This window comes from Stenotrophomonas sp. (assembly GCF_031995405.1).
Lineage (GTDB): Bacteria > Pseudomonadota > Gammaproteobacteria > Xanthomonadales > Xanthomonadaceae > Stenotrophomonas.
Genome location: NZ_DAMAGC010000015.1, coordinates 12240 through 55872, shown reverse-complemented (window position 1 = coordinate 55872; position 43633 = coordinate 12240). Strand labels below are relative to the sequence as shown.

39 protein-coding genes and 2 pseudogenes are annotated in these 43633 nt (G+C 65.0%); 32 read left to right on the top strand and 9 right to left on the bottom strand.

The annotated features are described in order from the left end of the window. Nucleotides 1-521: pseudogene (locus RTO53_RS04480) on the top strand (ATP-dependent helicase); the annotation flags it as partial. 33 nt (nucleotides 522-554) lie between these two features. Here RTO53_RS04480 and RTO53_RS04475 read toward each other — a convergent pair. Then, nucleotides 555-2063 (bottom strand): FAD-dependent monooxygenase, encoded by a 1509-nt coding sequence (locus tag RTO53_RS04475; protein WP_312236671.1) that lies wholly within the window; start codon nucleotides 2061-2063, stop codon nucleotides 555-557. An 82-nt stretch (nucleotides 2064-2145) separates the two neighbouring features. On the opposite strand from RTO53_RS04475, the gene RTO53_RS04470 reads away from it, so the two are divergent. Further along, a complete protein-coding gene (locus RTO53_RS04470) occupies nucleotides 2146-2787 on the top strand; it encodes a TetR family transcriptional regulator (RefSeq protein ID WP_312236670.1) in 642 nt (213 codons plus the stop codon). 10 nt (nucleotides 2788-2797) lie between these two features. On the opposite strand, the gene RTO53_RS04465 is transcribed toward RTO53_RS04470, so the two are convergent. From RTO53_RS04465 to RTO53_RS04455, 3 genes are all read right to left on the bottom strand, one after another. Next, nucleotides 2798-3712, bottom strand: a complete 915-nt coding sequence (locus RTO53_RS04465; protein WP_312236669.1) for a hypothetical protein — start codon at nucleotides 3710-3712, stop codon at nucleotides 2798-2800. A gap of 118 nt (nucleotides 3713-3830) precedes the next feature. Then, nucleotides 3831-5489, bottom strand: a complete 1659-nt coding sequence (locus RTO53_RS04460) for a type IV secretory system conjugative DNA transfer family protein (RefSeq protein WP_312236675.1) — start codon at nucleotides 5487-5489, stop codon at nucleotides 3831-3833. A 106-nt stretch (nucleotides 5490-5595) separates the two neighbouring features. Further along, nucleotides 5596-6159, bottom strand: a complete 564-nt coding sequence (locus RTO53_RS04455; protein ID WP_312236668.1) for a hypothetical protein — start codon at nucleotides 6157-6159, stop codon at nucleotides 5596-5598. A 572-nt stretch (nucleotides 6160-6731) separates the two neighbouring features. On the opposite strand from RTO53_RS04455, the gene RTO53_RS04450 reads away from it, so the two are divergent. From RTO53_RS04450 to RTO53_RS04355, 20 genes and pseudogenes are all read left to right on the top strand, one after another. After that, nucleotides 6732-7154, top strand: coding sequence for a hypothetical protein (locus RTO53_RS04450; RefSeq protein WP_312236674.1), 423 nt, complete (start codon nucleotides 6732-6734; stop codon nucleotides 7152-7154). A gap of 14 nt (nucleotides 7155-7168) precedes the next feature. Beyond that, nucleotides 7169-8146: a VirB8/TrbF family protein gene (locus RTO53_RS04445; protein ID WP_312236667.1), complete on the top strand. Its 978-nt coding sequence runs from the start codon at nucleotides 7169-7171 to the stop codon at nucleotides 8144-8146. Nucleotides 8147-8154: 8 nt separating this feature from the next. Next, nucleotides 8155-8919 (top strand): TrbG/VirB9 family P-type conjugative transfer protein, encoded by a 765-nt coding sequence (locus RTO53_RS04440; protein WP_312236673.1) that lies wholly within the window; start codon nucleotides 8155-8157, stop codon nucleotides 8917-8919. After that, entirely contained in the window at nucleotides 8916-10130 is a 1215-nt protein-coding gene (locus RTO53_RS04435; protein WP_312236666.1) for a TrbI/VirB10 family protein, read from the top strand. The genes RTO53_RS04440 and RTO53_RS04435 overlap by 4 nt, the downstream gene beginning before the upstream one ends. Nucleotides 10131-10144: 14 nt before the next feature. Then, complete coding sequence (virB11, locus tag RTO53_RS04430) at nucleotides 10145-11182, top strand: P-type DNA transfer ATPase VirB11 (RefSeq protein ID WP_312236665.1); 1038 nt, start codon at nucleotides 10145-10147, stop codon at nucleotides 11180-11182. Between the two features lie 85 nt (nucleotides 11183-11267). After that, a complete protein-coding gene (locus tag RTO53_RS04425; protein WP_312236664.1) occupies nucleotides 11268-12242 on the top strand; it encodes a lytic transglycosylase domain-containing protein in 975 nt (324 codons plus the stop codon). 79 nt (nucleotides 12243-12321) lie between these two features. Then, complete coding sequence (locus RTO53_RS04420; protein ID WP_312236663.1) at nucleotides 12322-12696, top strand: TrbC/VirB2 family protein; 375 nt, start codon at nucleotides 12322-12324, stop codon at nucleotides 12694-12696. Further along, on the top strand, nucleotides 12689-13003 hold the full coding sequence (locus RTO53_RS04415) for a VirB3 family type IV secretion system protein (protein WP_312236662.1): 315 nt from the start codon (nucleotides 12689-12691) through the stop codon (nucleotides 13001-13003). Before RTO53_RS04420 ends, RTO53_RS04415 begins: the two co-directional genes overlap by 8 nt. A gap of 4 nt (nucleotides 13004-13007) precedes the next feature. Continuing rightward, the gene (locus RTO53_RS04410; RefSeq protein WP_312236661.1) at nucleotides 13008-15476 is read left to right on the top strand and encodes a VirB4 family type IV secretion/conjugal transfer ATPase; all 2469 of its coding nucleotides are present in this window, start codon (nucleotides 13008-13010) and stop codon (nucleotides 15474-15476) included. A 53-nt stretch (nucleotides 15477-15529) separates the two neighbouring features. After that, nucleotides 15530-16294, top strand: a complete 765-nt coding sequence (locus RTO53_RS04405) for a hypothetical protein (RefSeq protein WP_312236660.1) — start codon at nucleotides 15530-15532, stop codon at nucleotides 16292-16294. A gap of 18 nt (nucleotides 16295-16312) precedes the next feature. Next, nucleotides 16313-17350, top strand: coding sequence for a type IV secretion system protein (locus RTO53_RS04400; protein ID WP_312236659.1), 1038 nt, complete (start codon nucleotides 16313-16315; stop codon nucleotides 17348-17350). A 58-nt stretch (nucleotides 17351-17408) separates the two neighbouring features. Further along, nucleotides 17409-17855, top strand: coding sequence for a DUF4189 domain-containing protein (locus RTO53_RS04395; protein ID WP_312236658.1), 447 nt, complete (start codon nucleotides 17409-17411; stop codon nucleotides 17853-17855). Between the two features lie 128 nt (nucleotides 17856-17983). Beyond that, nucleotides 17984-18132: pseudogene (locus tag RTO53_RS04390) on the top strand (DUF1153 domain-containing protein); the annotation flags it as partial. A gap of 67 nt (nucleotides 18133-18199) precedes the next feature. Further along, the gene (locus RTO53_RS04385; RefSeq protein WP_345784546.1) at nucleotides 18200-18586 is read left to right on the top strand and encodes a hypothetical protein; all 387 of its coding nucleotides are present in this window, start codon (nucleotides 18200-18202) and stop codon (nucleotides 18584-18586) included. Between the two features lie 1499 nt (nucleotides 18587-20085). Then, the gene (locus RTO53_RS04380; protein WP_312236657.1) at nucleotides 20086-20547 is read left to right on the top strand and encodes a DUF4189 domain-containing protein; all 462 of its coding nucleotides are present in this window, start codon (nucleotides 20086-20088) and stop codon (nucleotides 20545-20547) included. A 730-nt stretch (nucleotides 20548-21277) separates the two neighbouring features. Further along, nucleotides 21278-21994, top strand: a complete 717-nt coding sequence (locus RTO53_RS04375) for a hypothetical protein (protein WP_312236656.1) — start codon at nucleotides 21278-21280, stop codon at nucleotides 21992-21994. Next, nucleotides 21991-23202, top strand: a complete 1212-nt coding sequence (locus RTO53_RS04370; RefSeq protein ID WP_312236655.1) for a lipase — start codon at nucleotides 21991-21993, stop codon at nucleotides 23200-23202. Before RTO53_RS04375 ends, RTO53_RS04370 begins: the two co-directional genes overlap by 4 nt. Nucleotides 23203-23243: 41 nt before the next feature. After that, entirely contained in the window at nucleotides 23244-24137 is an 894-nt protein-coding gene (locus RTO53_RS04365; protein WP_312236654.1) for a hypothetical protein, read from the top strand. A 96-nt stretch (nucleotides 24138-24233) separates the two neighbouring features. Further along, on the top strand, nucleotides 24234-26081 hold the full coding sequence (locus RTO53_RS04360; RefSeq protein WP_312236653.1) for a peptidoglycan-binding protein: 1848 nt from the start codon (nucleotides 24234-24236) through the stop codon (nucleotides 26079-26081). A 172-nt stretch (nucleotides 26082-26253) separates the two neighbouring features. After that, entirely contained in the window at nucleotides 26254-26607 is a 354-nt protein-coding gene (locus RTO53_RS04355; protein WP_312236652.1) for a hypothetical protein, read from the top strand. Between the two features lie 8 nt (nucleotides 26608-26615). On the opposite strand, the gene RTO53_RS04350 is transcribed toward RTO53_RS04355, so the two are convergent. Then, nucleotides 26616-29363: a UvrD-helicase domain-containing protein gene (locus RTO53_RS04350; RefSeq protein WP_312236651.1), complete on the bottom strand. Its 2748-nt coding sequence runs from the start codon at nucleotides 29361-29363 to the stop codon at nucleotides 26616-26618. Nucleotides 29364-29451: 88 nt separating this feature from the next. Next, on the bottom strand, nucleotides 29452-30672 hold the full coding sequence (locus tag RTO53_RS04345; RefSeq protein ID WP_312236650.1) for an MFS transporter: 1221 nt from the start codon (nucleotides 30670-30672) through the stop codon (nucleotides 29452-29454). 227 nt (nucleotides 30673-30899) lie between these two features. Here RTO53_RS04345 and RTO53_RS04340 point away from each other — a divergent pair, with 227 nt between their 5' ends. Beyond that, a complete protein-coding gene (locus tag RTO53_RS04340) occupies nucleotides 30900-31889 on the top strand; it encodes a GAF domain-containing protein (RefSeq protein WP_312236649.1) in 990 nt (329 codons plus the stop codon). A 51-nt stretch (nucleotides 31890-31940) separates the two neighbouring features. Here the strand turns inward: RTO53_RS04340 and RTO53_RS04335 are convergent, their stop codons facing one another. From RTO53_RS04335 to RTO53_RS04325, 3 genes are read right to left on the bottom strand one after another with little or no spacing between them, the layout of a single operon-like run. Next, nucleotides 31941-32174, bottom strand: a complete 234-nt coding sequence (locus RTO53_RS04335; RefSeq protein ID WP_312236648.1) for a DUF1653 domain-containing protein — start codon at nucleotides 32172-32174, stop codon at nucleotides 31941-31943. A gap of 1 nt (nucleotide 32175) precedes the next feature. After that, nucleotides 32176-32544 (bottom strand): response regulator, encoded by a 369-nt coding sequence (locus RTO53_RS04330; RefSeq protein ID WP_312236647.1) that lies wholly within the window; start codon nucleotides 32542-32544, stop codon nucleotides 32176-32178. Then, nucleotides 32537-33694, bottom strand: a complete 1158-nt coding sequence (locus RTO53_RS04325; protein WP_312236646.1) for a PAS domain S-box protein — start codon at nucleotides 33692-33694, stop codon at nucleotides 32537-32539. The genes RTO53_RS04330 and RTO53_RS04325 overlap by 8 nt, the downstream gene beginning before the upstream one ends. Nucleotides 33695-33846: 152 nt before the next feature. On the opposite strand from RTO53_RS04325, the gene RTO53_RS04320 reads away from it, so the two are divergent. The 9 genes from RTO53_RS04320 (at nucleotide 33847) to RTO53_RS04280 (ending at nucleotide 43465) form a co-directional block, all read left to right on the top strand. Beyond that, complete coding sequence (locus RTO53_RS04320; protein WP_312236645.1) at nucleotides 33847-36957, top strand: response regulator; 3111 nt, start codon at nucleotides 33847-33849, stop codon at nucleotides 36955-36957. Beyond that, entirely contained in the window at nucleotides 36930-37778 is an 849-nt protein-coding gene (locus RTO53_RS04315; RefSeq protein WP_312236644.1) for a CheR family methyltransferase, read from the top strand. The genes RTO53_RS04320 and RTO53_RS04315 overlap by 28 nt, the downstream gene beginning before the upstream one ends. Then, complete coding sequence (locus RTO53_RS04310) at nucleotides 37778-38362, top strand: chemotaxis protein CheB (RefSeq protein ID WP_312236643.1); 585 nt, start codon at nucleotides 37778-37780, stop codon at nucleotides 38360-38362. Before RTO53_RS04315 ends, RTO53_RS04310 begins: the two co-directional genes overlap by 1 nt. Beyond that, the gene (locus tag RTO53_RS04305; RefSeq protein ID WP_312236642.1) at nucleotides 38359-39474 is read left to right on the top strand and encodes a hybrid sensor histidine kinase/response regulator; all 1116 of its coding nucleotides are present in this window, start codon (nucleotides 38359-38361) and stop codon (nucleotides 39472-39474) included. Before RTO53_RS04310 ends, RTO53_RS04305 begins: the two co-directional genes overlap by 4 nt. Nucleotides 39475-39633: 159 nt before the next feature. Beyond that, complete coding sequence (gene mntR / locus RTO53_RS04300; RefSeq protein WP_312236641.1) at nucleotides 39634-40089, top strand: manganese-binding transcriptional regulator MntR; 456 nt, start codon at nucleotides 39634-39636, stop codon at nucleotides 40087-40089. Next, nucleotides 40082-40606 (top strand): tRNA adenosine(34) deaminase TadA, encoded by a 525-nt coding sequence (gene tadA / locus RTO53_RS04295; protein ID WP_312236640.1) that lies wholly within the window; start codon nucleotides 40082-40084, stop codon nucleotides 40604-40606. The genes mntR and tadA overlap by 8 nt, the downstream gene beginning before the upstream one ends. Before the next feature lie 101 nt (nucleotides 40607-40707). Then, nucleotides 40708-41277, top strand: coding sequence for an oligoribonuclease (gene orn, locus RTO53_RS04290; RefSeq protein ID WP_312236639.1), 570 nt, complete (start codon nucleotides 40708-40710; stop codon nucleotides 41275-41277). 70 nt (nucleotides 41278-41347) lie between these two features. Next, a complete protein-coding gene (locus RTO53_RS04285) occupies nucleotides 41348-42217 on the top strand; it encodes an EcsC family protein (RefSeq protein ID WP_312236638.1) in 870 nt (289 codons plus the stop codon). 135 nt (nucleotides 42218-42352) lie between these two features. Beyond that, nucleotides 42353-43465: an alkene reductase gene (locus RTO53_RS04280; RefSeq protein WP_312236637.1), complete on the top strand. Its 1113-nt coding sequence runs from the start codon at nucleotides 42353-42355 to the stop codon at nucleotides 43463-43465. Nucleotides 43466-43633 lie beyond the last annotated feature (168 nt).

The following is a 43633-nucleotide window of genomic DNA, read 5'->3' as shown; positions in this document are numbered from 1 at the left end:
AGCAGGTCTATCGCGGCATGGAGGATGCCGGTCGCGTGCTGCGCGGCCGCTTCGTGGACAAACTTGGCGGGGCACAGTTCGCCGAACGCACCACGGTGGACAGGCTGCGTGGCATCGCCGATGCGCTGCAGGCGGGGCGCCCCAGCGTTGCGGTTGCGCTCTCCGTGGTGGATCCGGCCAACCCGTTCGGCACCGTGCTGCCGTGGCCGGCGCAGGTCACGGCGCTGCGTCCGGTGCGGCGTGCCGGCGGGCTCGTGGTCATCGTCGGCGGCCGCCTGCGGATGTACCTTGCGCAGGGCGGCCGTCAGCTGCTGACATGGTTCGACGCGGACGCGCCCACGGACGCCGCATCGCTCGGGCTGGCATCGAGCGCGCTTGCCGCGGCCCTCGGCCGCGTCCGTCGAACCAGCTTCACCCTGGAACTGATCAACGACGCACCGGTGGCACGCGACCTGCTCACCGAGGCGCTGCGCGCTGCGGGGTTCCGCAGCGACCCCAAGGGCCTGCGCTGGGAAGGCTGAGCGCGCGGTGCGGTTGAGGCCTGCCGCGCTCAGCTACGCAGCTGGTTTCCAAAGGCGGCGCAGCACCTGTTCCACATCGGTGCCGTCGGTGCACGTATCGCTTGCCCAGCCCACCACACCATCGGGCCGCACCAGCACCGCGCTCAGCCCGAAGGCTTCGTCCACCGTGGTGGCCAGGTAATCGATCCGAGCCGACCACGCTTCGCCGGTGGCCTGCAGCGTCCGCTGCGCGGTGAAGTCCAGCAACAGACCCTTGCCGCTGCGCAGCCGCTCGCCCATCCGCGTCCCATCCTGCAGCGCGAACGCCGGCACGCTCCGCCCCACCAGCGGGTGCGCATCACCCAGCGCCAGCCGCAATCCCGCACCCGAGAGCCGCTCGGCAAAGTAGCTCGCGCCATCACGCGTCTCGATCAGGTCGCGGAGGATCGCTTCGAGTGCCCTTGAACTGGCGCTGGGCCGCATCAGCGCCACCTGCGCACGCGACCAGTCCAGCACCTGTGCGCCGATCGGATGGCGCTCGTCGGTGTAGCTATCGAGCAGTCCGTCGGCGGCATCCCCGCGGATCGTCGCGGCCAACTTCCAGCCCAGGTTCATCGCATCGCCCAGCCCCAGGTTGAGGCCCTGCCCACCGAGCGGCGAATGCACGTGCGCGGCGTCGCCGGCCAGCAGCACGCGGCCACTGCGATACGTGGCGGCCTGGCAGGCACGATCGGTCCAGGTGGTGGCCAGGCGCAGCTCGCTCACGCCCACATCGGTGCAGGACACGTGGCGCAGCACCTCCTGCACATGCTCGCGGGTGAGCGGCTGGCGATGGTGGGCACCACCATCGAACGCCACCATGCCGATCGTGCCCGGTGCGGCAAAGGTGTACATGCCGGTGGCGGTGTAGTGGCGGCCCGGCGGCAGGGGATGCGGGTCGGTCAGCACCACGTCCACCGAGTAGCCGGTGAACTCCGGCTCGGTCCCGATAAAGGCAATGCCGGTCGCCTTGCGCACAGTGCTGCGCCCGCCATCGCAGCCCACCAGCCAGCGGCCGTCGAAACGCTGGTCGCCGGCGTATACCGTGACACCCTCGCTCGAGGCATGCACGGCATCCACGCCGGCGCCACGCAGAATCGCTACGCCGAGCAAGGACGCGCGTTCGGCCAGAACGGTTTCCAGCGACTGCATGTCCACCATCATGGTGGTGGCGACCGCACCGGGCAGGCGATAGGGCCAGCGGCGGGTATCGACACGGTCCTGGAAGTACTGGATACCGGCGAAGTGGCCGGCCGGGCGACGTGGTTGACCGGCCCAGTGCGCTGCCGCAGGGGTCGCGCGCGGCGGCTGCAGTGCGGCGACTGCATCCAGCAGGCCACGCCGCTCCAGCGCCTCGATGCTCGGCAGCGACAACCCGCGCATGCCGAAGGGCAGACGCTTGAGGGCAGAGCAGGGGGCCGTTGCACGTTCCAGCACCAGCACGGATGCGCCGCCCAGCCGCAGTTCGCAGGCCAGCAGCAAGCCGACCGGGCCGGCCCCGGCGATGATGACGTCATGGATCACGGGATTTCCTCGAAGAGGCGCAGCGCTGGGCCGTCGCCCTAACGCGCTGGCATTAAAAGTACACTGAGTGTAAAATAGGCGCATGAACGACAGCCTGTCAATGCCGCCCGGCCTGCGTGAACGCAAAAAGGCCGACACCCGTCTGATGATTTCCAACGTCGCCACGCGGTTGTTCATCGCGCGCGGGTTCGAGGCGGTCTCGGTGGACGAGGTTGCCGTCGCGGCCGGGGTGTCGCGCAAGACCGTATTCAACTATTTTCCGCGCAAGGAAGACCTGCTCTTCGACCGCGAGGAGGAGGGGCGGGCCCTGGTGCGCGATGCGATCGCCGCGCGCGGGCCGCGGTCCCCGGTGCATGCCTTCCAGGACCTGATGCGCCGTTTGCAGCAAAGCGGTCATCCGTTGCTGCGTATCTCCGCGCGGCCGGTCACATTCTGGTTCGCGGTGGCCGCCAGTCCGGCGCTGACCGCGCGCGCCCGGGAACTCCAGGTGACCCTCGGCGACGAACTGGCCGCCCTGCTGGCCGCCGCCATTGGCAGGCCACCACAGGATCCGCAGGCACGGCTTGCCGCCACCCTGCTGATGGGCACGCTGGTGGTGGCCTATACCGATGCCTTGGCGGCCGTGCTGGCAGATCGTTCGCCCGAGGCTGCGTTCGTCGCGGTGATGGAGCGCGGCTTCACCGGTGTCGATGCGGCCCTTGCCGGGACACCGCTGGTCGGATGACCGCGAAGGATCAGTAAACCGCTGCGAGCTGGAACCGGGAAGAGGGCCGCAGCGACAGTTTGTAGGTCACATTGGTGATGGTCCGGCGCGGGTCGGTCGGGTGCGGCCGGGTCGAGGTGCTGGTCCTGCCGTGTCGCCACAACCCGACCATGACAATCTCCGCCCCCACCGGGAACGTCTTCAGCCATGCCGCATCGTCGTGGCCGACGCTGACTTCAACGAACTCCCGTCGATCCACGACGCCGCTCTGCTGGTATTTCGGCGCGCAGTTCAGGAAGGTGGAACCCTGTCCGGCTTCGCCCTGGGCCGCTCGATGCGCACGCACCGTGCCGACCAGTGCCAGCGGCACGTCGTTGGACGCCGCGTCCAGGCGGTGCCAGGCCGCGTCGTAGCGCTCCTGGTCGTAGAAGAAATTCTCCCAGGCCACTTTCTTTTTGCCCAACCGCAGCACGACCTGCGAGGCGATCAGGTCGTCGCTCCCGCACATCGCGCGCACCGCGAGCAGGTCGGTGAGGGTATGCAGGTCGCCATCCAGTCGCGCATCGGTGGCACCGCGTTTCAATGCCTGGTGCAGGCCGAGCAGGCGCAGCTCGTGCCTGCCATCGTCCAGTGCTTGCACGACGTCCGCATCGGACACGCTCGCCAGCACTGCGGCCAACCGACCGGGGGCGTTGTAGCGGCAGCCCGGCGCGTGTTCGGCGCCGTTGTCCAAGGTGATGTAGGCCGGCAGCTCGACCACGGCATGGCGGTCTGTGCCGCGTTGCGTGTGCGCAGGGACAAAGCGGACCGGCACGCCGCAGTTCCGGCCATCGCACAACAGCGTCGGCAGGGTCTGGCCGGCCTCGTGTCGCTTCTGCAGCGCGTCCAGCCCGTGTACCGCGCCCTGGCTGCCGACCGCACTGCGCATCTTGATTCCGCCACTCATCTGTAACCACTGCACCACCGGAGGAGCTACATGGTAGTCCTCCGGCCGCCGAAGCAGGGGGGAGCCTCGCGGCTGGCAACGGCGGGCAGAGGTGCCAGGCGGGGGTCGGCAGTCCTGTTTACTTCAGCGTCAGCGGCTTCACTTCGGCCTTGGGCAGCAGACGCTTGGTGAAGTAGCTGTCCTTGTAATACTTTATCTTGGCGCACAGTACCGGGTGCGGCAGGCCTTCATAGAGCACGATCTCTTTGTCCGGCCCCATCGCCTTGAGCTCCTGCGGAAGCATCAGGGCACGCCGTTCGAGCACCTCGTTGTCCGAAACCGAACTGGACGGGCCGTGCGAGCGGGTGCGTGAACGTCGCTGGACGGTTGTGTAGCCCAGCATCTCCGAATAGTCATTGGCATCCTGCTGTTCGCGCGGCGCATAGATGATCTGCAGCGCGTGGTTGGTGATGATCGTGCGCGACAGCTCCTTGCCGTAGACCGCATCCAGCTGGGCCATCGACTGGATGATCGGCAGCAGGCGGATGTTGTAGCCGGCCATGTAGGACACGGCCTTGGAGATGATGTCCACGCGCCCGATGGAGGTGAACTCGTCCATCAGCAGCAGGCACTGGTGCTTGAGGGCCTTGTCGTTCTGCGGCAGCGTCTTGGTATTGACGTTGATCAACTGGCTGAAGAACAGGTTGACGATCAGGCGGCTCTCGGCGAGCTTGTTTGGCTGGATGCCCACGTAGATGGTCATGCGCTTGCGGCGAACGTCGTCCAACCGGAAATCATCGCCGCTGGTGGCAGCATCCAGAACCGGGTTCAGCCAAGGGTTGAGCGGCTCGCGGAACGAGCCGATGATCGACGCGAACGTCACATCCGCCTGCGACAGCAAACCAGCGAAAGCGGTGCGTGCCTGGGCGCTGAGGAAGCTCGCCGACGCCAGTTTCTCCAGGTACGGCTTCAGCTCGGTTCCGTTGCCTGAAGACAGCCGCAGCACGCCACCCAGCGTGGGCTTGGACGCGCCCGGGAAGACATCGGCTTCCTCGAACATGTACAGGGTGAAGGCAAGGAACGCATTGCGCGCCTGGCCCGTCCAGAACTTGTCCTTGTCATCGCCATCGGGATACAGCATCGCCGCGATTGCCTGAAGGTCGGACACCCTGAACGCAGGATCGCTGGAGACATAGGTGAGCGCATTCCACCGGTGCGATCGACGGTCTTCGGCGAAAGGGTTGAACAGGTAGATCTCGTGCCCGATGGACTGGCGCCAGCCCGAAGTCAGGTCGAAGTTCTCCTGTTTGATATCGAGCACTACCGCCGATTCGCGATAGTCCAGCAGGTTGGGAATGACCACGCCCACGCCCTTGCCCGAGCGGGTCGGGGCAGCCAGGATCACGAACTGCTGGCCGGTCAGACGCAGCAGCTTGCCGTTCATCTGGCCAAGCACGATGCCGTCGTCCTTCTGCTTGAAGAAGCCCTTGCTCGCCAGGTCCATCATGCCGGCGAAGCGCGCCTTGCCGTGGATGTTGCTGTGGCTGCGGATCTTGAACATCATCACCGTGACGGCCACCCACATGGCGAACATCAGCACGGCGGAAATGGCACCGGCCGCCTTGATGCGCCCGGCATAGGGCAGCACCTGCGGGTGGTTGAGGTTCTTGACGTACTGGTAGTACGTGCCGAACTTGGCCGCTCCCGCATCCAGACCGAGGAAGACCAGGGTGAGCAGGCCTGAAAGGTAGAGTGCCACGATGGACAGGATCACCGCCAGGACGACGGAGATCAGGATACGAGGGTTGTTCAAGGCGATTCCTTCGACTCGGACGTGCGTGCTTTCGCAGAAGGGAAGAATGATGCCACGCCGAAGGGATGCCCGTGCGGCGTGGGGCTACGCATTACTTCGCGGTGGGTTTGCCGCTGCCGCCATCGACCAGGAGGTAGTCGTTGTTCCTGGTCCATCGCTGCTGGTCATTGGCAAGCTTGACGCAGGGCCTTCCGTCACAGGAGGTGATCGCCACGTGTTGCAGCGCCTCAAGCACCTGGGCATCCACCTGCGCGCGTTGCGCGCGCTGCACATTGTTCCAGGCGGTATACGCCGTGGCCCCGATGATCACCACCGAGGCGAGGGTGATGGCGACCAGCGACTTCCAGGCCACGGCGCCCACCCGGGATGCCGCCGACACCTGCTCGCGCTGCAACTGGTCAGCCAGCTGGCGTAGCCGATCGCCGGACTCGGAGATCGCTTCAACTGCTGGCGGAATTTCCTGCGACAACGCCTCGCGCACCGCACTTCGCACGCTCTGCACCAGCTCCGCGCGACCTGATGCGACGCCTTGCCCGATCTGGACAGCGGCATTCTTGAGCTCGGCTGCGGACTGCTTCTGATCGGCAATTGCTTTCTCGCACTGCTGCGTCAGGTGTCCCGCGAGCAATGCGGAATTGGTGACGAACTCTTCCATCCGGGTCTGATCCACTACACACCTGCCGACATCAGGGCCTTTGGGGCGGGGCACGCATGTTGCCAGAATAAAATGTCGCGCGGCGATTCCGATGCGTGTCACACATTGTAAGAATTATCTGACCCCGTTCAGTGCTTGTTCGAAATTCGTTGTCATGGCATATTGCCATCTCGATCTACGTAGTCTCTCGATCATGTGAAATTTTCTTCACGAGAATATGCCTTCACATTTCGGTCGTGATCGACTCGTATGATTTCATGTGAAGGTGTGGTGTAGCTTCGCGGGGAGTGAAGCGATTGCCGCGTTGTGTAGCAGTCGATGGTGTAGTCGGAAAAGGAATTTCCAGATGATTGATGTCAAACGGGGAAAGAAGAGCGGGCCACGGCCTGCGAAGGTTCTTCCGGGGTGTGGGAACCCCTTGCCGGCGCTTGCGTGCGGCAAACATCGCACTGAAATCCAATAGTGGCACGTACTGCTTGCTCCCCTCGGGGAGTGTCGGGCAGCGATCTGCTGCATTCAAAAAACTCGTCTACGGTGACTTCGTGAACTGCAGTAAGCCGATTAGAAATGTGATGGCCGTCGCATTACTCTCCGTGACCGCCGTGCTTGCCGGATGCGCTACTCCGCCGGCGTCCGAGCCGCGTGGCAAGTGGATGCCTGTCAATCGGATGTCCGAAACCACGATGGCCATTCCGTTGAACCAGGCCTATGTCTATCAGGCCGCGCCCATCGACAGGACGCTCAAGGGGTTGGTCACGCGCTGGGCGAAGGATTCGGGGCTGATCCTGTCCTACCAGCATCCCAACGACTACACGCTGTACGGCCCGGTCGCCAAGATCCGCACCTCCAGTGCGGGTGAGGCGGCAGCAGCATTGTCGGCGGCGTACGCGGCCCAGGGCGTGCTGGTCACGGTCGACAATGCCCGGATCACCGTGAGCGTCGCAGGCGCATCCACCGCAGCGGGGGCTTCGGCCACCGATGCCTCTGACCAGTAGTCGAGGCGCCCCGCATGTTCGGTAAAAAGAAGACCAGCTCGCCCGAGATCGATCGGGCCGTTTCGCAGGGCGTGAACTTCGAGGTCACCTTGGCCGAGCGCGCGCGCCGCAGCGAGCGACGGGCCTGGATGGTCGCCTGGGCGGCCATCCTGATGTCGCTGTTGCTGGCCGGCGGCTACTTTCTGTTCCTGCCGTTGAAGGAAAAGGTGCCGTACCTGGTCATGGCCGACCCGTACACGGGCACCGCCTCGGTGGCACGACTGACCGGCAACTTCAATGACCGCGACGTCACCGCCGAAGAAGCCATCAACAAGAGCAATGTCGCGCAGTTCATCCTGGCCCGTGAGTCCTACGACTCCGGCCTGGTGGGTCAACGCAACTGGCGCACCACCTTGTCCATGGCTGGTCCGGCCGTTGCGCCGGCCTACATGGCGCTGCATGCGGAGAGCAATCCAGAGCGGCCGTACCGCCTGTATGGCGCATCGCGTGCGGTGAACGTGCGCATCCTGAGCATCGTGCTTATCGGCGGCGGGGAAGGGCATGGCCCTACGGGCGCCACGGTTCGGTTCCAACGCACCGTGTATGACAAGAGCAACGGGCGTATCCAGCCGCTGGACAGCAAGATCGCCACGATGGAGTACACCTACGACAAGAACATGCGTCTGAGCGATGAGGATCGCCTGGTCAATCCGCTGGGGTTCCGCGTCACCAATTACCGCGTGGACAACGACTTCGCGCCGACCCCGACCGCACCGTCGGCTGCAGCGTTCCGCCCTGATGGCACGGCTTCCGCACCGGCACAGGTCGACCCGACCGCCGCAGCGCAGGCCGCGTATCCCGGCGCCGTGCCCGCGCCCGGCAGCGTACCCGGGTCGATGCCGGGCACAGCGCCCGGCGTGATGCCGGCGCAGGATCCCAATGCCGCCGCGCTGCCACCGATGCCGGCCGAACAGATGAACGGACAGAGTCAACAAGGGGGAGTTGTACGATGAGTAGCCCGATGCAGGCATTCCTGCGCGGCGGCCTGGCTCTGCTGATGATGGCGGGGCTGGCACTGCCCGCTGCGGCCAAGGTCGTTGAAGAATACGAGTACGGCGCCGACAAGGTGTATACGATCCGCACCGGCCTGGGTATCACCACCCAGATCGAACTCAGTCCGCATGAAGAAATCCTGGACTACAGCAGCGGTTTCGGCGGCGGCTGGGAGATCAACCGTCGCGAGAACGTGTTCTACCTCAAGCCGAAGAACGTCGACGTGGACACCAACCTGATGGTGCGCACCGCGGCGCATTCGTACATTTTCGAGCTGAAGGTGGTCGCCACGAATTGGCGCGCCCTGGAAGATGCCAAGTCTTCCGGCGTGCAGTACAAGGTCCGCTTCACCTACCCGGCCGACACTCTGTTCGCCGCGCAGGAAGAGAAGAAGGAAGACGAAGCCGTCTCCGAACTCAGCACCGACGTGGTGCCCGGGCGCGACTACTACTACAACTACGACTACACCTATCGCAAGCGTCAGCCGACCTGGCTGGTGCCCGCGTCGGTATATGACGACCGTCGCTTCACCTACCTTCGCATGGGCGACCGCTCGCGCTTCCCCAGCGGCAACTTCCCAGCGGTGTTTGCGCGGGACAGCAAGACCGGTGAGGAGTTCATCGTCAACTCGACCATCGAAGGGGACACCATCGTGGTGCACGGCACCTACGCCTATCTCGTCGTGCGGCACGGCGACAATGCAATCGCCCTGCGCAGGAGGCCGGAGCTGTGAATCAGATTCCTCCCAACGAGCATGACCACGAGCCCGTACCGGCTGGCGCCCCGGCGCCTGCGCCGGCGGACTACTCCAACCCGTATACCCGCCGCAGCCAGGCGGCCGAGCCGGACCTGGACGGTGAGTCTTCGCCGTACCTGCGTGCCGATGACGTGCAGCGCCTGAACCGCAAGGCGCTCGCCTTCCTGGCGGCGATCGTGCTGGCCCTGGGTGCATTGGCGATCTGGATCTTCTCCGGCGGCCTGTCTTCCAACGCCGAAGAGGTCAAGAAGGCTCCCAGCGCGCAGGTTGTCATTCCTGCAGCGCCGCGTGACCTGCCGGAACTGCCGCCGGAACAGCCGGCGGTCCAGGCCCCGCAGATGGTCGAGCAGTTGCCGCCATTGCCGGTGGTCGATGACGCGCCCGAGCCGATGCTTATGGGCAACGGCACCGGTCCGCGCCAGGCCGAGCCGATGTCGTTGCTGGAGCGCCGCATGCTTGATGCCGGTGCCGCCCAGGCGGCCGCCCAGGGTGAAGGCGAGGCGCAGCCGCAGTATCCGATGATGCCCGGTATGCAGGGGGCGCAGGCCGCACCGCCGCCGCGTCGTGCCGCCGACGGCCCGACCAGTGCACAGCCGCTGTACAAGCCGAGCACGCTGCTGCTGCGCGGCACCTACATCCGCTGCGTGCTGCAGTCCCGCGTGATCTCCGACTTCCCCGGCTACACCTCGTGCATCGTCACCGAACCGGTCTATTCGTTCGATGGCAAGCGCCTGCTGCTGCCGCGTGGTTCCAAGATCCAGGGCTCGTATGGCGGGGACGACACGATCGGTGACCGCGTGGCCATCGTGTGGGACCGCATCACCACGCCCACCGGCCTGGATGTCAACATGAAGAGCCCGGGCGTGGACAACCTCGGGTCGGCCGGCAATCCGGGTTACTACAACGCACACTGGGGCCAGCGTATTGCTTCGTCGCTGTTGATCAGCATCCTTGCCGACGCCTTCAAGTACGCGGCCGCGGAGAACGGGCCGGAGACCTCGACGGTCGTCAACGGTGCCGTCGTCCAGAATCCGTATGAAAGTGACACCGCACGTACCATGGAGCGCATGGCGAACGTCGCCATGGAACGCAACATGGCGCGTCCGGCCACGGTGACCATCAATCAGGGCACGATCGTGAATGTCTACGTCTCCCGCGACGTCGATTTCTCGGCCGTGATCCGCTGAGCGAAGACACTGGAATGAGCAGCGAAACGGCCACCGTCGCGAGGGTCTCCAACGATTTCCTGGATTATCAGTACCATATCCTGGGAATCGGCGAGCACATGCAGTCCACGGACGTGACCGAGATCTGCATCAACCGTCCGGGCGAGCTGTACCTGGAAACCCGCGATGGTTGGCACCGCGCAGATGCTCCCACACTCACCTATGAGCGTGCGCGGCAGTTCTGCACCACGGTGGTCAACGAGAGCAACACCGGCCAGCGCATCACCGATGCGGACCCGATGGTCTCGTTGACCTTCCCGACGGGGCAGCGTGCCCAGTTCGTGATCCCGCCCGCCTGCGATTCGGGGCGGGTCTCGATCACCATCCGTATGCCGGCCCGGTTCGGCAAGTCGCTGGAACAGTACGAGGAGGACGGCTTCTTCAGCGAAATTCTCGAACAGGCGCCGACGCTCAGCGACCACGATCGTGAACTGGTCGAGCTGCGCGCCCAGCGCGACTACGCCACCTTCTTCAAGAAGGCGGTCCAGTACCACAAGAACATCGTGGTCTCCGGCGCAACCGGTAGCGGTAAGACCACCTTCATGAAGTCGCTGGTCAACCACATTTCACACCAAGAGCGCCTGGTAACCATCGAGGATGCGCGCGAGCTGTTCCTGGCGCAGCCGAACGTGGTCCACCTGCTGTACTCCAAGGGCGGCCAGAGCGCGAGCAACATTACGGCCAAGTCGTGCATGGAAGCGTGCCTGCGCATGAAGCCGGACCGGATCATCCTGGCCGAGCTGCGCGGTGACGAGTCGTTCTATTTCATCCGCAACTGCGCCTCCGGCCACCCCGGCTCGATCACCAGCTGCCACGCTGGCAGCACCTCGCAGACCTGGGACCAGCTCGCATTGATGGTCAAGGCCTCCAATGAAGGCTCGGGCCTGGAGTTCGAGGTTATCAAGCGCCTGCTGAAGCTCACCATCGACGTGGTGGTGCACATCAAGGCGCATGCGGGCCGCCGTTTTATTACCGGGATCGATTTCGATCCCACCCGAGGGCTCGCGGAATGACCGGTATCGCTACCATCGTCATCCACGTTCGCTTGCCTGCGTTGCGTGCACTGTCTGCGCGCACCACTGGAAGGAGGGGCACCTGATGTTGCCAGGTCTTGAGTTGGCGGCGTGCACTGAACTGGCCGTGCCGGCAGAAGTCATGCACCACGTCGTTCGCGTGGAATCGTCCTTCAACCCTTATGCCATCGGCGTAGTGGGTGGCCGGCTGGTGCGCCAGCCAAAAAACCTTGGCGAAGCCCTCTCCACCACCAAGATGCTGGAACGCGAGGGCTACAACTTCTCGCTGGGCCTGGCTCAGGTCAACCGCTACAACCTCCAGAAGCAGGGCCTGGACAGCTACGAGAAGGCCTTCGGTGTCTGTCCGAACCTGCAGGCTGGCTCGCGGATCCTGGCCGAGTGCTACAGCCGTTCCAAGCAGGACTGGGGCAAGGCCTTCAGTTGCTACTACTCAGGCAACTTCACCACCGGGTATCGGCACGGTTACGTGGACAAGGTCATGACCTCCTGGCGCGGCGCGGTTGCTACCGCCGGCGGCGCCATTCCGGTCATCCGCAATCGCGGCGGCAGCGCGCCGGTAACCCGTATCCAGGTGCCGGTTGAGCCGGCGGCCAGCCGCGTGCTGCGCCGGATCGAAGAGGCCGCGCTGAGCGGTGCCGGGATGGCACCTGCCACGCGCGCCAGCGGTTACTCGGCGGCGGCCGGCCAAGTCTATCCCTCGTCCCAGGCCGGTTCGGTCTATCCGACCTCCACCGCCAACGGCGTCTATCCGACATCCAGCGCGCAGTCCGTGTACCCGGCCACGGCCGTGCCCGCGCGGCGTGCCGCAGGGCAGGGTAGCACCGGCCCCGAGGCCGCCCTGCAGGCTATTCTCGCCGGCGCACAGGGTTCTGAAGACGCGCCGGTCCTGCTCCAACCCAGTGGTGCCCCCCCGGTTTCACAACCGGCGGCCGCACCTCCCGCTACGCTGCCATCAGGGGCGGCGGGGCGACGCTCACCGATTTCGAACCAGATACCAGCCGCGGGAGTACCCGAACGGGACGCCGCGTTGGTTTTCTAGGTCGATTTCGACTCCGGCCGATGCCCGGCCTTGTAGTAAAGCGCAGTTCTCTCCTTCCACAACCACGGGGATTCAACCCATGAAGATCGAAGCCAAGCGTCACCTCTCCACCATCGCCCGCCGGGTTTCCTCGGCCACCGCCGCAGCCACCCTGTTCGCGCTGCCGCTCATCGCCATGGCACAGGACGGCACCGGCGCGACCGGCCGCGTCAACAAGTTCTTCGAGAACGTCAACGGCATTCTCAACGTCGCCTCGATCGCGGTCGTGACCATCGCGGTGATCTTCGCCGGCTACCAGATCGCCTTCGCCCACAAGCGTATTGCCGATGTGGCACCCGTCCTGATCGGTGGCTTCCTGATCGGCGCCGCCGCCCAGATCGCCAAGATGCTGCTGCCGGCCGACGTGACCGCTACCGCCATGGTCATCTCGGAATCCCTGCTGAAGTATGCATAAGAACGCGCTATTTCGCGGTTGCACACGCCCGGCCATGTTCATGGGGGTGCCGTATCTCCCCTTTGCCATGGCAGCGGGCGTGTGCATTCTTTGCACGTTCTACTTCAACATGTTTTTCCTGCTGCTGCTGCCGGTGATCATCATGGTCATGCGGCAGATGGCCCGGCGGGACGAAATGATCTTCCGCCTGCTGGGTCTGCGACTGCAGTTCCGCTTCCGGGCCAGGAACATCAAGCACCATAACGGCATGTGGGTGTTCACACCCAACAGCTACCGCAAGTCGCTCGAAGAATCCTCCACGGACTAGTCCAATGCTGGCGCCAGATACCCCGATCGCCGATTTCATCCCGCTGTCTTCGCATGTGTCACCGCAGGTCGTGAAAACGACGGGCGGCGACTACCTCATCATCTGGCGCCTGGACGGGTTGCCGTTTGTTGGGCGTGAGGAGTGGGAGCTGGAGCACCGGCACAACACCTTCAACCGGATGTTGCAGACGCTGCGTGCGCCGGATTTCGTGAACGTCGCTTTCTGGGTGCACGACATCCGCCGACGTGGTCGGGTGGAGCTGCGCAGTTCGTACGAGCATGTGTTCAACCAGCAGCTGTCGGATGAGTACTTCCAGCGGCTCTCGTCTGAAAAGATCATGCAGAACGAGCTGTACCTGACCATGCTTTACCGGCCGATCGTGTCCGGCAAGAAGTTTGTGGAGAAGTCCGCGGACGTCTCGCGCCTGCAGTCCGAACAGGACCAGGCCGTGGCGAAGATCATGGAACTGGCCGGCAACGTGGAAGCGGTGCTGAAGGACTACGCACCGGTCCAGCTGGGTATGTACGAGGAGAAGAACGGCGTGGTGTTCTCGGAAGTGCTGAGCTTCCTTGGCTACCTGTTGAACCGGGTCGAAGAGCCGGTGCCCGTCCTGCGGGCACCGGTCTACGACTACCTGCCGGTCTCGCGCCACATGTTTTCGGCCCGCTCGGGCGATTTCGTGATCAACACCCCGAGCGGCAAGAACCACTACGGCGCCATCCTCAACATCAAGGAATACACGGATGCCACCTATCCGGGCATCCTGAACAACCTGAAGTACCTGGATTTCGAGTATGTGATCACCCATTCCTTCAGCCCCATGGGCCGACAGGACGCGCTCAAGATCCTCGAGCGCACCAAGGGCATGATGATCTCCTCCGGCGACAAGGCCGTCAGCCAGATCTCCGAGATGGACTACGCCATGGACCAGGTGGCGTCCGGCAACTTCGTGCTGGGCGAGTACCACTTCATCCTGACGCTTTACGCCGAGGACCAGAAGTCGCTGTCGGTCAACCTGGCAACGGCCCGTGCCGAGCTGTCCAATGCCGGTTTCGTGTCGGCCAAGGAAGACCTCGCGGTCTGTTCCTCGTTCTACTCGCAGCTGCCGGGTAACTGGAAGTACCGCACGCGCGTGGCCAATGTAAGCTCGCTGAACTTCCTGGGCCTGTCGCCGCTGCACAACTTCGCCACCGGCAAGCGCGACAACAACCCGTGGGGCCAGTGCCTGACCGTGTTGCAGACCACCAACGGGCAGCCGTACTACTTCAATTTCCATGCCACCCACCCGGCCGAGAATTCGCTGGGTGAGAAGGCGATCGGCAACACGATGGTGATCGGCAAGTCCGGTACCGGCAAGACCGCGTTGATCAACTTCCTGCTCAGCCAGGTGCAGAAGTACGATCCGTCGCCGACCATCTTCTTCTTCGACAAGGACCGTGGCGCCGAGATCTTCGTGCGCGCCTGCGGCGGCAACTATTTGGCACTGGACAACGGCGAGCCCACCGGCTTCAACCCGTTCCAGTGCGAGAACACCGACGCCAACGTGCAGTTCCTCGGCGATCTGGTCAAGGAGCTGGCGGGCAAGGGCACCTATTCCGCACGGGAGGAAGAGGATATCTTCCGCGCAGTGGAAAGCATGCTCGATATGCCGATGCAGTATCGGACAATGACCAACTTCCAGAAGAGCCTGCCCAACATGGGAGACGACGGCCTGTATGCGCGCATGCGCAAGTGGACCGCCGGCAACACCCTGGGTTGGGTCTTCGACAACCCGGTCGACATCATCGACCTGGAGAAGGCCAACATCATCGGCTTCGATTACACCAACGTGATCGACAACGTGGAAGTCCGCGTGCCGGTCATCAACTACCTCCTGCACCGCCTGGAGGAGCTGATCGACGGCCGCCCACTGATCTACGTGATGGACGAATTCTGGAAGATCCTGGACGGTGGTGGCGCGCTGAAGGACTTCGCCAAGAACAAGCAGAAGACCATCCGTAAGCAGAACGGCCTGGGCATCTTCGCCACCCAGAGCCCCGAAGATGCGCTGGCCAGCGACATCTCCGCGGCGCTGATCGAACAGACCGCCACGTTGATCCTGCTGCCCAACCCCAATGCATCCCGCGAGGAATACATGGAGGGGTTGAAGCTGACCGAGGCCGAGTTCGAGGTTGTCGTCAAGCTCGACGAACGCTCGCGCAGCTTCCTGGTCAAGCAGGGCCACGGCTCCACCGTCTGCCAGCTCAACCTGCGCGGCATGGACGACGCCCTGGCGGTCATCTCGGCCAGCACCGACAACATTGAAATCATGGATCGCATCGTTCGCGAGCAGGCCGAGCGACTCGAAATCGACCGATCGGAATTGACCCCGGACCAGTGGCTTGAGGCCTTCTATGCGAATCGCAAGGGCTCCGGCCGTGGCGGCAAGACAGGCGGGGAAACTTCTGAACGCAGGCGGGCGGTTACGCGCTGACATCCAGCGCGCACTGGCTGTATAACCCAGATAGAGACTAGTGGAGGTGGAAAATGGCATCCCAGGGAAACCGTAATTTTGGTACCGCGAGCAGCTTCGACCAGGCCTGGACCCGTATGTTCGGCGCCGACCCCGTGCTGCCGAAAGCGAACCGTTGGCTGGTGCTGTCGTTCGCGATTGCTTCTTTGCTTGGCGCAGGTGTAGCCATGGCGGCGTGGGAGGTGAATGATTCCAAGACGCAGAGCAAACTGGATAGCAAGCTGGGCAGCAACGGCACCGTGACCGGCCAGCTAAATGACGTCAATACGAAGTTGAGAGTAAGCAAGCGCCAGACCGACGACACGCCGACGATGGTGGCCGAGCCGACCGGCGATGAGAAGCTGGACAAGACCAAGCCCGGCGCAACGGTGATGTCGATGGAGAATCTCTGCGTGAAGGGTGCCGATACCCAACTTGCTACCCACCAGCTGGAGCTGTGCCAGGAGATGGCCAAGACGGAACTGGCGAAGTATCGCTTTTCCATGCGGATGTTCGAGCGATCCAAGGAGAATTACGATCGCCTGAAGAAGATCCAGGACCGTCGCCGACAGCTGTCGGACAACGACTATGCCAACCTGCAGTACAACACCAACGAGTTGTTGGCACTTACCGCTTTGATGGATAACGACCGGGATCGCTACCAGACCTACATGGCCGCCTACGATGCACGGGTGCTGCATATCCAGAACACCCAGGTTGCGCTGACGCGCAATGCGCTCAAGGGCGGCGGTGGCGGTGGCGGCCTGTCTGGTGTGCTCAGCGGCGCATCGCCGTTCTAAGGGACTGGGGAAAATTCTATGCTGCTCTTCGCTATCCCATTCGATCCTTCTGGCTTCGTCCAATGGGCGTTCTTCGCTAAGCTGTTCGACCTGGTGAACAAGGAGATGGTGTCGTTCCAGGGCGATATGCTGGGCAGGGCCCAGGGCTGGGTCGGCGGCATCGCATTGACGCTGTTGACATTGTGGGTGTTGATGCAGGGATTCATGATCATTACCGGGCGCAGCCGCGAATCGCTGATGTCCCTGGTGGTGGGTTCGCTGCGCGCGTTCCTGATCGTCATCGCGGCTACCTCGATGTCGTTCGCCGGCACTGGTTTGACCAAGTTCCTGACCGACACCCTGCCGCAGGAAATTCACCAGGTAGTGACGGGCAAAGATGACAACGTCGAAGATGCCATCGACGAGAACCTGAAGATCATGGGGTTCATCTTCACGCTGATGGACGCCCTGCCGACCATCAAGGACGTGGAAAATACGGACAAGCAGGCCAACACCTCCGCCTTGATCGGTGTGGGCATTGCCGGACCCTCGGTGATCGGCGGCGCGATGCTGCTGCTGTACAAGATCGCCTTGGTGTTGTTCGTGGGCTTTGCACCCATCTTCATCCTGAGCCTGCTGTTCGAACAGACCAAGGATCTGTTCAAGCGCTGGTTGCTCTACGGGATCGGCACTATGTTCTCGATGGCAGTGCTTTCCTTCATGGTGTCGGTAGCTACCAAGGTTGTCGCGATTTCTGCGGCGGTGATGATTGCCTCGTACTATGCCGCCGCCAATCCAGGCTCTGCCATCGGTGGTGTAATGGGAGCGTTTGGTTTCGGCCAAGGCATCAGCTCCGCTGCGTTGCAGCAGGGTGGCGTAGGGCTCCTGATGTCGGTGCTGATGGTCATGTCCCCGCCGATGGCCGCGATGTTCTTCAACGGCACGTTGGGTTCATTCGCTGCTAATTCGAGCTTCGGTAATTTGGGCCGCAACAGCACGGGTCAGAGGTCTGACTTCAAGCAGGACTTTGTTAATTCCGAAAAGTTGGAAGGCGGCAGGGGGACTGGAATTGGTTGAACCACGCACGTCTGAATTCGGGAATGGAACGGCACACCCATCCATACAGGTGAACGCAATGAAGACTGCAATTGCAGCCTTTGGTTTGACTGCACTCCTGGTCGCCAGCTCTGCCCTGGCCCAGCAACCCGAGCCTGGTTCAGCGGCGTATAACAGCGTCTATCTGCCAGCACATGGTGTAGGTGACACCAAACGAACCAATGCGGTTCGTTGGGGGGCGCTCGCTAGAACGGAGAAGGGGAGCCTGGGCTGGACCGTCGATGGCAGTTCGAAAGAAGAAGCAGCGGCGCAGGCGCTGAAGGAATGCACCTCCAATAGCGGCGAAAAATGTAGCGTGGTATTTACGTTTTATAACGGCTGCGCGGCGTTCGCTGCGGGACCTGAGGCGAGTACCTGGTCCAGCGCGGGTGGCAAAAGCTTGGCGTGGCATAGAAATACAGCACTGAAGGAGTGTGGAAGCGGGTGCACCATTCGTCGCGACGGGTGTGCTTTTCCTGGAAAATAGCGATGCCACAAGTAAAGCCCGCTCCGAAGTTGCCGTTTCCGCGGCAGTTGAAGAGCGGTCATCTGGTAGCGGAGAAAGTTGTCGCCTCGAGGGCGTCTTCGGTGTTATTTTCTCCGAAAGAGACACCGATGAGCGTAGTGATGGAAGAAGAAATCAAACGCTGGACGGCCCGGCGCAAGTCAGTCCTGGTCATTGAGATCATCCAAGGCAAGACCCCGTGGTCGCTGCGAGCCGCCAGTTCGATCTGACGCCCGCAGAGATCGAGAGCTGGGTGGACCCTGAGCCTGCTGTTCGAACAGACCAAAGATCTGTTCAAGCGCTGGTTGCTCTACGGGATTGGCACCATGTTCTCGATGGCCGTGCTTTCCTTCATGGTGTCGGTGGCTACCAAAGTTGTCGCGATTTCTGCGGCGGTGATGATTGCGTCGTACTACGCCGCCGCCAATCCAGAATCTGTAGTCGGTGGCGTAATGGGCGCCTTCGGTTTCGGCCAGGGCATCAGTTCCGCTGCGTTGCAGCAGGGCGGGGTGGGGCTGTTGATGTCGGTGCTGATGGTCATGTCCCCGCCGATGGCCGCGATGTTCTTCAACGGCACGCTGGGTTCATTTGCTGCTAACTCTAGCTTCGGTAATTTGGGCCGGAACAGTTCTGGTCAGCAGTCTGACTTTACGCAAGGAACCAGTCGAGTGGACAATGGGGATTCGGGCAGGAAAGTTAATAAGAAGGGGTAGCCCTTGGTAGGACACTCGCTTGCACTTTCCCTTGACGAGCGGACTTCATCCGTTGGAGAGAAGCAAATGAGATTGGTCTTGTTCAGTGGTACGGCGCTTCTGTTGGCTGGCATTATTCTTACTCCCGCTGGCGCGCAGCAGCCTGGCTCAGTGGAGTACAACACTGTCTATTTACCTGGTCATGGTGTAGGGGATACGGTGCGCTCCTCCCCGTTGGATCGATGGGGGGCAATTGCTACTGGTAAGGGCGACGCACTTGGATTTTTCGTAGGTGCGCGCTCTGCGAAGGAAGCAAAGGCGAAGGCGATCGAGGAATGCTCCTCTGGCGGCGGGGAGAACTGTGAGGTCGAGGACGTCTTCACTAATGTGTGCATCGCCGTTGCCAGCAGTCCGAGCGCTAACTATTGGTTTAGTGGGTCGCCAAAGCGAAACACCGCTAAAGCACTGAGGGAGCGGGCGCTGAAAGGCTGTGGAGAAAAAAACTGTAGGATCATCCGTGAGGGCTGTGCATACGAGTTCTGACTACGAGACCCGGTCCCGACTCGTCCGCCCTTGTTAGCTAGCGCTGCAACGGCTTTCAGGGTAGGTGATAGTGCGGCGCCGCCGATCCTGGATTGATCGCAAGTCTCAGACGCGTGGCGCATTGGAGACGTGTTTTGGCAGCCCAGCTCGAGCTCAAGCGCTCTAACCTAACGAATGCAGTGTATCCGTTACAGGGAGTTGCGCTCGTTCCGGCTGTATAGTGCGGACTGCAAGATTGGCCGACAGACGTGGCCGCTGCCAGACCTGAAGGGGGGCATCTTTGGCTGGCTGGGCAAGATGGACACGCCTGCAATGAGAACGAAGCCCACGCGCAGGCATTGCCTGATCGCAGCGCCAAGGTGAGCGGTTGCTGCATTGTGCACACCGCGTTCGCCGATGCCTGCACCGCGTTCGCTGCAGGCGGCAAGTTAGAGGTGAATCCCCGCGGACAGTTTCCATGCGCGGGAGTAAGTCACAGCTGACATTTTCAACTGCGTCGCGGCCTAGCTGATGGCCATGTCCCCGCCGATATTAGCGATGTTCTTCAACGGCACCCTGGGTTGATTTGTTAACTCTGACAAGTTGGATGGCGGCAAGGGGAAAGGAACTGGATGCACCGCACGTCCGAATTTGGAAATCGAACGTTACACCCATCCGTATAGGTGAACGCAATGAAGACTGCGATTGCAGCTTTTGGTGTGACCGCACTCCTTCGGTGTCTCGAGAAGGGCGTGGCTGGCTTTGCAACGGATGCAGTGGGGAAAGAGGGGGCCAAGAGGGCTGCGACGAAAGACTGCGTGGCCGTGGGTCTACGGGCTCGGATGCATAGGTATTACTACACTGTCCTCATGCGTGGATGAGATATCTACATAGTGCTCGCCATCGGCTCTCATCACAGTGAGGGTCGTTTCCTGATCGCCTTCCACCTAGGGTCACTGATGATCGCAGTCGCTGATTTCTCCGCTGGAGCGTGTTAGATGAACATTGCAACCAGAGTTTTTCTTCTCCTTGGGATTGCGTTATCAATCGACTCAGCGTCTGCACAGCAACCGCAGCCGGGTTCGGTGGAATACAACACGGTCTACCTTCCAGCACACGGCGTTGGGGACACTCGTCGCCCGAACCCTGGAAATCGTTGGGGAGCAGTAGCTACTGGTAGAGGCGCAGTGATTGGTTTTATGGTCGGTGCCAGGTCAGAAAGCGAGGCCAAGAGAGCAGCAATCGGTGACTGCGTCGCTGCCGGTGGCAGGGAATGCTTGGCGGAGGAAGCCTTCGTCAATTCCTGCGCCGTCGTTACAATGAATTCCAGCCAGTTTTCCTGGTCTATCGCCGATCCGAAGAAGCGTTCGGCGGAATGGCTCAGGACGCGAGCGCTTAGCAAGTGCGGAACTGAGGACTGCAAGATCATTCGCGAGGGGTGTGCCAGTCCGGTGCGTTAATGGTTAAGGCGCGCACGGCAGTTTGTTCTTAGCTCAAGGGCCTTGCGGATGAGTCGCCGCCGGCATTGATGTAAAGCAACGCTGGCTGTTCTTGGTCAGTCGATACTTCCAGCCTGATGCAGTCTTGACTCACCAACCAGTCTCGCTCCAGACGCAGTCAAGAGTCCCGGCCGCCCAGTACCAATTTTCTGCAACTGGAGGCGGTCGCCACGGGCTAAGGCTCTGCCTTTGGTCGGATGGACAAGACCGGAGGCGGGGGCGCTACCGCCGGCTGGATACTCTGGCTGATCCAGCCGACTCGGGTGGCAACTAAGACTTTGCTTGGCGCATTCTCCTGCGGTAAGCTGCAGCCTCAACACGAAGGCGGGGCCATGCCCCGATGCACTTTCGAATTGACCGCCCTGTAAAAGACTCAAGGATTGAGTCCGGTTGACGTCAAACGGCCCTTCGGCCGTCACTCACCTCTGGAGCCAATGATGGCTGTTACATGCGTGGTTGGGGATTTTCTTGATATTACTGAAAGGTCGGCGCCGGATTGGCCTGGCCTCGATTTGCTGCGCCCATCACAATTTCATATGCCCGCAACGCGGGATCATCGGCGCCGCACGGCGCCGTTTGGGGACGGTCGTGCGTTCCCGTCGCCCAGCATGACGCAGCCTCATCCGTGGCATTACGCCTACGGTGGGTCGCACGAGCGCGTGCTGTCATCACAAGGTCATCACGCCTCGCCATGAGTATGCCGATCATCGAGAAATCGTCACGGTCGTCACGATCGTCGCGCCTGCGGCTGCACCAGTTCGCCGTGGCATGTGCCTTGATCGTTCCCATCGCCGCCTGTTCCGGGCAAAACAACACGGTCGCTCCCATGAATGCATCGCTGCAGACTTCCCCCGACGCTCCGCCGTTGCGTACGCTCAATCCGGCCCCTCGACGCGCCTTCGAGGTGCGGGTGGTGCTGGACGGGGCGCCGGGTCCGTTCACGCGTGTCAGCGCGGTGGCCCAGTACGACGTCAGCAACGAGGCCGAGTGCGGCAAGAAGGACGAGCTGGCCGGGGTCTTCCTCAGCATCACCAGCAACGAAACCGTCAGCCTGACGCGCGTATCCGATACCGAATATGCAGGCACGGTATATGCCGACGGCATCGTCGATGAGGACTATTACGGACGAGGTGTCTGTCATTGGGAGCTGACCGAGGCGCGCGTTGTGCTGCAGGCCGGCAAGGATGAGGCCGATACGCGCTTCGTCGCCGATCTGCCGGCCGCCGCGATCCTGGGCCAGGGCAGCCGCACCAAGCATTTCTGGACGGGCTATTACCCGAGTGCGGAGATGCCGGGGTTCCGTGAGTTCGGCAACACCGACCTGAAAACCGCGCAGGGCCGACAGGCCGCGGATCAGCGCGATGCCTTCTTCAGCGTCACCGTGACGGCCAAGGAGACCACCAAATGACGGTTCCCTCCCAGGAGTATGCGGGGCTGGCGGCGCATTCCTACCAGGATCTGAAGGTCGGGCAGCGCGGTCCGAACGACGAAGAGAAGGTCGTCATCGATGGCACGCAGTACCGTGTCGTCGAGCATGCCAATAATCCGCGCACCGGCTACCAGGGCACGATCTACCAGAAGGTGGATTCCGGTGAAATCGTGGTGGCGCACCGTGGGACCGAGGAGGTCTGGAAAGACGGCATCGTGGCCAACGGTGCGATGGTGGTGGCGCGCACGAATCCGCAGGCCGACGACGCCATCGCGCTTACCGGGCGCGCGCTACAGTACGCGCGCGCCTACAGCAGCGTCAATCCGCCGGAGGTGACCGTCACGGGTCATTCGCTGGGTGGTACGCTCGCCCAGGTGAGCGCGCATTACTACGACCTGCGTGGTGAAACTTTCAACGCCTATGGCGCCGGTAGTCTGGACCGACGCATCCCCGATGGCCCCAACGACCGCATGATCAACCATGTGATGGCCGCCGATGTGGTGAGTGCGGCGAGCAGCCATTATGGTGAGGTAAGGACCTACACGACCGAAAAGGAAATCTCCGTGCTGCGGCAGTCCGGGTATCACGACAACCGGTTCGTCGATTTCCTCACCCCGGATCTGCCGGTGGTGGCGGCGACGCGCTCGATGCGCTCGCACAGCATGCACAACTTCCTGCCGGTTGATGGCGACGGCAAGCCGGACAAGTCGGTGCTGCAGGATCCGGCCGCTCGGGCACGCGCCGAGGACCACAAAGACGCGATCGCCAACTACCGCGGCGATGTGGAGCGGTTGCGCAGAGTGGTGACCGTCGGCGCGCGCGGGCCGGTCGACTTGATCGAGCACGCGGTCGACCACGTGCGCGGACCGGTGAGGCCCGGTGAACCGGCGCGTCAACAGCAGGTGCAGGATACGCAGGCCGCCGGGCATCTCATGTCATACCGGCCGCTCGATGCCGGGGGGGCAGCGCGCGATGGCGCTGGATCGCCGCAGGACACTGCGTGGCGGCTACTGGAGGCCGCCCGGGGCGGCAACGCCGAGGAACTGCGCGCGGTCACCGGGAGCCTGCAAAACTCCGATGCTGGTCAGGCTTGGCAACGGCGGGTGGATGCCCAGGCGCAGGCGGCCAGCCAGCGTGAAGCGGTCCAGCACTCCCCGGCGCCGCAGGATGCGGCCCGTTTCGCCTGAAGCGCCGGACTGCCTATGCTGCACGTATCGATGGAGGATGCATGAAAAAGGCAAAATTGGCGTTGTTGACGATGGTCGTTGGTATGCTTGCCGGCTGCGGGCCGCAGGACGGCGACACGGCGGCGACGCGCACGTCAGGGGCGGCTGTCGGAGCACAGCCAGCTGTGGAACATCAAAAGGATCAAGGTATGACCGCGCTCAAACCGCCCTCTCCCGATAGCGTTCTGTATGTCATCTACCAGCGTGACGGCGATGGCGCATTCACGTATGAAGTGGATGGCGGCGTCATTGTGAGCTATTGGTATGGCCATGCTTTTGATTTGAAGGGCAAGCATTACTTCACCGGCTTCGCTACCCGTACTGAAGGCACCGAGGGCCCCGATGCGGAAAGCGGGCTGATGGAGCCGGGCCACGTGGCGATCGCCCAGGCAACCTTCGTGCAGGGCGGGGATGCCGCCAAGCCTGTTTGGTCCCAGCTCGATACCGACGGCTACGTGGGCGAGTTTGGCGCCAACGACCAGGGCGACCCGGTCGATACCACGCGCAAGGCGCAGTCGCACGCCACCGACGACGGCCGGCTGGTGCTGGCGGTACCCACACGACGGTTCGCCGACGGCGTGGCCACGGCGTCCTTCGCTGTGTTCCTGTTCGACCCGGGCAACGTGGACGACCTGGCATTCCGTCGCTGGGGTTATCTGGGCAGCATCGGGGCCGGCAGCGACAATTCGGCCGCCTGTGACGAGGGAAGGGTGATGCCCTGTGCCGTCAGCACCGGCGTGCTGAGCTTCGGCGCGCCGGGAGCTGCCGGGCTGCCTGCCCTGAAGGTGGGGCTGGCCGGGAAAGCGATTTCCGGGCCCGGCACGTTGCGTGATCTTGGGCCAGCCGATGCTGTGACCTATACTTTTAACGCGAAGGCGGGGCGTTACCAGCCCTGATAAACTTTCGAGTTGACCGCTCTGTAAATGACTCATGGATCGAGTCCGGTTGACGTCCTGCGGCCCCACGGCCGCACTTCATCTGAGGAGCCAATGATGGCCAGCACGAATGACAGAGGCGAGATTCTCGATGTAATCGAGCGTCAGGCAGAGCGCAGTGGTATTCCGCGCGAAGATTTCCTGCGGTTTGCCTATATCGAGACCGGCGGCAACTTCAATGCCGCTGCCCACAATACCGGCAGCGGGGCGAAAGGTCTGTTCCAGTTCGTACCCAGTACGGCCGCCGAGTTCGGCCTGACCGGGCGCGAGTTCGACCCGGCGGCCAATACCGAAGCGGCTGCGTCCCTGTATGCGCGCAACCGCACCCAGATCGTGGACCGCCAGACCCAAACCGGGCATGCCTTCCTCTCTGGCGCCGAGCAGCCCAACGGGCTGGATATGTACCTGGCGCACCAGCAGGGCGGCGGTGGTTATGCGTCAATCCAGAGGGCGATCGCCACGGGTGAATTCTCCCGCGACGATACCCGCGCCAACATCCTGGGCAATATCAGTTCGCGTGATTTCGAGCGCGTGACCGGCCAGCCGTTCGCTGGGGTCCGCGATATGAACGACCGCGAGCTGGCCAGCTCGTTCACCCAGTACTGGAACACCAAGTACGCCGCGATCGAGATTGCCGACCGTGGCATCACCGCCTCGGCGGTGGCGCCCGCCGCGCGTGCCGCGGCAGTGGCCGCGCCGCTGGCCGATGGCGTGCTGCAACGTGGCGAGCGTGGCGAGGAGGTGCGGGCACTGCAGGAATCGCTCAACCAGATGGGCTTCCGTGATGCCCAGGGCAATGCGCTGGAAACCGGCAGCGGCATCTATGGCCGGCACACCGTCGAAGCGGTGCGCAGCTTCCAGGCCGCCAATGCGCTGGATCCCAGTGGCAAGGCCGATGCGGCCACCCGTGAGGCAGTGGCGGGGCAGCAGGCGCGGCCGGAGAGTGAGCGCAACCGACCGACCAAACCGGAGAGGGCGGCGGGGATCGCCTGGCCGGCGCCGGGCAATGACCGGATCAACGAGGCCGACAAGCCGCGCGAAGGCCGGGGCGAGTTCGGTACCGCGCGCAGTGGCGGACGCACCCACGGTGGCATCGATATCCAGGGTGAGGTGGGCGATCCGATTGCTGCCTTCGCCGGTGGCAAGGTGACGGTGACGCCGAACAACGGCGCTGCTGGCAATACCGTGCGGATTCAGCACGACGACGGTTCGACCACCAAGTACTTCCACCTTGACCACATCTCGGTGCGCAATGGCGACCGCGTCGAGGCCGGCCAGCAGATCGCCACGATGGGGCGGACCGGCAACACGCCTGCCAAGGGCGACACCCACCTGCATTTCGAGCTGTGGCGCGACGGGCGCAAGGTCGATCCGCTGCCTGAGCTGCGTGGCAGCGAGCGGGGCGCGACCAACGAAGGTGCAGCGCGCCCGGCGGCCAGCGCGACGCAGATCCTGCGCGTGGGTGCCCATGGCGCTGGCGTGGCCGCTTTGCAGGAGCAGCTCAACGCGCTGGGATACAGGGACGCCGCCGGCAATGCCCTGGCCAGGGACGGGCAATTCGGCCCGGCCACGCGCGATGCCCTGATGGGCCTTCAGCGTTCGCAGGGAATCAAGGCCGACGGTATCGCTGGCCCGACAACCTGGGGCAAACTGTCCGAATTGCAGGGCGAGGCAGGCAAGGCCGGGGACAGCCAGCCGTCGGTGGGGAAGGCGCAGGAAGCCGGTTCTTCCAGCTTCGTGGAGCGGATGTTCGCGGCCGTGCGCAACCCTGAAAGTGGCTCGGTGCAGAAGGTCATCGATGACTTCGCCTCGACGATGAAGAACCCGCAGTGGGACAAGCCGGCGCCGCCGATGGAACAGGTAAATCCTGATCCTTCGAAGGGGTCTTCGGACCCGCAGCGTTGAGCACGGCGCGCTCCTGGCGGGCTTCCGTCCGGCAGGGGCGACGCTTCGGTGGGGGCCAGGGCGGTTTGTTTGTGTGTAGACAGCAGTAACGCAATCGGCTCTATCATCCAACCAGGCGTTCAGCCGTAATTAGAGACCAGTGCGCAATGGCGCGCTGTAGAGAGGGAACTTCATGAAGATTATCTTCAAGATCGGTCTGGTCGTCTTGGTGCTGCTGAGCTTCCGGCTCGATGCGCAGCAGGCCTATTACGGGAAGCTGACCTATCGTTACAACGATCCTTTCCTGTTCTGCACCAAGGGGCAGGACAGGAAGATGAACCCGGCGCCGTGCTGGATTCCGATGCCGCCTTACACGGGCGCTTTCATGCTCATGCCGTACTGCCGGCCGCCGAATCCGTATGGCAAGGATTGGAGTCAGGATGACACCAAGTCCTACCAGGAGTACCTGACGACCTGTCCTCAGGCGATCTCCTCCGGGCGCTGGAAGGGTCCGGGTCAAGCCGAGACGTCTCCCTTCCAGCACTGAGGGGGAATTCAAGCCCGTGCCGTGTTCCGGGGAGGCATCTCCCCAGGCACTTTCCTCGGCTTGTACTCACAGCGCGGGTAACTCGAGCACGACTCGAACGCGCCGAATTTTCCGGTACGTGGCACGATCACGCCCACCCCGCAGGCGGGGCAGGGCGTGTCGCTGATGGCGCGTCCATCCAGCGACGTCACCGTGACTGCGCCGGCCTGGACCAGTTCGGCCAGGAACGACGAACGTCGTCCGCGCACGCTGAACATCGCGACCGAACGCCGCGCGCGGGTGAGCGCCACATAGAACAGTCGACGCTCTTCGCCGAGGGGATAGGCATCCCCGTGCGGCATCGCCAGTGACAGCACCGGGTCGTCGGCGCGCACGTTGGGGAAGCTGCGGTCGAGCATGCCGGGCAGGATGACGTAGTCGGCCTCGGCGCCCTTGGCCCGGTGCGCGGTGAGGAAGGTAACCTCCATGCAGTGGCCATGCCGCACCTTCCAGTCCGTGGGGACGTACGCGCGGTCGGCGTTGTAGCGGCCCAGCACGAACACCTGAAGCTTGCCGTCGCGACCGGGTGCGGCCGCGCCGCTATCCAACTGCTGCTGCAACTGCGTCAGATACTGCGCCACGGCATCGCGCAGCTGTTCGCGCGACGCCACTTGGAAGGCACGCAGCGCTGCCCCGTGTTGCGGTGCCCGGGAGGACACGCGCTTGGGAATCTGTGCCGGATTGCGCGACACGAATGCACTGGATACATCGCACAGCGCCTGCGGGCAGCGGAAGGTCTGCTCCAGCTTCAGTACCTGGCCGTGGCCGAAATAGTCGATGAAGCCGGTCATCACCGACACATCGGCGCCGGCGAAGCGATTGATCGACTGCCAGTCATCGCCGACGGCGAACAGATGCCGCCCCGGGGCCTGCACGAGCGCACGGCACAGGCGTGCCCGCGCCCGCGAGGCGTCCTGGAATTCATCGGCCATCACCAGCTCGAACGGGGAGACGTAGCGCCCCTGCTCGACGTGCTCGGCGGCCTGGTTGAGCATGTCTTCGAAATCGATCGCATGCTCAGCCGCCAGCGCGTCGTCCCAGGCCTGCAGGATCGGCGCTGCCAACTGCAGGAACAACCGATAGCGGTGCTTGAACCGGTCCTCGGGCAGTGCGCGCAGGCGCGCGGCCATGTCCTCAATGCACAGCCCATTGCTCTTGGCGTGGCTGATGAAGGTGCGCACCAGCGCGATCAGTTCGGCATCGGGCATCGGCCGGGCGCCGCCGTCGGGCAACTCGCGGTCCGGGTTCGGGTCCAGCACGATGCCGCGCGCCGACAGGGCCTGGCTGATGGCCTCGAACAGCGCGCCGCTGCGCAGCTGCTGCGAGGTGGTCTGGAGCGTGTCGGTTCCGCGTCGGGGAGGGTGCTGGTGGTGAGGCTCCGGCGCGGCGACAGTAATGGCCAGGTGTGTGTGCTGCAGGTCGATGCCCGGATAGCGGAACGCTGCGGGGGCCCGATGGTAAGTGTCGGTAGCGGTATCGAATTGCCCTTGGCGCTCGTAGGCGTAGTCCACGCCGTTGTAGAACAGCCAGTCGGCGATCACGCACTCCTCGATGCCGGGCACCCGCTCACCGCTGAGGGTGTGCAGGTAGCGTTCGCCGTCGGCCTCCCAGCCGTCGGCCGGTGAGAATTGGCCCGCTGCCGGAAGGTCGCGGGCGAAGACCAGCCGGAACATGTCCCACTGGGTCCGGAAAGCGAGGGATCGATCCTTGAGCACGTCGATCAGGTCGGCCAGCCGACGGACCCCAAGGCCGGCATCGACCGCCCAGTCGGGTACGTCCGGCAGGCGTCCGGTGGCCTTGCCGATGATCTGCCGACCCAGTGCGTGAAAGGTCTTGGCCTGCACCTGCACGCCTTGAATGCCGAGACGCCGAAGGGCGTCGTCGGTGCGTTGCTGCAGTTCGACGGCTGCCTCGCGGTTGAAGGCCAGCATCACGATCCGCTCCGGCGCCACCAGGCCACGGTCGATCGCGTAAGCGGCCTTGGCCACCATCGTGGAGGTCTTGCCCGAGCCGGCGGCGGCAACGACCTGCACGCGGTTGTCGAAGCACACCACTGCGCGCCGCTGCTCGCCGGTGAGCGGTTGCCGTTCCACCCCGTCGAGCAGGTCGCGGCTGTGCAACAGCTCGCGCTGAAGATGCGCGTCATTGCGCGTCTCCCACAGCGCCGCCCAGTCCTGGCCGTAGCGCAGCAGCTCGGCTTCGATCCGCGACGCCTCACCGTGCAGTTGCGCACGCAGGTCCGGGTCGTCGAACACGGCCCACAGTGCATCCTCGTCCAGCGGCAGGGACGGTCGCTGCTGCAGCAGTGCCTGTTGCTGCTCGGCGGTGAACCAGCGGCCCTGGGCATCGGCGTCGTCGAGGGCGTGGTCGACCTGCATCAGCCAGGCGCGAATCGCCAGCAGTGCGGCGTCGGCATCGAGGAGGCGTTGATCCTGCGCGCGAGCGCGCTCGAGGGCATGTAGCGCGGCACGCAGGGTACGTGCCTGCGCGTTGGGAAGTCCATCCAGATGCAGCGCATCGGGCTGGCCAGGGAACACCACCACGCCGGTCCAAAACAGGCCACGCCGCAGCTGCAGCGAAGGCGGTGCGGTGGTGGGTATCGGCAACACGCGGTCTTCAAGCTGGAGTTCGATCTGTGCGCCGACCAGGCGCAGGTGCCAGTGCGGCGTGCGGGTGAAGCATCGACCCCGGCGCGAAGGGGTCCAGTGGTGCGTCATCGGTGGGTCCAAAGGCGGTCGGCGCTGCGGGACAGCGCGACGGTGAGTCAGCCCATCATGATAGGAAAAACCCGATGCCTGCGCTGACTCAGGATTCGCACGCGGCTGCGGTGTCCGCGCGCGCCCGTCGGTCCACCAGCATGGCTACGCCCCACAGGAGTAGTCCGCCCAGTGCAGTGGCCGCGCCGACGTAGCCCGTGTTGGCCGGGCTGAAGCCCGCACCGATGGCCATGCCCCCCAGCCACGGACCCAGCGCGTTGGCGGTATTGAAGGCGGCATGGTTGGACGCGGCAGCCAAGGTCTGCGCTTCGCCGGCCACGTCCATCAAGCGGGTCTGCAGCACGGCGGCCAGTGCACCCATCGTGCCGACCGCGATGATCATCGGGAACAGGCTCCACACCGACCGGGCCGCCATCGGATAGGCAAGCAGCACCACGATCGACCACAGCAGCACCACGGCCGCGGCGCGGAAGTGGAAGCGATCCACCAGCCAGCCACCGGCGACGTTGCCGATGATAGCGCCGACGCCGAAGATACCCACCGCCAGCGGCATCCACGACTCCGCCAAGCCGGTGACCTGGACCAGGGTCGGGGCCAAATACGTGAACACACAGAACATCCCGGCAAAACCGACCGACCCGATCGCCAGTGCCAGCCAGACCTGGGGACGGTTGAACGCGCGCAGTTCGCGCATCGGCGAGGTGCGTACCTCGTCCGGATCGGGCAGCAGATAACGGGCGATCATGCCCACCGTGGCGATAGCCAGCACGCTGACCACCGCGAACGCGGTCCGCCAGCTCAGCTGCTGGCCGAGCCACGTGGTAAGTGGATTGCCGACCAGGATCGCCACCGAGAGGCCGAGCAGGACCTTGGACATTGCCGCGCCGCGCTGTGCCGGGGGGCTGATTGCCGCGGCCACCAACATGGCCACGCCGAAGTAGGCGCCGTGCGGCAGGCCGGCGACGAAGCGTGCCAGCAGCATCGTGGCGTAGTTCGGGGCCAGCGCGCTGGCCAGGTTGCCCACGGCATAGAAGCCCATCAGCGCCAGCAGCAGCGTGCGGCGGGCATAGCCTGCGCCGGCGAAGGCCAGCACCGGTGCGCCGACCACCACGCCGATCGCGTAAGCGCTGATCAGATGACCCACCTGGGTCTCGCTGATGGACAAGCCACGGCTGATCTCAAGCATCAGGCCCATGCTGGCAAATTCGCTAGTGCCAATGGCAAAACCGCCCAGCGACAGGGCCAGCAGGATATAGGTGCGCTGGCGTGGAGACAGGCGCGAGGCCAGGGGGGCAGTGGAAAGGCTCATGCGACAGTGTTGGATCAGGGGACCGCCTAGTGTACTGCTGCGGCGCAGCAATTCCGTGGCCTCGGGGTTGAACAAATGGGATGCTGTAGGACGCTCATTGCATCGCCCGTGATGTAAATCTGCGATCACATGGCGTCTCGCCGCTTCGTGCGACAATTCGCTACGCACCACAGACGCGGCGCGCACTCGGTAGCGGCCGTCGCTGCGGGGCCCAACAAGGAAACACGATGTACACCGGTTCCGGCTTCCCCAGCATCATAGGATTCGATCTGCCGGGGCTGCAGGACAGGCCGGCGCCGGCGCGGGTGATCGTCACCGCGTTGCTGGACGCGCCTCCCACGGAGGAGTGGATGCGCATGCTGGACCGTCTGGCCTGGCCGGCGCTGCGGTTGGACCATCGCGTCGAGCAACTGCGCCTGGTGGGGCAGGAGATCCACTTCGTTGGCGAGATCCGCGACGGGCGTGGCCTGTCGGCGACGGTGCGCGAACTGTTCGAACGGGTCACTGCCCGGGTGCTCGCGGCGCGCATGGCGGCGTTGGAAAATCCTGTTGAAGACCTGTCCTGGACGCCGCCGGTGTCGGCGCCCCTGTCGGCGTCGCGCGATCCGCGCCTGGCCGACGTCGCCGCGCTGTTGAAGCTGCCTGCGTTGCCGGGCCTGCTGGAACTGGCCAGCCAGCTGACCGCGATGCGGTTCGTTGCGGTGGCGCGGGTTACTGCCGAGCGTTGGACGGCGTGTGCGGTGCACGACGGCATCGGTTTCGGCCTAGTGCCCGGGCAGGACCTGGTACTGGAAACTACGATCTGCGAAGAGATCCGCCAGCACCATCAGACCGTGCAGTTCGACCAGGCCAGCATCCACCCGGTGTTCTCGACCCATCCCACGCCGGCGTTGTATGGCTTTGAGAGCTACATTTCGGTGCCCATGCTGCGCCGCGATGGCAGCCTGTTCGGCACGCTGTGCGCGCTGGACCCCAATCCCTCGCAGCTGGACGCGGTCAGCGTGAAGTGTTTCGAGGTACTGGCCGCGTGGATCGGTGCGCAGCTGGAGCTGGAAGACATGCAGGCGGTGATCGAGGGCGAGGCGCCGGTGACCATCCGCGCGGCGCTGGACGCGGTGGCCGAGCAGGCGGGTCGGATCGCCGCGGGTGCCGCGTCGTCCTCGGTGCTGAGCGAGACCGCGTTGCGGATCCAGGCGCTGAGCGTGGTGCCGCGCTGAGGGGAGGCGTGGGTTGCCGGCCAGCGGGCGGCACTGCCGGGAGCGGCGGCTTTACGCCGACACGAGGGCGAAGCGTGGCTGCAGCCGGCCATCCACCTCGACCTCGGCCACGAACATCGCATACGGCCGCACCCACAGGCCCACGTTGGAATCCAGCGGGCGATACAGCACCAGCGGCTCCAGCGTCTCGCTGTGCCGGACCACGCCCACCACCTCGTAGTTGCCGCCCTTGAAGTGGCGGTAGTGTCCGGTGGCGATCTCGGGCAGTGGCCTCAGCTCGCCCATGTCAGTGCGTGGCCGCCGGGGCCTGCAGCATCGCCACCAGCTGGCGCAGCCGGTACGGCTTGGGCAGGAATTCCACGTGTGCCGGCAACGGCGGCAGCTGCGAGCGTGCATAGCCGGAGGACAGGATCATGCGCGCGTTGGGCAGGGCCTGGGCCACATGCGCGCTCAGTTCCACGCCGCTCATGCCATTGGGCATGCTGATGTCGCTGAACACCACGTCGAAGTCACCCAGTTCCTCCATCAGCCGCAGCGCGGCCGGGCCATCGTCGGCCGTGTGGATTTCGATACCGAAATCCTGCAGCGCCTGCCCGATCAGATCGCGCAGGTCCTGCTGGTCTTCGACCATCAAAACGCGAAGGGGCTCAGGCATGCTCGACATCCTCTATGGCAGGTAACAACAAACGGACGGTGGTGCCGCGTCCGGGGGCGGTCTGTACATCGACGAAGCCATCGCATTGGGAAACGAAGCCGAACACCTGGCTCAATCCCAATCCGCTGCCCTTGCCGACTTCCTTGGTGGTGAAGAACGGCTCGCTGGCGCGCTCGGCAACCTCGGGTGGCATGCCCGCGCCTTCGTCGGTCACCGCGATGGCAACGTAGCGGCGGCGGGTGGGCTGCGCCAGGTCGGGGGCGAGGCGCTGCTCGAGGCGGGCGGTAATGGTCACCGTGCCGCCCTGCGGCATCGCCTCACAGCTGTTGAGCACCAGGTTGAGCATGGCGCTGTGCAACTGTACGCCATCGGTGGCGATCGGCGGAAGCGCCGGTGCGAGTTCCACCCGCATCCGGATGGCCTGCGGACACGCCCGCTGCAGCGACGGCAGGGCCTCATCCAGCAGCTGCGGCACGCTTACCGGCTCGCGCACCAGGGTCTGGTCGGCGGAGAACGCCAGCAGCTGGCGGGTCAGCAGCGAGCCACGGTCGGCGGCCGCCTGGGCCAGTTCGACCAGGTCGTGGGTGCGGGCATCGGCGGTCGGCTGCAATGCGATCAGATCCAGTGCGTTGCCGATGGTGGTCAACAGGTTGTTGAATTCGTGGGCCAATCCGCGGGTCAGGCGGCCAACGCCTTCAAACCGCTGCAGGTGCTGGCGCGACCGCTGGGCGTCCTGCAGCAGGCATTGGGCCTGGTAGCGTTCGGTGATGTCCTGGGTGACCTTGACGAAGCCGAGCAGTTGGCCGTCCTCGCGTACCGCCTCGATCACCACGCTGGCGCGGAACTGCTCGCCGTTGCGGCGCACCCGCCAACCTTCACCGACCAGCCGCCCGTGTTCGCGCACATGTTCCAGCGCCTGCTGGGGAAGGCCCTGCTGCCGTTCCTCGGGAATGTAGAAGATCGACACGTGCTGGCCGATCGCTTCCTCGGCGGTGTAGCCATTGACCCGTTCGCCGCCCCGGTTCCAGCTGCAGATGCGCCCGTCCGGGTCGAGCAGGTAGATCGCATGGTCGGAGACATGGTCGATCAACAGCTTGAGTTGCCGGCGTTCATCGACAAGCGGTGCCACGCTGGATACGACCTCGGCCACGACGGTAATGCACTCCCCTCTAAGGGGCCGAACCGTAGGGGCGAGGGCGTGAAGAACATGTAAAGAACAGGCCGGAACAGGCTGACTAATGACGGATAACGCCGCTTTACGGGTTCAGGTACCATCGGCCCCCTTTTGAGCTGGAATTCCGCATGAATGCTGCGCCGACCGCACGCGACCGCTGGATCTGGGCTGTCTCGGCCGCCCTGATGGCGTTCACCCTGGCCCTGGAGATGGTCGTGCCGCTGGGCTATGCGGTGTGGTTGACCTACTTCATGGCAGTGGGGGTCACCCTGTTCCAGCGTCGGCTGGACGTGCCGCTGCTGGTGGCGCTGGTGTCCTGTGTGCTGCTCATCGTTGGCTACAACGTGGCGCCGTCGAGCACCAATTCGGCATTCTCCTTCGTCAACCGGACCATCGGCGGGGTGGCCTTCCTGCTGATGGCACTGACGGTGATGAAGGCGATCCAGTCGCGCCGGATCGCCGCCGATGCGCTGTGGCTGCAGGAGGGCGAAAACGCGGTCACGGTGAGCCTGCGCGGCGACCCGGAGCCGCGCGTGCTGGCCGATGCGGCGATGCGGGCGCTGTGCGCGCAGCTCGGCGCGGAGGTAGGTGCGATGTATCGCCTGCAGGGCGACCGCCTGCTGCTGGTGGGCGGTGCGGCACTGCCCGCGCAGCTGCCCGAGACCCTGCCGGCTGGGGCGGGCCAGTGGGGCGAGGTGCTGCGCCTGGGCGTGCCGCGCCGGCTGGAAGATCGCGAATCGCCGCTGGATATCGACACGCCGCTGGGCCGCAGCGTGGTGCGTCAGCGCCTGTTGGGCCCGATCACCGCCGATGGCGCGGTCGTGGGCGTGGTCGAACTCGGCAGGGCCGGGGTTTCGCCTGCGCGTGCGCTGGAACTGGAGCTGCTGCTGCAATGCGCCGAGCCGGTCGGCGTGGCGCTGCGTGCGGCGCTGATGCGCGCCCAGCTGGTGGAGTTGCTGGAGGAGACCCAGCGCCAGAGCGAAGAGCTGCAGACCCAGCAGGAAGAGCTGCGCGTGGCCAACGAGGAACTGGAGGAGCAGAGCCGCAGCCTGCTGCATTCCCAGGCCAACCTGGAGCAGCAGCAGGCCGAGCTGGAGCAGACCAACGTGCAGCTGGAGGAGCGCACCCATGAACTGGAGTCGCGCCAGCAGGCGCTGCTGCTGGCCCAGGCGCAGCTGGTGCAGAACAGCAACGAGCTCGAAGCCAGTTCGCGCTACAAGTCCGAATTCCTGGCCAACATGTCCCATGAGCTGCGCACCCCGCTCAACAGCGCACTGATCCTGGCCAAGCTGCTGGCCGACAACAAGGACGGCACGCTTACCGCCGAGCAGGTCAAGTACGCCCAGGCGATCCACTCCTCCAACAACGACCTGCTGGCGCTGATCAACGACATCCTCGATCTGTCGCGGATCGAGGCCGGGCACGTCGAACTGGTCGAGGAAAACCTGGCGGTGTCCAGCGTGCTGCAGCGGCTGAAGGACACCTTCGAGCCGATGGCGGCGCAGAAGGGCCTCGCCCTGGAGATCGTCAGCGAGGCCGGTGCGCCGGCGCAGCTGGTGGCCGACAGCCAGCGCCTGCAGCAGATCCTGAAGAACCTGCTGGCCAATGCGCTCAAGTTCACCGAGCACGGCAGCGTGACGTTGAAGGTGCGCAGCGCCGGGGCAGGGCGGGTGCAGTTCGCCGTCTCCGACACCGGCATCGGCATTCCCGAGGAGCAGACCGCGGTGATCTTCGAGGCGTTCCGCCAGGCCGATGGCAGCACCCGTCGTCGCTACGGCGGCACCGGGCTGGGCCTGTCGATCTCGCGTGACCTGGCCGCGCGCATGGGCGGCAGCATCCGCGTGTCCAGCGAACCGGGCCGTGGCAGCTGTTTCACCCTGGAGCTGCCGCTGTTGGCCAGTGGTGGGGCGACGCCTGTCGCCAGCGCGGCGCCGGATGTGCGCAGCGCGCATGCGCCGTTGCCGCCGCGGGCAGCCGCGCCGTTCCACGGTGGCAGCGCGCATGCCGAGGCGACGCCGCCGGCCGCGCCGCAGCGGGTGGCCGATGACCGTGGCCGACGCAGCCGCGCCGGGCGCATGATCCTGGTGGTCGAGGACGACGTGGCCTTTGCCGGCGCACTGGTGTCGATGGCCCATGAACTCGATTTCGACTGCGTGGTGGCCGGCACTGCCGAAGAGGCGCTGGGCCTGGCCGCCGAACTGCGCCCGAACGGCATCCTGCTCGACATCGGTCTGCCCGATGTGTCCGGCCTGAGTGTGCTGGAGCGGCTCAAGCGCGATCCGGCCACCCGGCACATCCCGGTGCACGTGGTGTCCGGGCTGGAGCGCTCGCAGGTGGCGATGGAGCTCGGCGCGATCGGGTATGTGATCAAGCCGGCCACGCGCGAGCGCCTGGTGGGGGCCATCCAGCAGCTGGAGGCCACCAGCCAGCGCGACGTGCGCCGCCTGCTGATCGTCGAGGACGACAGCGAGCTGCGCTCCAACCTGCAGCTGCTGCTGGGCCGCGACCAGCTGGAAATCACCGGCGTGGGCACCATCGCCGAGGCGATGGACGCGCTGGGCACGTCCACCTTCGACTGCATGGTCACCGACCTGACCCTGCCCGACGGCACCGGCTATGACCTGCTCGAGCGCATGGCCGGCAACGATGCGGTCGCCTTCCCGCCGGTGATCGTCTACACCGGGCGTGCGCTGACCCGCGACGAGGAACAGCGCCTGCGTCGTTACTCCAAGAGCATCATCATCAAGGGCGCGCGCTCGCCCGAGCGCCTGCTCGACGAAGTGACCCTGTTCCTGCACAGCGTGGAGGCCTCGCTGCCGAGCGACCAGCAGCGCCTGCTGCGCGAAGCGCGCCGTCGCGATGCGGTGCTGGATGGTCGCATCGTGCTGCTGGCCGAAGACGACGTGCGCAACATCTTCGCCCTGTCCAGCGTGCTCGAACCACTGGGGGTGACCCTGGAGATCGCGCGCAATGGCCGCGAGGCGCTGGAAAAGCTGCGCCCGGAGATCGACCTGGTGCTGATGGACATCATGATGCCGGAGATGGACGGGCTGACCGCCATGCGCGAGATCCGTGCCGACCACCGCTGGCGTGACCTGCCGATCATCGCATTGACCGCCAAGGCCATGCCCGATGACCGCGAACATTGCCTGCAGGCCGGCGCCAACGACTACATCGCCAAGCCCATCGACGTGGACAAGCTGGTGTCGCTGTGCCGGGTGTGGTGCTCGCGTCGATGAACGACACCGAGTTGTTCGACCTGGAGCTGCGCCTGCTGCTGGAGGCGGTGTACCAGCGTTACCACTATGACTTCCGCAACTATGCGCTGTCCTCGCTGCGGCGGCGCATGCGGCATGCGATGGCGCGCTTCGACTGCACCACCATGGGCGAACTGCAGCACCGCCTGCTGCACGAGCCGGAGACCTTCGCCCAGGCGATGCAGTACTTCACCGTGCAGGTCTCGGAGATGTTCCGCGACCCGGGCTATTTCAAGGTGCTGCGCGAGCATGCGATGCCGGTGCTGCGGACCTATCCGTCGATCAAGCTGTGGATCGCCGGCTGCAGCACGGGTGAGGAAGTGTGGTCGATGGCGATCCTGCTGCAGGAGGAGGGCCTGCTGGACCGGTCCATCATCTACGCCACCGACATCAATCCCGACGCGCTGCAGGCCGCCGAATCCGGCGCGTTCCCGCTGGAGCGCACCGCGCAGTTCAGCCGCAACTACCTGGCTGCCGGGGGCACCGGCTCGCTGTCGGATTACTACAGCAGTGGCTACGGCAACGTGGTGTTCGACCGCCGCCTGAAGCGCAACATCGTCTTCGCCGATCACAGCCTGGCCACCGACACGGTATTCTCCGAGGTGCACCTGGTGTCCTGCCGCAACGTGCTGATCTATTTCCAGCGCGCGCTGCAGGACCGGGCCATCGGGCTGTTCCATGAGGCGCTGGTGCACCGCGGCTTCCTTGGCCTGGGCAGCAAGGAATCGCTGCAGTTCGGCGCGCATGCCAACGATTTCGAAGCCTGCGCGCGCGAGCAGCGCCTGTACCGGAAGCTGGCCTGATGAGCGCCGTCCCGCACCGGCAGGATTTCGAGGTGATCGTGGTCGGTGCCTCGGCCGGCGGCGTCAGCGCCTTGCAGTCGCTGCTGGAAGCGGTGCCGGCCGACCTGGCGATGCCGATCCTGGTGGTGCTGCACCTGCCGCGCGACCGCCCCAGCCGCATCGCCGACCTGCTCGACGTGCGCTGCCCGCTGCCGGTGCGCGAGGCCGAGGACAAGCAGCCGCTGCGCGCGGGCACGGTGACGTTCGCGCCGCCGGACTACCACCTGCTGGTGGAAGACCGCGACACCCTGGCTTTGTCGGTCGATGCGCCGGTGCTGTTCTCGCGCCCGGCGATCGACCCGCTGTTTGAAAGCGCCGCCGACGTGTTCGGCAGTGGCGTGCTGGCGATCCTGCTCACCGGCGCCAGCGCCGACGGCAGCGAGGGCGTCGCTGCGGTCCGCCACGCTGGCGGACAGGCCTGGATCCAGTCGCCCGACGATGCCTATTCCTCCTTGATGCCTGCCTCGGCACTGGCTTACGCCGGCGCCGACGCGGTGCTTCCGCTTACTTCCCTGTGCTTGCGCATGAAAGGCCTTATCCGATGAACCTGATCGACCCCGCCGGGGCGACCGCCGATGACTGCGTGAACCTGCTGATCGTCGATGACGTGCCGCAGAACCTGGTGGCGATGGAAGCGCTGCTGCGCCGTGACGGCCTGAATATCCTGTGCGCCGCCTCCGGCGCCGAAGCGCTGGAACTGCTGCTGCAGCACGAAGTGGCGCTGGCGCTGCTGGACGTGCACATGCCCGAGATCGATGGCTTCTCGCTGGCCGAACTGATGCGCGGCTCGCAGCGCAGCCGCGATGTGCCGATCATCTTCCTCACCGCCTCGCCCAATGACCCGGTGCGCGCGTTCAAGGGCTACGAGACCGGCGCGGTGGATTTCCTGCACAAGCCGATCGAGCCGCAGGTGATCATGAGCAAGGTCAACGTCTTCATCGAGTTGTACCAGCAGAAGCAGCTGTTGAAGGCGCGCAACCGCGACCTGGAGCATGCGCTGAAACTCAACGAAACCATGATGGCCGTGCTCACCCACGACCTGCGCACGCCGTTGGCCTCGATCCTGCTGTGCGCCGACAAGCTGGCGCTGGACCTGCCGTCCGACAGCGGCGTGCAGCGCACCCTGGGGCATCTGGAGAACAGTGCCCAGCGGATGGCGCGGATGGTCGAGCAGCTGTTGGATTTCTCCAAGATCCGCACCGGTGGGCTGCGCCTGAACTGCGACGAATGCGACGTTGGCGAGGTCGCCGCCGTGGTGGTGGCCGAGATCGCACGTGCCCACCCGCAGGCGCGCATCGAGCTGCAGCTGGAGGGCGACACGCGCCTGCAGGGCGATCCGGACCGGCTGGCGCAGCTGTTGTCCAACCTGATCGGCAACGCAGTGCTGCACGGTGGCGATGCGCCGGTGCAGGTAGGCCTGCACGGTGCCGGGCACGAGCCGCTGCGGCTGCAGGTGCGCAACGCCGGGCGCATTCCCGACCAACTGCTGCCGCGCTTGTTCGAGCCGTTCAAGGCCAGTTTCCACGACAGCCGCGGCCTCGGCCTGGGCTTGTTCATCGCCAGCGAGTTCGCCCGCGCCCACGGCGGTACGCTGGTGGCGCGCAATCTGGACGGTGAGGTGCTGCTGGAGACCGCGTTGCAGCGCCGGGTTCGCTGAGCCGTCGCCTGCCGGACGGCGCTTGCACCGCATGCGCCAGCGGGCCGGGGCAGGGTCGGTACGCGGCGTCGGTGGCCCGGCCAGGGCTGGCGGGCCGGGGGTGCGGTAAACTGCGCGCCTTGCTGCCATAGCCGCCGCTGGCCGCCCGCTGGAGTCCCGATGCCTGCTTCCCCGCGCAAAACCCCGCCCTTGATCGATGCCCAGGTCCATGTCGAGGGCTTCGTGCAGGTGCGCGAGGCGCGTCGCTCGGAACTGGTCGAGGATTATGTGGAGCTGATCGCGGACCTGATCGCCGACGGTCGCGAGGCTCGACAGGTGGATATCGCGACCCGGCTCGGGGTGGCCCAGCCGACGGTGGCCAAGGCGCTCAAGCGCCTGGTCAAGGAGGGCTGGGCGGTGCAGCGGCCCTACCGCGGGGTATTCCTGACGCCGGCCGGTGAACAGCTGGCCGTGGAGATGCGCGCGCGCCACCAGACCGTGGAGCGCTTCCTGCTGGCCCTGGGCGTGGACGCCGATTCGGCGCGACGCGACGCCGAGGGCATCGAACACCATGTCAGTGAAGCGACCCTGGCCGCGTTCGAGGCGTTCGTGCGCAAGGCCGACGGCCATGGTTGAGTCCCTGCCGGCGCCGCCGCCGCTGGGCGTGCCGGTACACGACCGGGACGAGCACTGGATGCGCCGGGCGCTGGCGCTGGCCGAACGCGCCGAGCGCGAGTTCAACGAGATCCCGGTCGGTGCGCTGCTGGTCGGCGCCGACGGCCAGGTGCTGGGCGAGGGCTGGAACCTCAATATCGCCGACCACGACCCCAGCGCGCATGCCGAGATCGTGGCGATGCGCCAGGCGGGCAGGGCGATCGCCAACCACCGCCTGATCGGCAGCACGCTGTATGTGACCCTGGAGCCGTGCGCGATGTGCGCGATGGCGATCGTGCACGCGCGCGTGGCGCGGCTGGTGTACGCGGCCAGCGACCCCAAGACCGGCGCCTGCGGCAGCGTGTTCGACCTGCTGGGTGATGCGCGCCACAACCATCGCGTGGAGATCCACGGCGGGGTGCTGGCCAAGCAGGCCAGCACGCGTTTGACCAATTACTTCCGCGCCAAGCGCGGCAAGCCGCCGCTGCTGCTTGAATGACCGCAGCGCGTCGCGACGGGACGACGACGCGATGGCGGTATCATGACGCCCCTCCATCCCCGGTCGGTGCTGCGGCGCCGGCCCTTGCACAAGGCGTGAACATGGCCGACAACGGCGCAGAAGGCGAACGACTGATCTGGATCGATCTGGAAATGACCGGCCTGGATACCGACAACGATTCGATCATCGAGATCGCCACGGTGGTTACCGATGCGCAGTTGAATGTGCTGGCCGAAGGCCCCGAGTTCGCCATCCACCATCCGGTGGAGCGCCTGGAGGCGATGGACGAGTGGAACCGCACCCAGCACCGTCGCTCCGGCCTGTGGCAGCGCGTGGTCGACAGCCAGGTGAGCCTGGGCCAGGCCGAAGCCCAGACGGTGAACTTCCTGTCGCAGTGGATCAAGGCCGGTGCCTCGCCGATGTGCGGCAACTCGATCTGCCAGGATCGGCGCTTCCTGCACCGTGAAATGCCGCGGCTGGAGCGGTACTTCCATTACCGCAACCTGGATGTGTCCACGATCAAGGAATTGGCCAGGCGCTGGGCGCCCAGCGTCGCCGCCGGCGTCGGCAAGACCGCCAGCCATACCGCGCTGAGCGATGTGCACGATTCGATCGACGAACTGCGCCACTACCGCCAGTTCATGGGCACCCTGGCGGGCCTGCCGGCCTGACCCGGCCGTGAGGGTGGCGGGAGCGTCAACCGCACATTCCGTTCAACCCACCGGCGCTATGATCCGGGCCATGAACGCCATCTCCCGCAGCACGCCACCCCCGCTGGAAACGCAGATCCTGCCCACCTCGCAGGACTGGGCCGACCTGCAGCGCGCCGTCGCGCTGCTGGAGTCGCCGACGCTCACCGCCAAGATGGCCAACCTGATCGGTTCGCCGCTGGAGTTCGCGGTGAAGAAGCTGCCGAACGTGGTGTCCCGGCGCATCCATGGGGCGGTCGAGGCGGCGCTGTTCAAGTCCGCCCAGGCGGCCTTGTGGAGCATGGACAATACGCCGGGCAAGGCCGCCTCCACGCGCTGGCACAAGCTGGCAGCGGCCACCAGCGGCGCCGTCGGCGGTGCGTTCGGCTTCACCTCGCTGTTCATCGAACTGCCGGTGTCCACCACGATCATGATGCGCTCGGTGGCCGACGTCGCCCGCAGCGAAGGCTTCGACCTGCGCGAGCTCAGCACCCGCCACGCCTGCCTGGAAGTGTTCGCCCTGGGCGGCAACTCGGGCAAGGACGATGCCAGCGAAACCGGCTATTACGTGACCCGCGGCTTCACTGCCGAGGTGATGCGCCACCTGTCGGCCGAGCTGGCCGGGCGCGCGGCCAGCGGCGGCGGGGTGATGATCGGGCTGACCCCGAAGGAAGCGGGCAAGTGGCTGGCCAAGATCGTGGAGAAGGTGGCCGCGCGCTTCGGCGTGGTCGTCACCGAGAAGTTTGCCGCGCAGGCAGTGCCGATCATCGGCGCGGTCACCGGCGCCACGCTCAACACCATGTTCACCGACTACTACCAGGACATGGCGCGCGGCCACTTCATCGTGCGCCGGTTGGAGCGCACCTACGGCTACGAAACGGTGCGCGCGGCGTATTCCATGCTGGCCGACCAGCGCGGCTGAGGCCAGTCGGTCGCGCTTGCGGCCGCACCTGGGGATCGTTGCGCTGGCGGCACAACTGTTTTGCCGCATCGAGGCTGTTGCGCCCCGGCGCATGCCCCCATCCTTTGCGCAGACCTGTTCCGAAGGATGTCTTGCATGTTGTTCACCCCCTATCGCATGGGCGCGCTCACGCTGCCCAACCGTATCGTGATGCCGCCGATGACCCGCTCGCGTGCGGGCGATGGCAACGTCGCCACCGCGCTGATGGCGCAGTACTACGCGCAGCGCGCGTCTGCCGGCCTGATCGTCAGCGAAGGCACCCAGATCAGCCAGCAGGGCCAGGGCTATGCCTGGACCCCTGGCATCCACGACGAGGCCCAGATCGCCGGCTGGCGCGGCGTCACCGATGCGGTGCATGCCGCCGGCGGCCGCATCGTGGCCCAGCTGTGGCACGTGGGCCGTGTGTCGCACACCGCCCTGCAGCCAGGCGGCGCTGCACCCGTGTCCTCCTCGGCGCTGCTGGCCGAGGGCGTGAAGGTGTTCGTCGATCCTCAGGGCAGGGGCCCGCAGGGCGGCGTCGGCGAAATGGTGCAGCACTCGATGCCGCGCGCGCTGGCGATCGAGGAAATCCCCGGCATCGTGCGCGACTACGCCCAGGCGGGACGCAATGCCATCGCGGCGGGCTTCGACGGGATCGAGCTGCATGGTGCCAACGGCTATCTGATCAACCAGTTCATCGACTCGCAGGCCAACCAGCGCACCGACGGCTACGGCGGGTCGCTGCAGAACCGGCTGCGCTTCCTGCGCGAGGTCGTCGAGGCGGTGGCAGCGGCGATCGGTGCCGAGCGCGTCGGCGTGCGCCTGGCGCCGTTGACCACGCTGCAGGGGGCGGTCGATGACACCCCGCAGGCCACCTACCTGGCCGCCGCGCACCTGCTCGACAGCATCGGCGTGGGCTACCTGCACATCGCCGAAGCCGACTGGGAGGATGCCCCGGTGATGCCGGTGGCGTTCAAGGAAGCACTGCGCATGCTCTATCGCGGCACGCTGATCTATGCCGGCAAGTACACCGTAGAGCGTGCCGAGGAAGCCCTCGGCAAGGGCTGGGCCGACCTGATCGCTTTCGGCCGCCCCTTCATCGCCAACCCGGACCTGCCGACGCGGCTGCAGCAGGGCCTGGCCTTGAATCCGCCAGACAAGGCCACCTTCTTCGGCGGCGGCGCCGAAGGGTTCACCGATTACCCCCAAGCCGAAACCGCCGACGCGTGAACGTACTGCCACGCCATGCGTGGCAACGAGACCCTTCCGCCATCCGGGTGCCCAACGCAAGGCAGCCACGCATGGCGTGGCTCTACCCGCTCACCGTGGCGGTCGCAGACAAGGGTAGTGCCACGCCATGCGTGGCAACGCAGCCCATCCGGCACCCGGACCCCCAAC

What these genes read in the sequence shown, in the direction of transcription:
- RTO53_RS04470 (WP_312236670.1), top strand. Translation starts at nt 2,146, where the DNA reads ATGAACGACAGCCTGTCAATGCCGCCCGGCCTGCGTGAACGCAAAAAG.
- RTO53_RS04465 (WP_312236669.1), bottom strand. Translation starts at nt 3,712, where the DNA reads ATGAGTGGCGGAATCAAGATGCGCAGTGCGGTCGGCAGCCAGGGCGCG.
- RTO53_RS04455 (WP_312236668.1), bottom strand. Translation starts at nt 6,159, where the DNA reads ATGGAAGAGTTCGTCACCAATTCCGCATTGCTCGCGGGACACCTGACG.
- RTO53_RS04450 (WP_312236674.1), top strand. Translation starts at nt 6,732, where the DNA reads ATGGCCGTCGCATTACTCTCCGTGACCGCCGTGCTTGCCGGATGCGCT.
- RTO53_RS04445 (WP_312236667.1), top strand. Translation starts at nt 7,169, where the DNA reads ATGTTCGGTAAAAAGAAGACCAGCTCGCCCGAGATCGATCGGGCCGTT.
- RTO53_RS04440 (WP_312236673.1), top strand. Translation starts at nt 8,155, where the DNA reads ATGCAGGCATTCCTGCGCGGCGGCCTGGCTCTGCTGATGATGGCGGGG.
- virB11 (WP_312236665.1), top strand. Translation starts at nt 10,145, where the DNA reads ATGAGCAGCGAAACGGCCACCGTCGCGAGGGTCTCCAACGATTTCCTG.
- RTO53_RS04425 (WP_312236664.1), top strand. Translation starts at nt 11,268, where the DNA reads ATGTTGCCAGGTCTTGAGTTGGCGGCGTGCACTGAACTGGCCGTGCCG.
- RTO53_RS04420 (WP_312236663.1), top strand. Translation starts at nt 12,322, where the DNA reads ATGAAGATCGAAGCCAAGCGTCACCTCTCCACCATCGCCCGCCGGGTT.
- RTO53_RS04415 (WP_312236662.1), top strand. Translation starts at nt 12,689, where the DNA reads ATGCATAAGAACGCGCTATTTCGCGGTTGCACACGCCCGGCCATGTTC.
- RTO53_RS04410 (WP_312236661.1), top strand. Translation starts at nt 13,008, where the DNA reads ATGCTGGCGCCAGATACCCCGATCGCCGATTTCATCCCGCTGTCTTCG.
- RTO53_RS04405 (WP_312236660.1), top strand. Translation starts at nt 15,530, where the DNA reads ATGGCATCCCAGGGAAACCGTAATTTTGGTACCGCGAGCAGCTTCGAC.
- RTO53_RS04400 (WP_312236659.1), top strand. Translation starts at nt 16,313, where the DNA reads ATGCTGCTCTTCGCTATCCCATTCGATCCTTCTGGCTTCGTCCAATGG.
- RTO53_RS04395 (WP_312236658.1), top strand. Translation starts at nt 17,409, where the DNA reads ATGAAGACTGCAATTGCAGCCTTTGGTTTGACTGCACTCCTGGTCGCC.
- RTO53_RS04385 (WP_345784546.1), top strand. Translation starts at nt 18,200, where the DNA reads ATGTTCTCGATGGCCGTGCTTTCCTTCATGGTGTCGGTGGCTACCAAA.
- RTO53_RS04380 (WP_312236657.1), top strand. Translation starts at nt 20,086, where the DNA reads ATGAACATTGCAACCAGAGTTTTTCTTCTCCTTGGGATTGCGTTATCA.
- RTO53_RS04375 (WP_312236656.1), top strand. Translation starts at nt 21,278, where the DNA reads ATGAGTATGCCGATCATCGAGAAATCGTCACGGTCGTCACGATCGTCG.
- RTO53_RS04370 (WP_312236655.1), top strand. Translation starts at nt 21,991, where the DNA reads ATGACGGTTCCCTCCCAGGAGTATGCGGGGCTGGCGGCGCATTCCTAC.
- RTO53_RS04365 (WP_312236654.1), top strand. Translation starts at nt 23,244, where the DNA reads ATGAAAAAGGCAAAATTGGCGTTGTTGACGATGGTCGTTGGTATGCTT.
- RTO53_RS04360 (WP_312236653.1), top strand. Translation starts at nt 24,234, where the DNA reads ATGGCCAGCACGAATGACAGAGGCGAGATTCTCGATGTAATCGAGCGT.
- RTO53_RS04355 (WP_312236652.1), top strand. Translation starts at nt 26,254, where the DNA reads ATGAAGATTATCTTCAAGATCGGTCTGGTCGTCTTGGTGCTGCTGAGC.
- RTO53_RS04350 (WP_312236651.1), bottom strand. Translation starts at nt 29,363, where the DNA reads ATGACGCACCACTGGACCCCTTCGCGCCGGGGTCGATGCTTCACCCGC.
- RTO53_RS04345 (WP_312236650.1), bottom strand. Translation starts at nt 30,672, where the DNA reads ATGAGCCTTTCCACTGCCCCCCTGGCCTCGCGCCTGTCTCCACGCCAG.
- RTO53_RS04340 (WP_312236649.1), top strand. Translation starts at nt 30,900, where the DNA reads ATGTACACCGGTTCCGGCTTCCCCAGCATCATAGGATTCGATCTGCCG.
- RTO53_RS04335 (WP_312236648.1), bottom strand. Translation starts at nt 32,174, where the DNA reads ATGGGCGAGCTGAGGCCACTGCCCGAGATCGCCACCGGACACTACCGC.
- RTO53_RS04330 (WP_312236647.1), bottom strand. Translation starts at nt 32,544, where the DNA reads ATGCCTGAGCCCCTTCGCGTTTTGATGGTCGAAGACCAGCAGGACCTG.
- RTO53_RS04320 (WP_312236645.1), top strand. Translation starts at nt 33,847, where the DNA reads ATGAATGCTGCGCCGACCGCACGCGACCGCTGGATCTGGGCTGTCTCG.
- RTO53_RS04310 (WP_312236643.1), top strand. Translation starts at nt 37,778, where the DNA reads ATGAGCGCCGTCCCGCACCGGCAGGATTTCGAGGTGATCGTGGTCGGT.
- RTO53_RS04305 (WP_312236642.1), top strand. Translation starts at nt 38,359, where the DNA reads ATGAACCTGATCGACCCCGCCGGGGCGACCGCCGATGACTGCGTGAAC.
- mntR (WP_312236641.1), top strand. Translation starts at nt 39,634, where the DNA reads ATGCCTGCTTCCCCGCGCAAAACCCCGCCCTTGATCGATGCCCAGGTC.
- tadA (WP_312236640.1), top strand. Translation starts at nt 40,082, where the DNA reads ATGGTTGAGTCCCTGCCGGCGCCGCCGCCGCTGGGCGTGCCGGTACAC.
- orn (WP_312236639.1), top strand. Translation starts at nt 40,708, where the DNA reads ATGGCCGACAACGGCGCAGAAGGCGAACGACTGATCTGGATCGATCTG.
- RTO53_RS04285 (WP_312236638.1), top strand. Translation starts at nt 41,348, where the DNA reads ATGAACGCCATCTCCCGCAGCACGCCACCCCCGCTGGAAACGCAGATC.
- RTO53_RS04280 (WP_312236637.1), top strand. Translation starts at nt 42,353, where the DNA reads ATGTTGTTCACCCCCTATCGCATGGGCGCGCTCACGCTGCCCAACCGT.